At 70.3% G+C, this 55,170-nt stretch carries 53 protein-coding genes and 1 tRNA gene (1 of these 54 only partly in view); 38 read left to right on the top strand and 16 right to left on the bottom strand.

From position 1 onward, the window contains the following. The 6 genes from F0L46_RS08690 to F0L46_RS08715 form a co-directional block, all read left to right on the top strand. Positions 1 to 242 carry the final stretch of an acyl-CoA dehydrogenase family protein gene (locus F0L46_RS08690; RefSeq protein WP_149816710.1) on the top strand. The gene continues 913 nt to the left of window position 1, outside the view, so the window shows 242 of its 1,155 coding nt (coding positions 914-1,155); its start codon lies off the left edge, out of view; it ends in the stop codon at positions 240 to 242. A 214-nt stretch (positions 243 to 456) separates the two neighbouring features. Then, positions 457 to 2,007 carry a class I adenylate-forming enzyme family protein gene (locus F0L46_RS08695; RefSeq protein WP_149816712.1) on the top strand — a complete coding sequence of 517 codons (1,551 nt, stop codon included), beginning with the start codon at positions 457 to 459 and terminating at the stop codon, positions 2,005 to 2,007. Continuing rightward, on the top strand, positions 2,004 to 4,010 hold the full coding sequence (locus F0L46_RS08700; protein WP_149816714.1) for a TRAP transporter permease: 2,007 nt from the start codon (positions 2,004 to 2,006) through the stop codon (positions 4,008 to 4,010). The genes F0L46_RS08695 and F0L46_RS08700 overlap by 4 nt, the downstream gene beginning before the upstream one ends. Positions 4,011 to 4,042: 32 nt before the next feature. Next, positions 4,043 to 5,206 (top strand): TAXI family TRAP transporter solute-binding subunit, encoded by a 1,164-nt coding sequence (locus F0L46_RS08705; protein ID WP_149816716.1) that lies wholly within the window; start codon positions 4,043 to 4,045, stop codon positions 5,204 to 5,206. A 180-nt stretch (positions 5,207 to 5,386) separates the two neighbouring features. Further along, a complete protein-coding gene (locus F0L46_RS08710; protein ID WP_149816717.1) occupies positions 5,387 to 6,448 on the top strand; it encodes a dipeptidase in 1,062 nt (353 codons plus the stop codon). A 150-nt stretch (positions 6,449 to 6,598) separates the two neighbouring features. After that, the gene (locus F0L46_RS08715; RefSeq protein WP_149816718.1) at positions 6,599 to 7,882 is read left to right on the top strand and encodes a hemolysin family protein; all 1,284 of its coding nucleotides are present in this window, start codon (positions 6,599 to 6,601) and stop codon (positions 7,880 to 7,882) included. Positions 7,883 to 7,884: 2 nt separating this feature from the next. On the opposite strand, the gene F0L46_RS08720 is transcribed toward F0L46_RS08715, so the two are convergent. Then, positions 7,885 to 9,249, bottom strand: coding sequence for an aminotransferase-like domain-containing protein (locus tag F0L46_RS08720; RefSeq protein WP_149816720.1), 1,365 nt, complete (start codon positions 9,247 to 9,249; stop codon positions 7,885 to 7,887). Positions 9,250 to 9,326: 77 nt separating this feature from the next. Between F0L46_RS08720 and F0L46_RS08725 the strand changes: the two genes are divergently transcribed. The 3 genes from F0L46_RS08725 (at position 9,327) to F0L46_RS08735 (ending at position 13,316) form a co-directional block, all read left to right on the top strand. Continuing rightward, the gene (locus F0L46_RS08725) at positions 9,327 to 10,298 is read left to right on the top strand and encodes a threonine dehydratase (protein ID WP_149816721.1); all 972 of its coding nucleotides are present in this window, start codon (positions 9,327 to 9,329) and stop codon (positions 10,296 to 10,298) included. A gap of 165 nt (positions 10,299 to 10,463) precedes the next feature. Beyond that, positions 10,464 to 11,501: a Fe(3+) ABC transporter substrate-binding protein gene (locus F0L46_RS08730; RefSeq protein WP_149816723.1), complete on the top strand. Its 1,038-nt coding sequence runs from the start codon at positions 10,464 to 10,466 to the stop codon at positions 11,499 to 11,501. 117 nt (positions 11,502 to 11,618) lie between these two features. Continuing rightward, positions 11,619 to 13,316 carry an ABC transporter permease gene (locus tag F0L46_RS08735; protein WP_188311898.1) on the top strand — a complete coding sequence of 566 codons (1,698 nt, stop codon included), beginning with the start codon at positions 11,619 to 11,621 and terminating at the stop codon, positions 13,314 to 13,316. Positions 13,317 to 13,356: 40 nt separating this feature from the next. Here F0L46_RS08735 and F0L46_RS08740 read toward each other — a convergent pair whose 3' ends face one another. Both F0L46_RS08740 and F0L46_RS08745 read right to left on the bottom strand, forming a co-directional pair. Continuing rightward, positions 13,357 to 14,031 carry a 3-oxoacid CoA-transferase subunit B gene (locus F0L46_RS08740; RefSeq protein WP_149816726.1) on the bottom strand — a complete coding sequence of 225 codons (675 nt, stop codon included), beginning with the start codon at positions 14,029 to 14,031 and terminating at the stop codon, positions 13,357 to 13,359. Between the two features lie 10 nt (positions 14,032 to 14,041). Beyond that, on the bottom strand, positions 14,042 to 14,746 hold the full coding sequence (locus F0L46_RS08745) for a CoA transferase subunit A (RefSeq protein WP_149816728.1): 705 nt from the start codon (positions 14,744 to 14,746) through the stop codon (positions 14,042 to 14,044). Between the two features lie 349 nt (positions 14,747 to 15,095). Here F0L46_RS08745 and F0L46_RS08750 point away from each other — a divergent pair, with 349 nt between their 5' ends. Then, the gene (locus F0L46_RS08750) at positions 15,096 to 16,964 is read left to right on the top strand and encodes an AsmA family protein (RefSeq protein WP_149816729.1); all 1,869 of its coding nucleotides are present in this window, start codon (positions 15,096 to 15,098) and stop codon (positions 16,962 to 16,964) included. A gap of 7 nt (positions 16,965 to 16,971) precedes the next feature. Here F0L46_RS08750 and F0L46_RS08755 read toward each other — a convergent pair whose 3' ends face one another. Genes F0L46_RS08755 through F0L46_RS08765 form a run of 3 tightly spaced genes read right to left on the bottom strand, consistent with a single transcriptional unit; the run spans position 16,972 to position 19,837 of the window. Continuing rightward, positions 16,972 to 17,760 carry an ABC transporter permease gene (locus tag F0L46_RS08755; protein ID WP_149816731.1) on the bottom strand — a complete coding sequence of 263 codons (789 nt, stop codon included), beginning with the start codon at positions 17,758 to 17,760 and terminating at the stop codon, positions 16,972 to 16,974. Continuing rightward, positions 17,757 to 18,674, bottom strand: a complete 918-nt coding sequence (locus F0L46_RS08760; RefSeq protein ID WP_149816732.1) for an ABC transporter permease subunit — start codon at positions 18,672 to 18,674, stop codon at positions 17,757 to 17,759. Before F0L46_RS08760 ends, F0L46_RS08755 begins: the two co-directional genes overlap by 4 nt. Then, the gene (locus F0L46_RS08765; protein ID WP_149816734.1) at positions 18,671 to 19,837 is read right to left on the bottom strand and encodes an ABC transporter ATP-binding protein; all 1,167 of its coding nucleotides are present in this window, start codon (positions 19,835 to 19,837) and stop codon (positions 18,671 to 18,673) included. The genes F0L46_RS08760 and F0L46_RS08765 overlap by 4 nt, the downstream gene beginning before the upstream one ends. Before the next feature lie 129 nt (positions 19,838 to 19,966). Between F0L46_RS08765 and rpe the strand changes: the two genes are divergently transcribed. The 19 genes from rpe (at position 19,967) to F0L46_RS08865 (ending at position 39,678) form a co-directional block, all read left to right on the top strand. Beyond that, positions 19,967 to 20,644: a ribulose-phosphate 3-epimerase gene (gene rpe / locus F0L46_RS08770; RefSeq protein ID WP_149816736.1), complete on the top strand. Its 678-nt coding sequence runs from the start codon at positions 19,967 to 19,969 to the stop codon at positions 20,642 to 20,644. A gap of 375 nt (positions 20,645 to 21,019) precedes the next feature. Then, complete coding sequence (locus tag F0L46_RS08780; RefSeq protein WP_149816738.1) at positions 21,020 to 22,444, top strand: carbohydrate porin; 1,425 nt, start codon at positions 21,020 to 21,022, stop codon at positions 22,442 to 22,444. A 70-nt stretch (positions 22,445 to 22,514) separates the two neighbouring features. After that, positions 22,515 to 23,822 carry an adenylosuccinate lyase gene (gene purB / locus F0L46_RS08785; RefSeq protein ID WP_149816740.1) on the top strand — a complete coding sequence of 436 codons (1,308 nt, stop codon included), beginning with the start codon at positions 22,515 to 22,517 and terminating at the stop codon, positions 23,820 to 23,822. A 27-nt stretch (positions 23,823 to 23,849) separates the two neighbouring features. After that, positions 23,850 to 24,263 carry a hypothetical protein gene (locus F0L46_RS08790; protein ID WP_149816741.1) on the top strand — a complete coding sequence of 138 codons (414 nt, stop codon included), beginning with the start codon at positions 23,850 to 23,852 and terminating at the stop codon, positions 24,261 to 24,263. Next, positions 24,263 to 24,817 (top strand): RBBP9/YdeN family alpha/beta hydrolase, encoded by a 555-nt coding sequence (locus F0L46_RS08795; protein ID WP_149816743.1) that lies wholly within the window; start codon positions 24,263 to 24,265, stop codon positions 24,815 to 24,817. The genes F0L46_RS08790 and F0L46_RS08795 overlap by 1 nt, the downstream gene beginning before the upstream one ends. 104 nt (positions 24,818 to 24,921) lie before the next feature. Further along, on the top strand, positions 24,922 to 27,582 hold the full coding sequence (locus F0L46_RS08800) for a bifunctional diguanylate cyclase/phosphodiesterase (RefSeq protein ID WP_149816745.1): 2,661 nt from the start codon (positions 24,922 to 24,924) through the stop codon (positions 27,580 to 27,582). Between the two features lie 256 nt (positions 27,583 to 27,838). After that, a complete protein-coding gene (gene rpsF / locus F0L46_RS08805) occupies positions 27,839 to 28,252 on the top strand; it encodes a 30S ribosomal protein S6 (RefSeq protein WP_149816747.1) in 414 nt (137 codons plus the stop codon). 2 nt (positions 28,253 to 28,254) lie between these two features. Continuing rightward, entirely contained in the window at positions 28,255 to 28,509 is a 255-nt protein-coding gene (rpsR, locus tag F0L46_RS08810) for a 30S ribosomal protein S18 (RefSeq protein ID WP_149816749.1), read from the top strand. Between the two features lie 100 nt (positions 28,510 to 28,609). Beyond that, a complete protein-coding gene (locus F0L46_RS08815) occupies positions 28,610 to 29,590 on the top strand; it encodes a DUF2232 domain-containing protein (protein ID WP_149816750.1) in 981 nt (326 codons plus the stop codon). A gap of 34 nt (positions 29,591 to 29,624) precedes the next feature. Next, the gene (rplI, locus tag F0L46_RS08820) at positions 29,625 to 30,191 is read left to right on the top strand and encodes a 50S ribosomal protein L9 (protein WP_149816752.1); all 567 of its coding nucleotides are present in this window, start codon (positions 29,625 to 29,627) and stop codon (positions 30,189 to 30,191) included. A 354-nt stretch (positions 30,192 to 30,545) separates the two neighbouring features. Then, positions 30,546 to 32,036, top strand: coding sequence for a replicative DNA helicase (locus F0L46_RS08825; protein WP_149816753.1), 1,491 nt, complete (start codon positions 30,546 to 30,548; stop codon positions 32,034 to 32,036). A 54-nt stretch (positions 32,037 to 32,090) separates the two neighbouring features. After that, entirely contained in the window at positions 32,091 to 32,558 is a 468-nt protein-coding gene (locus tag F0L46_RS08830; protein WP_149816754.1) for a DUF29 domain-containing protein, read from the top strand. Further along, positions 32,546 to 33,664, top strand: coding sequence for an alanine racemase (alr, locus tag F0L46_RS08835; protein ID WP_149816755.1), 1,119 nt, complete (start codon positions 32,546 to 32,548; stop codon positions 33,662 to 33,664). Before F0L46_RS08830 ends, alr begins: the two co-directional genes overlap by 13 nt. Positions 33,665 to 33,720: 56 nt before the next feature. After that, positions 33,721 to 35,136 carry a DNA repair protein RadA gene (radA, locus tag F0L46_RS08840; protein ID WP_149816757.1) on the top strand — a complete coding sequence of 472 codons (1,416 nt, stop codon included), beginning with the start codon at positions 33,721 to 33,723 and terminating at the stop codon, positions 35,134 to 35,136. 173 nt (positions 35,137 to 35,309) lie between these two features. Beyond that, positions 35,310 to 35,936: a CvpA family protein gene (locus tag F0L46_RS08845; RefSeq protein WP_149816758.1), complete on the top strand. Its 627-nt coding sequence runs from the start codon at positions 35,310 to 35,312 to the stop codon at positions 35,934 to 35,936. Between the two features lie 81 nt (positions 35,937 to 36,017). After that, positions 36,018 to 37,493, top strand: a complete 1,476-nt coding sequence (purF, locus tag F0L46_RS08850) for an amidophosphoribosyltransferase (protein ID WP_149816760.1) — start codon at positions 36,018 to 36,020, stop codon at positions 37,491 to 37,493. A 4-nt stretch (positions 37,494 to 37,497) separates the two neighbouring features. After that, entirely contained in the window at positions 37,498 to 38,241 is a 744-nt protein-coding gene (locus F0L46_RS08855) for an SDR family NAD(P)-dependent oxidoreductase (RefSeq protein WP_149816761.1), read from the top strand. A gap of 355 nt (positions 38,242 to 38,596) precedes the next feature. Continuing rightward, complete coding sequence (locus F0L46_RS08860; RefSeq protein ID WP_149816762.1) at positions 38,597 to 38,962, top strand: CidA/LrgA family protein; 366 nt, start codon at positions 38,597 to 38,599, stop codon at positions 38,960 to 38,962. After that, entirely contained in the window at positions 38,959 to 39,678 is a 720-nt protein-coding gene (locus tag F0L46_RS08865; RefSeq protein ID WP_149816763.1) for an LrgB family protein, read from the top strand. The genes F0L46_RS08860 and F0L46_RS08865 overlap by 4 nt, the downstream gene beginning before the upstream one ends. Here F0L46_RS08865 and F0L46_RS08870 read toward each other — a convergent pair whose 3' ends face one another. Beyond that, positions 39,679 to 40,917: an NAD(P)/FAD-dependent oxidoreductase gene (locus tag F0L46_RS08870; protein ID WP_149816764.1), complete on the bottom strand. Its 1,239-nt coding sequence runs from the start codon at positions 40,915 to 40,917 to the stop codon at positions 39,679 to 39,681. It abuts the gene before it with no gap. A 123-nt stretch (positions 40,918 to 41,040) separates the two neighbouring features. Between F0L46_RS08870 and F0L46_RS08875 the strand changes: the two genes are divergently transcribed. The 3 genes from F0L46_RS08875 to solA all read left to right on the top strand — a co-directional run bounded on the left by F0L46_RS08875 (position 41,041) and on the right by solA (position 45,914). Next, entirely contained in the window at positions 41,041 to 42,009 is a 969-nt protein-coding gene (locus F0L46_RS08875) for a hypothetical protein (RefSeq protein ID WP_149816766.1), read from the top strand. A 94-nt stretch (positions 42,010 to 42,103) separates the two neighbouring features. After that, the gene (locus F0L46_RS08880; protein ID WP_149816767.1) at positions 42,104 to 44,398 is read left to right on the top strand and encodes an NADP-dependent malic enzyme; all 2,295 of its coding nucleotides are present in this window, start codon (positions 42,104 to 42,106) and stop codon (positions 44,396 to 44,398) included. A gap of 346 nt (positions 44,399 to 44,744) precedes the next feature. Continuing rightward, positions 44,745 to 45,914 (top strand): N-methyl-L-tryptophan oxidase, encoded by a 1,170-nt coding sequence (gene solA / locus F0L46_RS08885; RefSeq protein WP_149816769.1) that lies wholly within the window; start codon positions 44,745 to 44,747, stop codon positions 45,912 to 45,914. A 2-nt stretch (positions 45,915 to 45,916) separates the two neighbouring features. On the opposite strand, the gene F0L46_RS08890 is transcribed toward solA, so the two are convergent. The 4 genes from F0L46_RS08890 to F0L46_RS08905 form a co-directional block, all read right to left on the bottom strand. Next, positions 45,917 to 46,222: a hypothetical protein gene (locus F0L46_RS08890; RefSeq protein ID WP_149816770.1), complete on the bottom strand. Its 306-nt coding sequence runs from the start codon at positions 46,220 to 46,222 to the stop codon at positions 45,917 to 45,919. Positions 46,223 to 46,423: 201 nt separating this feature from the next. Continuing rightward, the gene (locus tag F0L46_RS08895; protein ID WP_210247626.1) at positions 46,424 to 46,831 is read right to left on the bottom strand and encodes an acyl-CoA thioesterase; all 408 of its coding nucleotides are present in this window, start codon (positions 46,829 to 46,831) and stop codon (positions 46,424 to 46,426) included. Then, positions 46,828 to 47,511: an HAD family hydrolase gene (locus tag F0L46_RS08900; protein WP_149816772.1), complete on the bottom strand. Its 684-nt coding sequence runs from the start codon at positions 47,509 to 47,511 to the stop codon at positions 46,828 to 46,830. Before F0L46_RS08900 ends, F0L46_RS08895 begins: the two co-directional genes overlap by 4 nt. Positions 47,512 to 47,580: 69 nt before the next feature. Continuing rightward, entirely contained in the window at positions 47,581 to 48,327 is a 747-nt protein-coding gene (locus tag F0L46_RS08905) for a Crp/Fnr family transcriptional regulator (RefSeq protein WP_240539921.1), read from the bottom strand. Between the two features lie 315 nt (positions 48,328 to 48,642). Between F0L46_RS08905 and F0L46_RS08910 the strand changes: the two genes are divergently transcribed. Next, positions 48,643 to 49,920 carry a cation:proton antiporter gene (locus F0L46_RS08910; protein ID WP_149816773.1) on the top strand — a complete coding sequence of 426 codons (1,278 nt, stop codon included), beginning with the start codon at positions 48,643 to 48,645 and terminating at the stop codon, positions 49,918 to 49,920. Between the two features lie 52 nt (positions 49,921 to 49,972). Here the strand turns inward: F0L46_RS08910 and F0L46_RS08915 are convergent, their stop codons facing one another. Beyond that, on the bottom strand, positions 49,973 to 50,551 hold the full coding sequence (locus F0L46_RS08915) for a hypothetical protein (protein ID WP_149816775.1): 579 nt from the start codon (positions 50,549 to 50,551) through the stop codon (positions 49,973 to 49,975). 216 nt (positions 50,552 to 50,767) lie between these two features. Here F0L46_RS08915 and F0L46_RS08920 point away from each other — a divergent pair, with 216 nt between their 5' ends. Then, the gene (locus tag F0L46_RS08920) at positions 50,768 to 51,004 is read left to right on the top strand and encodes a hypothetical protein (RefSeq protein WP_306461770.1); all 237 of its coding nucleotides are present in this window, start codon (positions 50,768 to 50,770) and stop codon (positions 51,002 to 51,004) included. Next, a complete protein-coding gene (locus F0L46_RS08925) occupies positions 51,004 to 51,588 on the top strand; it encodes a tyrosine phosphatase family protein (RefSeq protein WP_149816819.1) in 585 nt (194 codons plus the stop codon). The genes F0L46_RS08920 and F0L46_RS08925 overlap by 1 nt, the downstream gene beginning before the upstream one ends. A 9-nt stretch (positions 51,589 to 51,597) precedes the next feature. Here the strand turns inward: F0L46_RS08925 and F0L46_RS08930 are convergent, their stop codons facing one another. From F0L46_RS08930 to F0L46_RS08945, 4 genes are all read right to left on the bottom strand, one after another. Further along, positions 51,598 to 51,891: a hypothetical protein gene (locus F0L46_RS08930; RefSeq protein ID WP_240539922.1), complete on the bottom strand. Its 294-nt coding sequence runs from the start codon at positions 51,889 to 51,891 to the stop codon at positions 51,598 to 51,600. 6 nt (positions 51,892 to 51,897) lie between these two features. Next, on the bottom strand, positions 51,898 to 52,203 hold the full coding sequence (locus tag F0L46_RS08935; RefSeq protein ID WP_149816777.1) for an ETC complex I subunit: 306 nt from the start codon (positions 52,201 to 52,203) through the stop codon (positions 51,898 to 51,900). A gap of 33 nt (positions 52,204 to 52,236) precedes the next feature. Continuing rightward, positions 52,237 to 52,313, bottom strand: a tRNA-Pro gene (locus tag F0L46_RS08940). A gap of 176 nt (positions 52,314 to 52,489) precedes the next feature. Then, entirely contained in the window at positions 52,490 to 52,786 is a 297-nt protein-coding gene (locus F0L46_RS08945) for a DUF6894 family protein (protein WP_149816778.1), read from the bottom strand. A 765-nt stretch (positions 52,787 to 53,551) separates the two neighbouring features. Between F0L46_RS08945 and F0L46_RS08950 the strand changes: the two genes are divergently transcribed. From F0L46_RS08950 to F0L46_RS08960, 3 genes are all read left to right on the top strand, one after another. Continuing rightward, a complete protein-coding gene (locus F0L46_RS08950; RefSeq protein ID WP_149816780.1) occupies positions 53,552 to 53,800 on the top strand; it encodes a hypothetical protein in 249 nt (82 codons plus the stop codon). Positions 53,801 to 53,942: 142 nt separating this feature from the next. After that, on the top strand, positions 53,943 to 54,224 hold the full coding sequence (locus F0L46_RS08955) for a hypothetical protein (protein WP_149816782.1): 282 nt from the start codon (positions 53,943 to 53,945) through the stop codon (positions 54,222 to 54,224). Between the two features lie 425 nt (positions 54,225 to 54,649). Next, complete coding sequence (locus tag F0L46_RS08960) at positions 54,650 to 55,018, top strand: hypothetical protein (protein WP_149816783.1); 369 nt, start codon at positions 54,650 to 54,652, stop codon at positions 55,016 to 55,018. Positions 55,019 to 55,170 lie beyond the last annotated feature (152 nt).

Genomic DNA, 55,170 nt, shown 5'->3' on the forward strand with positions numbered 1-55,170 from the left:
GCCGCAAGGATCTCGGCGAGAACGTCGCCACCGACGCCGCCTGCTGCAAGCTGTTCTGCTCCGAGATGGTGGGCCGCGTCGCCGATCGGGCGGTGCAGATCCACGGCGGGGCTGGCTACATCGCGGAGTACGCGGTGGAGCGCTTCTATCGCGACGTCCGCCTGTTCCGGATCTACGAGGGCACGAGCCAGATCCAGCAGCTCGTCATCGCCCGCAACATGGTGAAGGAGGCGCGGGCGTGAGCGCGGCACGGCGGATCTCCACTTCTCCCTGCCCGCGGGGAGAGGGCTCCGCCCGCGGAGCGGCGGGCGAAGCGGCGAGGGTGAGGGGGTCTCCTCGCGATCGCTCGACCGTCCACGCCCTCTCACCCTCGCGCTGCCGCGCTCGCCATGAGGCCCGGCAGGGGGCCTTAGGGCTCTCTCCCCGCCGGGCGGGGAGAGGTGACGGAGCCCGCCCATGCCCCTGACCCCCGACGACGTGGCTCATGTCCGGCGCATCGACGACATCCCGCGCTTCCAGGCCGCCGCGCAGCCCGGTGCCGTGGCGCTCGTGCAGGGCGAGCGGCGCCTGACCTATGGGACATGGGAAGCCGCGATCTCGGCCGCGGCGGGGGAGCTCGCCACGCGGGGCCTGCACCCGGGCGACCGCATGATGATCGTCGCGGAGAACGGCGTCGTCCTCGCCACCCTATGCCATGCCGCCGCCCGGCTCGGCGCCTGGCCCGTGATCCTCAATGCCCGCCTTTCCGCCCGCGAGATCGACACCATCACGGCCCACGCCGAGCCCCGCCTCGTCGCCTTCGCCACGGATGTCTCTGTGGACGCGGCGGGCCACGCGGAGCGCTTCGCGACGGAGGAGATCCGCTGGCCGGAGCTGCCCGCGTTTCTCCTGACGGAGCCGCGCGAGGCAAGCCCGGAGCCCGTCCACGACGACCCGAGCCGTGACGTCGCCGCCCTGATCTACACGTCCGGCACCACGGGAACGCCGAAGGGCGTGATGCTCAGCCATGCGAACCTCCTGCACGTGGCGCGGTTTTCCGGCCATCTGCGGGGCCTGGCGCCGGGGGAGCGGGTGTTCGGCGCGCTCCCCATCAGCCACGTCTTCGGCCTTGCCTCCGTCTTCCTCGGCACGACGCTCTACGGCGGCACCCTCTATCTCGTGCCGCGGTTCGATCCGGCGGGGGCCCTGCGGCTTCTCGCGGACGAGCGGCTCACCGTATTCCAAGGCGTGCCCGCGATGTTCGCGCGCCTCGTCGAGCATGCCGACGCCGCGGGCGTGCCCGTCCAAGCGCCGGCTCTGCGCTACGCCTCGGCCGGCGGCTCGCCCCTCGATCTCGCGCTAAAGGCTCGCACGGAGGAGCGCTTGGGCGTCGTCCTGCACAACGGCTACGGCATGACGGAGCTCTCGCCCACCGTCGCCCAGACCCGCATGGACGCCCCGCGCACCGACGACAGCGTCGGCCCGGCGATCCCCGGACTCGAGATCCGCATCGTGTCGGCGGACGGCGAGCCGCTGCCCCCGGGTGCCGTCGGCACGCTCCAGGTCCGCGGGCCGACCGTGATGCTCGGCTATTATCGCAACCCGGCCGAGACGGCGCGAGTGCTCTCCCCCGAGGGTTGGCTCGACACCGGGGATCTCGCCCGCATCGAGGCGGACGGGTCGCTGTTCATCGTGGGACGGGCGAAGGAGCTCATCATCCGCTCAGGGTTCAACGTCTACCCGGAAGAGGTCGAGGGCGTGATCGGTGCCCATCCGGACGTGACCCTGTGCGCCGTCGTCGGGCGACGCGCCGCCGACGGCAACGAGGAGGTGGTCGCCTTCGTGCAGACCCGCCCCGGTGCCGCTTTCGAGGAGGCCGCTCTCCAGGCCTGGTGCGAGGAGCGCCTTGCGCCCTACAAGCGCCCGACCTGCATCGTCTGGCTCGACACGCTGCCGGCCTCCAGCACGGGAAAGATCCAGAAGGCTCCCTTGCGCGAGCGGGCGGCGGGCATGGAGGCGGGGGCATGAGCACCGACATCGCGGCCGCCGAGGCGCGCGGCGACATGATGGCCGAGGAGCTGGCCTATCGCCGGCTGCCGCGCGCCATCGAGCTCCTGTTCGCCGCGCTCACGGTCTTCGGCACCGTGATGGTGCTGAACCAGATGGCGAACCTGCAGTTCTTCGCCGGGATCACCATCCTGGAGAACCGCTACCTCTTCCTCCTCGCCGCCTTCTTCCTCGGTCTCGTCTTCCTCGCCTATCCGGCCCGTCCCGCCACGATGCGCGACGTGCCCTCCTGGATCGACTGGGTTTTGTTCGCCCTGAGCGCCGCGGTGCCGATCTGGTTCGCGGTGAACGCCGAGCGGGCCCTTAACGGCGGCTGGGAATATGCGGCGCCCGTCGAGGCGCAGGTCATGGCGGGCATTCTCGTGCTTCTCGTCATCGAGGCGACGCGCCGGGCCGGCGGGCTGGTGCTCGCCTGCGTGGTGGCCCTCGTCGCGCTCTATCCCGTGGTCGCCGACAAGATGCCCGGGCCGATCGCCGGCCTCGCCCAGCCGCTCACGACGACGGTGACGAACCACATCCTCTCCAACGAGAGCGCCTTCGGCATCCCGATGCGGGCTTTCGGCGAACTCGTCGTCGGGTTCATCATCTTCGGCGTGGCGCTCAACTACACGGGCGGCGGCAAGTTCTTCAACGACGTCGCCTTCGCCCTGGTCGGCCGGTTTCGTGGCGGGGCCGCGCAGGTCGGCGTGATCTCGTCGGGCCTCCAGGGCTCGATCTCGGGCTCGGTGATCTCCAACGTGATCTCGTCGGGCGTCGTGACGATCCCGGCCATGATGCGCACCGGTTTCGAGCGGCGCTACGCGGCGGGCGTCGAGGCGGTCGCCTCCACGGGCGGCGTGCTGATGCCCCCGGTCATGGGCTCGACGGCCTTCGTCATGGCAGGCTTCCTCGGCACGCCCTACTCGAACATCGCGGTCGCGGCGGCGGTGCCGGCGCTCCTGTTCTATTTCGGCCTCGCCATGCAGATCGACGCCTACGCGGCGCGGCGGGGGCTGAAGGGCCTGCCCGCGAGCGAGCTGCCGAGCCTCGGCCAAACCTTCAAGGAGGGCTGGACCTACATCGTCGTCTTCGCCGTGCTGGCCTACTTCCTCCTGGCTGAAAGCGACGAGGCGCTGGCGCCGTTCTACGCCACGGCCGTGCTCTTCGTGGTGAACCAGTTCGACCCCCGGCACCGTTTCACCCCAGCGAAGTTCCTCGCCTTCCTCACCGCCTGCGGCCGGTCGCTCGCCGAGCTCATCGCCATCCTGCTCGGCGTCGGCCTCATCGTCGGCGCGTTCTCGGTGACCGGGCTTGCCGGCACGCTCGCGAACGATCTCGTGTTCCTGGCCGGCAACAAGGTGTTGGCGCTGCTCGTCATGGGCGCCCTCACGAGCTTCGTCTTCGGCATGGGGATGACGGCGACCGCCTGCTACATCTTCCTCGCCATCACCCTCGCGCCGGCGCTGACGAAAGCCGGCCTCGATCCCATGGCCGTGCACCTCTTCATCTTCTACTGGGGCATGGTCTCCTTCATCACGCCGCCCGTAGCGCTTGGCTCCTTCGCCGCCGCGACGATCGCGCGAGCCAATCCCTTCCAAGTCGGCCTGGTCTCGATGCGCCTCGGATCGGTGATCTACATCGTGCCGTTCCTCTTCGTCCTGAACCCCGCCCTGATCCTGAAGGGCACGCCCTTCGAGATCGCCGAGGCGATCGTGACGGCGGCGGTCGGGATCGTGCTCATCTGCGCCGCGCTCCAGGGCTATCTGCTCGGCATCGGCCGCATCCCGGACGGGTTCGGGGGCGCCGCGATCCGTCTCGCGCTGGCCTTCGCGGGCCTGTGCATCGCGCTCCCGAGCGACAGGGTCTTCGGGCTCGACCACGCGCATTGGCAGCTCGTCGCGGTCGGCGCCGCCGTGGCCGGGATCGCCGCCTTTCTCATCCGGCGGATGGACGCACGCCAAGCCCCCGCCGTCCGCGCGACCTGACTGACGAACAAGAAGCACACGGAGGAACGCCTATGACCGATCTCACCCGCCGCGCAGCGCTTGGCCTCCTCGGCAGCGCCGCGCTCCTGCCCGGCCGCGCCATGGCGCAGGGGACGAGCGGCCTGCCCGAAACGATCTCCTGGACCGCCTACGACGTCGGCTCCGGCAGCTACAACCAGGGCGTCGCCGTCGGCAACGCGATCAAGACGAAGCTCGGCGCCAACCTGCGCCTCCTGCCCGGGCGCAACGACGTGGCGCGCCTCGTGCCGCTCAAGGCCGGCCAGGCCATGTTCTCGGCGAACGGGGTCGCGGGCGCCTATTTCGCGCAGGAGGGCATGTTCGACTTCAACACGAAGGAGTGGGGCCCCCAGCCCGTGCGCGCCATCATCATGAACAACGGCGACGCGCTCCTCTCCCTCGTCACCGCGAAGGACGCCAAGATCCAGACCTACGCCGACCTCAAGGGCAAGCGGGTGGCCTGGGTGCACGCGGCCGATTCGCTCAACATCGGCACCGAAGCCTGCATGGCTTTCGGCGGCGTGACCTGGAACGACGTGCAGAAGGTCGAATTCCCGGGCTTCGGCACCTCGATGCAGGCGCTCCTCGCCGGCCGGGTCGACGCCGCCTTCGCCTCGTCGATCTCGGGGCCGCTCTACCAGCTCGAGTCCTCGCCCCGCGGCATCCACTTTCCGCCCATGCCGCACGGGGACAAGGAGGGTTGGGACCGCCTGCACAAGAAGGCGCCCTACTTCGTGCGCGCCATGGGCCGCGAGGGCGCCGGGATCACGACGGACAAGCCCGTCGAGGCCGGGTCCTACCCGTTCCCGATCCTCATGACCCTCGGCGGCATCGCCGACCCCGTGGCCTACGGCATGGCCAAGGCGATGGTCGAGCTCTTCCCCGATTACAAGGACGCGGCGCCCGGCAATACGGGATGGGACATCAAGCGGCAGGAATTCTCCTGGGTGGTGCCCTACCACGAGGGCGCGGTGCGCTACTTCAAGGAGATCAAGGCCTGGACCGATGCGCACGAGGCCAACAACCAGACGCTGATCAAGCGCCAGGGCGTGCTGATGGACGCCTGGAAGGCCTTCGCCGCCTCCGCTCCCGCCGACGAGGCCGCGTTCAAGACGGGTTGGACGAAGGCGCGCGCCGACGCGCTGCAGGCGGCCGGCATGGAGCCGGTCTGGAGCTAGGCCCGCCGCTCCGGCGGCGCCTGTCGCCCCGGGGTGACCAAGGGATATGGGCCAACCCTGTTCCGTCATGGTCGGCCCACGGCCGGCCATGACACCGGGCGAGGCGTCGGGTAAACCCTCCGGCAGCGATATCCACCCCGGTCCCTCTCCTGCCTGGGAGAGGGGGGAGCCCACGATTCGATGCCCGCACCTCTCCCCATCTTCGACGGCCACAACGACCTCCTGCTGCGCCTCTACCGCAAGGACCCGGCGCATGCCGTGCGCATCTTCCTCGAGGGCGACGGGGCTGGGCATCTCGACCTGCCGCGGATGCGCCGCGGCGGCTTCGCAGGCGGATTCTTCGCGATCTTCGTGCCCGAGCCGGACGACGATCCGCGCGCCGACGACCGGATGGTCAACGCAGCCTACGACCTGCCCCTGCCAACGCCCCTGGAGCGCTCCTACGCCCAAGGTGCGACGCTCACCATGGCGGCGATCCTCCTCCAGGTGGAGCGCGAGTCGCGCGGCGCGGTGCGGATCTGCCGCGCGCCGGCCGATCTCGACGCCTGCCGCGACAGCGGCGCGCTCGCCGCCATCCTCCATGTCGAGGGCGCGGAGGCCATCGATCCGAACCTCCACATGCTCGAGGTGCTCCACGCGGCGGGACTGCGCTCGCTCGGCCCGGTCTGGAGCCGCAACAACATCTTCGGCAACGGCGTGCCGTTCCGCTTCCCGAGCACGGGCGACATCGGCCCGGGCCTCACCGATCACGGCCGGGCGCTGGTGCGCCGCTGCAACCGGCTCGGCATCATGGTGGACCTCTCGCACCTCACGGAGGCCGGCTTCTGGGACGTGGCGCGGATCTCCGACGCGCCCCTCGTGGCGACCCATTCCAACGCGCACGCGGTCAGCCCCCATTCGCGCAACCTGACCGACCGCCAGCTCGACGCCATCGCCGAGAGCCGGGGCATGGTCGGCGTCAACTTCGCCACGAGCTTCATCCGCCCCGACGGGCGCAAGGACGCCAGGACGTCCCTCGACGAGCTGCTGCGCCATTTCGACCATCTCATCGAGCGTCTCGGCGTCGACGGCGTGGGGCTCGGCTCCGACTTCGACGGCGCGACCGTGCCGCAGGCGATCGGCGACGTGACGGGCCTGCCGCGCCTCGTCGACGCCATGCGCCGCCACGGCTACGACGACGCCACCGTGCGCAAGCTGGCCTACGAGAACTGGGTGGGGCTCCTCAAGCGGACCTGGGCCTGAGGCTCGCACTCGCCGACCCGGGACGGCGCGCGCCTGCGTGAAACCGGCCTTGGGCGCTTGCGCCTCTTTGACCTCCGGGCATCCGCCCACATATGGTGAGCACCCGACACCGGAGAGGAAGGGCGCCCCGCACGGTGCGCCCTCGTATCTGTGACCGAGCTCATCATTGCGCTGGCCCTGATCGGGCTCAACGGGCTTTTCGCATTGTCCGAACTCGCGATCGTCTCGGCCCGAAAGCCGAGGCTTCGGACGATGGCCGAGGGGGGCCGCTCGGGCGCGGCGGCGGCGCTGGCGCTCGCCGAGGATCCAGGGCGTTTCCTGTCGACGGTCCAAATCGGCATCACGTTGATCGGCATCCTGGCGGGTGCCTTCTCGGGCGCCGCCCTGAGCCGGCGCCTCGACGCGATCCTCGAGGCCTACGGGGTGCCGGTGAGCGTCTCCGAGCCGCTGGCCTATGTTCTCGTGATCGGGGCCATCACCTACCTCTCCGTGATCATCGGCGAGCTCGTCCCCAAGAACCTCGCGCTCAGGAACGCCGAGGGGATCGCCTGCGCGGTCGCGCCGCTCATGACGCTCGTCTCGCGCGTCGCCGGCCCGGTCGTATGGGTGCTGGACGCCTCCACGAAGCTCATCTTCCGCATGTTTCGCGTCAACACCGAGCCTGAAGCTCCGGTCACCGAGCAGGATATCAAGACTCTGGTCGCGGAGGCCGAGACGGCAGGGGTCATCGAGACCGACGAGCGCGAGATGATCGCGGGCGTCATGCGGCTCGCCGATCGGGCGGTGCGGGGCATCATGACCCCGCGCACCGACGTCGAGTGGATCGACATCGGCGAGCCGGACGACAGGATCCGCGCGGCGCTTCTGGCGACGAGCCATTCCCGGCTGCCCGTCGCGGACGGCGCGGCCGACAACATGATCGGGATCGTCCAGGTGCGCGAGCTCCTGGCGCCGCTGCTGCGCGGCGACGAGCCGAACCTGCGCGCGCTGGTGCGCCCCGCGCTCGTCATCCCCGACACGGTCGACGCCCTCGACGCCCTGGCGGAGCTGCGGGGAGCCGCCGTTCCGATGGCGCTCGTCCATGACGAGTACGGGCATTTCGAGGGCATCGTCACCCCAGCCGACATTCTCGACGCCATCGCGGGCGCCTTCCGCTCCGACGCGCCCGACGCGAGCGAGCCCGAGGCGGTGCGGCGCGAGGACGGGTCCTGGCTTCTCGCCGGCTGGATGCCCGCCGACGAGATGGCGGACAAGCTCAACATCCCCCTGCCCGAGCACCGGGATTACGAGACCGTGGCGGGGCTGGTGCTCAGCGCCTTCGAGCGCATGCCCCTCACGGGCGAGGTGGTCGAGGCGCATGGCTGGCGCTTCGAGGTCGCGGACCTCGACGGCCGGCGGATCGACAAGGTGCTCGCAAGCCGCGTCGCGGCCTGACCTCAGCCGTCGCGCCGACCGAACGCCTCAAGTCCCGCGAGCCGTTCCAGCCCCTCCTTCAGCCGCGCCCGCGACGGCGTACCGGCAAGGCACAGCCGCACATGATCGGTGCCGCCCCGTCCCACGGCGAAGACGCCGCCCGGGACCACCTCGACGCCGAGCGCGGATGCTGCCGCGGCCGCCCCGTCCGCCTCGCCGGACACTGGCCACCAGAGATGAGGACCCGGCGCTCCGATCCGCCGTCCGCGCCCGAGCGTCGAGAACGCCAGGCGATGGCGGGTGGCCACCTCCTCGCGCTGGCGGCGCACGAGGCTGTCGGCCTCGCCGCTCTCGATGAGGGAGACGGCGAGGGCCGAGACGAGGGGCGACACCCCCCACGCGGTCAGGTGGATGTCGCGGGCGAGCTCCGGCAGGATCGGGTGGCCACCCGTGAGCCAGCCGAAGCGCAGGCCCGGCGCCACGGATTTCGACAGGCTGGAGGCGATCACAGCGCGCTCCCAGCACCCTGCCGCGACCGTCCCCTCGTCCACGAGCGGGCCGTAGACGTCGTCCTCGACGAGGGCGAGCCCCGCCGCGCGGATCACCTCGGCCAGGGCGCGGCGGCGGTTCGCGCCCATGACGGCCCCCGTGGGATTTTGGAGCGCCGGGACGAGGACGACGACGCGGGCGCTCGTGGCACGCGCGGCCCGCAGCAATCCCTCCGGCTCGACGCCCTCGCCGTCGAGCGGTACGGGGTGGAGGCGCAGGCCGAGCGAACGCGCGGCGGCCTTCACGCCCGGCGCGGCGAGCGCCTCGCACAGGACGTCTCCGCCCCGGCCGGCAAGGCCGAGCAGCGCCACGGTGAGCGCCTGCTGGGCGCCAGCACAGGCCACGATCTCGGCGGACCGCAGCCGGAGCGAGCGCCGCTCCATGAAGCGGGCGATGGCAAGGCGGGCGCGCGCAAGATCGCCCGCGCCAGGATAGAGGCCGGCGCGACGCAGCACGTCCGCGGGCAGCATCCGCAGATGCGCCTCGATCGCCTCGCCCGCGAGGTCCGCCGGCACGTTGGTCGAGAGGTCGATCCGCTCAGACGGATCGAGGCGCCCCAGCGCGAACAGCTCGGCCTCCCGGCTCTCGGCGAGGACGAAGGTGCCGCGCCCGACCTCCCCGCTGACAAGGCGGCGCCGGGTCGCCTCGCGGTAGGCCTCCGTCACGGTCGAGATCGTCAGCCCGAGGTCGAAGGCGAGCGCGCGATGGGTCGGCAGGCGATCCCCTGGCTTAAGGCGCCCGTCCGCGATCGCGCCGGCGATGGCCTCGGCCACCGCCTTGAAGAGCGGGAGCCGCCGTTCGCGGGCGAGCGCGTCGATGTCCGGGCGGTGCAGCAACATTGTGACCCAGACAATACTTTGATTGACCAGGACAATCAACGTGACCACCCTGGGGTCACCGTCCTAACGGAGGCCCGATGTTCTCCCGACCCGACCTCGACTGCGCCGCCACCCTGATCCACGCGATCATGCCGCCGACTCCGCAATATGCCTGGCCGCTGCTGCGCCGCCGCTACGGCGTGGAGATCGTGGTGAAGCACGAGAACCACACGCCGACGGGAGCTTTCAAGGTGCGGGGCGGAATCGTCTACATGGACCGGCTCGTTCGCGAGCGGCCGCAGGTGCGCGGCGTCGTGAGCGCGACGCGGGGCAACCATGGCCAGAGCCTCGCCTTCGCGGGCGAGCGCTTCGGCGTGCCGGTCACCATCGTCGTGCCCCAGGGGAACGCGGCGGAGAAGAACGAAGCCATGCGGGGCTTCGGCGCCGAGCTCATCGAGGCGGGCGCCGATTTCGACGAGGCCAAGGCGATCGCGGCGGGGCTCGCCGCGGAGCGCGGTCTCGAATACGCGCCGCCCTTCCACGAGGACTTGGTGCTTGGGGTTGCGACCTACGGTCTCGAGCTGTTCCAGGCCCATCCGGATCTCGACACCGTCTATGTCCCCATCGGCGGCGGCTCGGGCATCTGCGGGCTGATCCGGGCCCGCGATCTCCTGGGACTCAAGACACGCATCGTCGGCGTCGTCTCCGAGCGGTTCGATGCCTATGCGCGCTCCTTTGAATGCGGCGCGATCGTCTCCACCGACGCCGCCTTCACCTTCGCCGACGGCATGGCGGTGCGTTGCCCGGTGCCGGCCTCCTTCGACGTGATCCGCGCGGGCGCCGAGCGGATCGTGCGGGTGTGCGATCCGTCCATCGCCGCGGCGATCCGCGTGCTGCACGAGGACACGCACAATCTGGCTGAGGGTGCGGGCGCGGCCTCCCTCGCGGCGCTCGCCGCCGAGAGCGAATCTATGCGCGGCCGCAAGGTTGGCGTGATCCTGTGCGGCGGCAACATCGACCGGGCCTGGGCGGCCCGGATCCTCGCGGGCGAGCTGCCGATGGCGGCCTGAGGCGTGCGCAGTCTAGAGGGATTGTAAGGAACAGGCTCTTTAGAACCGTTTTAAGTTATTGATCCATATGCGTTTTTTGTTGACGGGCGAAGCCGGGCCGCGTCATAGCTCCGTCGTTCCAAGCCACGGAGGCCTTGACCCTCCGCTGGACGAGAGAGGATCGACATGCCCAACGCTTCCTTCGTGCGTCGCTCGCTTCTGGCCGCCCTCGCCGGCTGCGCCATGCTCGGCGCCGCCGCGCCCGCATCGGCCCAAGGGGTCGTCAACGTCTACACGAACCGCGAGCCCGGGCTCTACTCGGCGACCCTCGACGAGTTCACGAAGGCCACGGGCATCAAGGTCAACGCCATCTTCTCCGAGCAGGGCCTTGCCGAGCGCATCCGTGCCGAGGGCGCGAACAGCCCCGCCGACGTGCTGATCACCGTCGATATCGGCCGGCTGCAGGAGGCCGTGGACCTGGGCATCGCCCAGCCGCTCCAGTCCAAGGAGCTGCAGCAGAACATTCCGGCGCAGTTCCGCGATCCGGACGGCCTGTGGCACGCCCTTAGCCTCCGCGCCCGCACCGTCTACGCCTCGAAGGACCGGGTGACCGACAAGGCGATCACCTATGAAGGCCTCGCCGACCCGAAGTGGAAGGGCAAGATCTGCACCCGCTCCTTCCAGCACCAGTACAACATCGCGCTTGTCGCGGCCTTCATCGTGAAGCACGGCGAGGCCAAGACGGAGGAGTGGCTGCGCGGCGTGAAGGCGAACCTCGCCAAGCGCCCCTCTGGCGGCGACCGCGACGTGGCCAAGGACATCCTGGCGGGCGTCTGCGACATCGGCCTGGGCAACCAGTACTATGTCGGCCTCATGCGCGAGGGCCAGAACGCCGACCAGAAGAAGTGGGGCGAGGCGATCAACGTGATCCTGCCCACCTTCGAGAACGGCGGCACGCACATCAACGTGTCGGGCGCGGTGCTCACCAAGAACGCGCCGAACCGCGAGAACGCGGTCAAGCTCATCGAGTACATGACCACCCCGGAGGCCCAGCGGGTCTTCGCCGACATAAACTATGAGTACCCGGTGCGCCCCGGCATCCCGGTCAACAAGCTCGTGGCCTCCTTCGGAGACCTGAAGCCTGACTCGATGACCGTCGCCGAGCTGGCGAAGATGCGCGGCAAGGCAGCCGAGCTCGTCGATAAGGTCGGCGTCGACCGCTGACCCGCATCGCCCCCGCCCCGACCGGGGCGGGGATCCACGCAGGCCGCCATGCACCGGCCCATCGAGACCTCTCCCCGCGCCCCGGGGAGAGGTGAACGCGTTTCCGGCGTCGCCCACATGATCAGCACAGCGCTCACCCGGCCTCGCATCTGGCGCACCACCCTCCCCCGCGGCGTTCCGGCCTGGGCCGTCGCCGTGGCGGTCGCGGTCGCAGGGCTCGTAGTCGCGCCCCTCGTCTCCCTCGTGCTGACGGCCCTCTCGGCCGATCTCAGCGGCTGGGCGCGGCTTGCCGCGGACGTGCTGCCCGTGGCGCTCATGGAGACCGCGAGCCTGCTCCTCGGCGTCGCCGTCGTCACCGGCGTCGTCGGCATCGGGACTGCCTGGCTCGTCACGGCTCATTGCTTCCCCGGCCGCAGGGTCCTGGCCTGGCTCCTGCCCCTGCCGCTCGCCGTCCCGGCCTACATCACGGCCTATATCTACGTGGAGATCTTCGACGCCGCCGGGCCGGTCCAGATGGCGCTGCGCGGATGGCTCGGGTTCCGCTCGCGGGGCGAGTACTGGTTCCCGGAGATCCGATCGCTCGGCGGCTGCATCCTCGTGATGTCGGCGGTGCTCTACCCTTACGTCTATCTCAGCGCGCGGGCGATGTTCCTCACCCAGAGCGCCTGCATGATGGAGGTGGCGCGCACCCTCGGCGCGGGCCGTTTCGAGCTGTTTCGCACCGTGGCGCTTCCCCTCGCCCGCCCCGCCCTCGCGGTCGGGCTTTCGCTCGCGCTCCTGGAGGCGCTGAACGACATCGGCGCCAGCGAATATCTAGGCGTGCGCACCCTCACCGTGTCGATCTACACGACCTGGCTCAACCGGGGCTCGCTCGGCGGCGCGGCTCAGATCGCCTGCGTGATGCTCGTCGTGGTGCTGGGGCTCATCTGGCTGGAGCGGCACGGGCGCGCCGACCGCCGCTACGGGCTCTCCACCCGGCGCCCGCGGGTCGCGCAGCCGACCCCGCTCACCCCCGGCGGCGGCCTCCTCGCGGCCCTCGCCTGCGCCATCCCGGTGGCGCTCGGCTTCGGCCTCCCCTTCGGCTTTCTCGTGCGCGAGATCATGTCGCGCGGGCTCGTGGCGCAGATCGACGCCGCGTTCCTCCGTCACCTCGGCACCACCGTCGGCCTTGCCTTCGCCGCGACCCTGGCGGCGCTCGCGCTCGCCGTCGTCGTGGTGACAGCCGCACGATTCGCGCGCCACCGGCTCACCGAAGCTACGCGGGCCATCGCGGGGGTCGGCTACGCGGTGCCCGGGACCGTGCTGGCGCTCGGGCTCCTGGGGCCCCTCGTCACCTTCGACGAGGGCCTCAACGCCGTGTGGCGCTGGGCGACGGGCGGGCGGTTGGGGCTCGTCGTCATGGGCTCCGCGGCGGGCCTCGTGATCGCCTATGTCATCCGCTTCCTGCCCATCGCCACGGGATCGCTCGGCGCCGGCCTCGACCGGGTCTCGGCGGGGATCGAGGACGCCGCCCGGACGCTGGGCGCGCGGCCGCGCGAGCTTGTGATGCGGGTGCAGCTGCCGCTCCTGCGGCCGGCTCTGGCGAGCGCGGGCCTCCTGGTGTTCGTCGACACCCTCAAGGAGCTGCCCGCCACGCTGCTCTTGCGCCCGCTCAACGTCGAGACCCTCGCGACGCTCGTCTACGGGCACGCCTCCCGGGGCGCATTCGAGGACGGGGCGCTCGCCGCGATGGTGATCGTGCTCGTGGGCCTCTGGCCCGTCATGCGCCTCACGCGGGGCGCGGAGGCTCGGATGCGCGCGGCACCCGCGGGCTGAAGCCCTCCCCCGCACCGGCCGGGAGAGGGCACCGGCCGGTTCAGGCCGCGGCGCTCTGCGCGAGATCGACGCGGAACTCGGCGTCTGTCTTGGCCTTGATCTCGTCGAGCGACACGCCGGGCGCCAGCTCGACGAGCGCCATCCCGCCGTCGCCCCGCTTGTCGACGGTGAAGACCCCGAGATCCGTCACCACGAGGTCCACGACGCGAGCGCCCGTGAGCGGAAGCGAGCAGCTCTTGAGGAGCTTCGGCGCCTCGCTGCCGTCCTTGTTCTTCGCCACGTGCTCCATCACCACGACGACGCGCTTGACGCCCGCCACGAGGTCCATGGCGCCGCCCATGCCCTTCACCATCTTGCCGGGGATCATCCAGTTGGCGAGGTCGCCGTTGCTCGCCACCTGCATGGCACCGAGGATCGACAGGTCGATGTGCCCGCCGCGGATCATCGCGAAGGAATCCGCCGAGGAGAAGAAGCTGGAGGTCGGCAGCTGGGTGATGGTCTGCTTGCCGGCGTTGATGAGATCCGGATCCTCCTCGCCCTCATAGGGGAAGGGGCCCATCCCGAGCATGCCGTTCTCGGACTGCAGCTGCACCGAGATGCCGGGCGGGATGTAGTTCGACACCAGCGTCGGGATGCCGATGCCGAGATTGACGTAGAAGCCGTCCTTCAATTCCTTGGCGGCGCGGGCCGCCATGTCGTCACGGGTCCAGGGCATGGGTGCCTCCTCAGGCCGCGCGCTTGCGGGTGGTGCGGTTTTCGATGTGCTTCTTCGTGTCGGCGACATGGATCATGCGCTTCACGAAAACGCCGGGCGTATGGATGTGATCCGGGTCGATCTCGCCCGGCTCCACGAGGTTCTCGACCTCCGCGATCGTCATGCGGGCCGCGGTGGCCATCATCGGGTTGAAGTTGCGGGCCGTCTTGCGGAACACGAGGTTGCCCTCGGTGTCGCCCGTCCAGGCGTGCACCAGGGAGACGTCGGCGACGATGCCCCGCTCCATGACGTAGAGCTCGCCGTCGAACTCGCGAACCTCCTTGCCCTCGGCGATCATGGTGCCCACGCCCGTCTTGGTGAAGAAGGCGGGGATCCCAGCGCCACCCGCGCGGATGCGCTCGGCGAGCGTGCCCTGGGGGGTGAATTCCAGCTCCAGCTCGCCCGAGAGGTACTGCTTGGCGAAGATCTTGTTCTCGCCCACGTAGGAGCTGATCATCTTGCGGATCTGGCGCGTCTCGAGCAGGAGACCAAGGCCGACCCCGTCGACGCCCGCGTTGTTCGATACCACCGTGAGATCCTTGACGCCCGACTGCCGCACGGCGTCGATCAGCACCTCGGGGATGCCGCACAGGCCGAATCCGCCGGCCATGATCGTCATCCCGTCCTTGAGGACGCCGGCGAGAGCCTCCGTGGCGTCCGCGTAAACCTTCTTCATCGAGCCCCTCCGAACGCGTGCGCGGCATGGCGGGCACGGGGTCGCGCCGCAGGCCGCGAGGTCCCACGTGACTTCCCCGGCGGAACGGGGATTGTCAAGATCGCGCACGCGCGAGCGGGCTGGGGATGGGTGCCCGGTCCGCCGCACGAATGCCGTGTTTGTAGCGTCTTGGAGGAGCCGAACCAGCGGCAAGGGCCGCGGATCATGCGTCCGCGCTGCCGCCGGTCAACGGGGGCTCGCTGGACGAGAAGGCCGTCAGCCGCCGAGGACTCCGCCCGCGGAGGCCCTTCGCCCGTTTCAGTTTCCGGGGCTCTCGTCCGAGCGGCCCCCTTCCGGACGAAACCGCTCGATGAACCGTCGCTTCCTCCCGTTCGTTCTCGCCCTGGGCCTCGGTGCCCTCGGCATCGCCCTCGCGCCCTGGACCGTGTCCACGAGCGCCATGGTGGAGCGCATCGACGGGCAGATCCAGGACCTGTTTGGGCTCGACCTCGACGTGAAGGGACGCAGCACCATCGCGTTCCTGCCGGTGCCCCGCGTGAAATTCGAGGATTTCAGCCTTAAGACCCTGGACGGCGCGCCCGTGATCGAAGGCGGCCTCCTTCGCGGCGAGCTGCGGGTGCTGCCGCTCTTGTTCGGGCGCCTCGAGCTCGCCGAGGTGTCTATCACCTATTCCAAGATCCGCGTCGAGCTGGACGCCGAGGGCGCAAGCCCGTGGTCCAAGCCGATCGCCGGGCTGAAGCGCATGGTTGAGCGCGGGCGTTTCGTGGGCCGCTCCCCCGTCGAGCGGCTCGTCGTCAACCAGTCGAGCCTCACGGCGCGCGACGCGCGCACGGGCTCGACGAGCACCTTCGACGACATCAACCTGCTCCTCAGCTGGCCGTCGGCCGACAGCGCGTTCGACATGGGCGGCACCTTCCGCTGGCGCGGTGAGCTCGTCACGGTCGCGATCGCGGACGTCAATCCGCATCTGCTCATGGCCGGGCGCACGAGCGAGCTGTCGGCGCGCGTGAGCGGACCAGGAGCCCGGCTCGTGCTCACGGGAACGGCCCGGGGCGGCACGGACGTTCGCGTGACCGGCCAGTCCAGCCTGGAGATCAAGTCGGCTCGAGACTTCGCACGCTGGAGCGGCGCTGAGCTGCCGCTCGCTCCCATGGTCGATCTGTTCGGCCTCGAGGGCGCCTTCGACGCCCGGCGCGAGTCGGTGTCGTGGCGCGAGGTTCGCGTCACGCTCGGCCCAGACACCCTCGACGGCGCGCTCGTGGCACGGCTCGACAAAGGGCGGCTCGCGCTGAACGGGACGCTCGCGGCCGAGCGCCTCGATCTGACGCCCTTCGTCGCGCCTCTCGTCCAGGCCCAAACTGCGTCCGGCCCCTGGAGCGGCGACGACCTGAGCCTCGATGCGCAGACGCGGGCCGATCTCGACTTGAGGGTCTCGGCCACGGCGGCGCGCGCGGGGGCGCTCCGCCTGGAGGATCTGGCGCTCAGCGTTCAGGTGAAGGCCGGACGCATCGAGGCGTCGCTTGGCCGCTCCACCCTCAACCGAGGGTCCGTGCGGGCTCGCCTCGCCCTCCTGTCGACGCCGCAGGGCGTCGACCTCAAGACGCAGGGCACCTTCGAGCGCGTCGACATCGCCGGCCTGATGAGCGACATCGGCCAGGGACGCTGGATGTCCGGGACGGCGCAGGGCCAGTTCAACCTCGACGGTCTCGGGCCCTCGCCGGCCGAGCTCGTGTCCTCCCTGCACGGGCGCGCCGCCATGAACGTGCGGGCGGGCGAGCTCATCGGGATCGGCGTGCCCGAGGCGCTGCGCCGGGTCGAGCGCCGGCCCCTCTCGCTCGACTGGCGCAACGGGCGCACCCCCTTCGACCAGCTCGGCGTCCAGCTCGCCGTCGCGAACGGCGTTGCCCTGGTGACCGAGGGCACCCTGTCGAGCCCCGCCGTGCGCGGCACCATCCAGGGCCGCCTCTCCATGGTGGATCGTATGGTCGCGGCGCGCGCCCTGTTCGAGGGCGTTCCGGCGCCTGCGGTCGCGGCCTCGGCCTCGCTGCCGCCCGCGCTCGCCTTCGATCTCGTGGGGCCGTGGACGGACGTCGCCGTGGTGCCCGACGCCAAGGCGCTCATCGAGCGCTCGGGCGCGGCACGCTCGCTTCTGCCCGAGATCCGGATCCACCCGGACGGTCACGACGCCATGCGCCAGCGCGAATCCGCGGCGCAGTGACGGGCGCTCAGCGGGCGGCCCGCCGCTTCGTGACGAGGGCAGCCGTGAGCAGGGCCAGGGTGACAAGGCCGATGAGGATCGTCGAGGCCGCGTTGATCTCCGGCGTCACCCCGAGACGGACCTGGCTGTAGATCCGCATCGGCAGCGTCGTCGCGCCCGGTCCCGAGGTGAAGCTCGCGATGACGAGATCGTCGAGGGACAGGGTGAAGGCGAGCAGGAACCCCGCCACCACCGCGGGCGCGATCAGCGGCAGGGTCACGGTGAAGAATGCCCGCAGCGGCGTGGCGCCGAGATCCTGCGCGGCCTCCTCCAGGGAACGGTCGAACGCGACGAGGCGCGACTGCACAATCACGGCCACGAAGCAGAGCGTGAAGGTGGTGTGGGCCAGCATGATGGTCCAGAACCCGCGGTCGAGGCCGATCGCCACGAACAGCAGCAGCAGGGCGAGCCCCGTGATCACCTCGGGCATCACCATCGGGGCGTAGACGAGACCCGTGAACAGGGTGCGCCCGCGAAAGCGCCCATACCGGGTGAGCGCGACGGCCGCGAGCGTTCCAAGGACGGTGGCGAGGGCGGCCGAAACGAACGCGATGCGCACCGTCACCCAGGCGGCGTCCATGAGCGGCTGGTTTTGCAGGAGCGCGCCGTACCAGCGGGTCGAGAAGCCGCCCCAGACGGTGACGAGGCGCGAGTCGTTGAACGAGAAGATCACGAGGATCAGCATCGGCAGGTAGAGGAACGCGAAGCCGAGCGCGAGCGACGTGACGTTGAACCAGGTCAGGCGCCCTCCCCTCATCGCCCCGCCTCCAGGCGCCGGGCCTCCGCCTCGCGGTAGATCACGATGGGAACGACCAGCACCACGAGAAGGACGATGGCCACCGCCGAGGCGAGCGGCCAGTCGCGGTTGGAGAAGAACTCGCTCCACAGGGTGCGCCCGATCATCAGGGTCTCCGAGCCACCCAGGAGATCCGGCACCACGAACTCGCCGACCATGGGAATGAAGCACAGGAGGGAGCCCGCCACGACGCCCGGCAGCGAGAGCGGCACCGTGACGGTCCAGAAGGCGCGCCGGGGGGTCGAGCCGAGATCGAGCGCCGCCTCGACGAGAGTCGGATCCTGCCGCTCCAGGCTGGCGTAAAGCGGCAGCACCATGAAGGGCAGGTAGGCATAGACCAGGCCGATCAGCACGGCCGTCTCGGTGTTGAGAAGCTGGAGAGGCCGGCTGATGATTCCGAGGCCGATCAGCGCCGCGTCGAGGAAGCCATCGGGGCGCAGGATGCCGATCCAGGCATAGATGCGGATGAGGAAGCTCGTCCAGAACGGCAGAATGACGAGGCCGACGAGGACGGACCGCCAGCGCGCGGGCGCCCGCGCCATGGCGTAGGCGAGCGGGTAGCCCACCGCGAGGAGCAGGCCCGTGCCGACGAGGGCGATGCGCAGGGACGAGAGCAGCGCGTCGAGATAGAGCGGATCGCCCGATAGCGTCACGAAGCTCTCGAGATCGAGGCCGGCGATGAACGCGGACAAGCCCTCCCAGCCGCCCGCCCAGTCGAGAACCGGCCGGTAGGGCGGCTGCGCGCTCGCCGGGTCCGAGAGGCTGATCTTCAGGACGATCAGGAACGGCACCAGGAAGAATGCGACGAGCCATAGGAAGGGCACCGCCGGCACAAGGCGCGCGAACAGGCGGGAGGGCCGGGGCGGCACGGTCAGGCCGTCAGGATCACGCCCGCGTCGGGCGCGAAGGAGACGTGGACGCGATCCTCCCAGCCGACCGGCTGCTCGACGAAGCGTGAGGCGTTGGCGCGCGACAGGCGGATCAGCTCACCCGACGGGAGGCGGATCCGGTAGACCGTCCAGTCGCCAAGATAGCCGATGTCCCAGACCTCGCCCGCGAGCACGTTGGCGGTCGCCGCCGCCGGGGGCGTCTCGTGGAGCCTGATCTTCTCCGGGCGGACGGCGACGGCCACGCGGGTGCCGGTGGCGAGGCTCTCGTCGGGATCGTCGATCACGAGGGGCTCGGACGAGAGGGGGCTGCGGATCATCCAGAGGCCGGCTTCCGTCCGGCCCGCGACCTCACCCTCCAGGATGTTCACGTCGCCGACGAACTCCGCAATGAACCGGGTGCGAGGCTGCTCGTAGATCTCGCCCGGCGTCGCGACCTGGACGATACGGCCATGGTCCATGACCGCGATGCGGTGGGCCATGGTCATCGCCTCCTCCTGATCGTGGGTCACCACCACGAAGGTGGTGCCGAGGCGCTCCTGGAGGTCGATGAGCTCGAACTGGGTCTCCTCCCGCAGCTTCTTGTCGAGGGCGCCAAGGGGTTCGTCGAGGAGCAGGACGCGCGGGCGCTTGGCCAGAGCGCGGGCGAGCGCCACCCGCTGGCGCTGACCGCCCGACAGCTGATCCGGCCGCCGCCGCGCCATGGGCTCCAGCTTCACGAGCCGCAGCATCTCGGCGACACGCGCGGCGATCTCGCCCCGGGGCAGTCGCTCCTGCTTGAGGCCGTAGGCGATGTTGTCCTCCACGCTCATATGCGGGAAGAGCGCGTAGGACTGGAACATCATGTTGACTGGCCGGCGGTACGGCGGCACCCCAGCGAGGTCGCGCCCGTCGAGCGTCACGCGCCCGGCCGTGGGCTCCTCGAATCCTGCCAGCATGCGCATGAGGGTGCTCTTGCCGCAGCCCGAGGGCCCGAGCAGGCAGAAGAACTCGCGCTCGTAGACGGACAGCGTCAGGTCGTCGACCGCGACGGCCTCGCCGAACCGCTTCGTCACGCCCTCGAACCGGATCAGGGGCACCGCAGCCGGATCGCTCCATGGCGCGAACGAGCGCCGGACGGCGCCTATGGAAGCACGAGCGGATCTGGTCACGAGCGGAGAGGGCCTGGTGGGGTCGTCGGCGGCCGGACAATAGGGCGGCGGACACCGAGCGACAACGAGAACGATCGCGGGTCCCCGCCGAGATTGCTCCTGCCCCGCCCGTCATGCTACCGGCCCGCCATGACCCGCCCCATCCTCATCGCCCCCTCGATCCTCTCGGCCGATTTCGCCCGGCTCGGCGAGGAGGTCCGTGCCGTCGACGAGGCCGGCGCGGACTGGATCCACATCGACGTGATGGACGGGCACTTCGTGCCGAACCTCACCTTCGGCCCGCCCGTGATCCAGGCCATCCGGCCGCACACGGGCAAGGTCTTCGACGTCCACCTCATGATCGCCCCCGCCGATCCGTACCTGGAGGCCTTCGCCAAGGCGGGCGCCGACGTGATCACGGTCCACGCGGAAGCCGGCCCCCACCTGCACCGCTCGCTCCAGGCGATCCGGGCCATGGGCAAGAAGGCGGGCGTGGCGATCAATCCCGGCACGCCGGCCGCCGTGGTCGAGCCCGTCCTCGACATGGCCGACCTCGTCCTGTGCATGACGGTGAACCCCGGCTTCGGCGGCCAGGCCTTCATCGGCTCGGCGTGCGAGACCATCGCCCGCGTCCGCGCGATGATCGGCCCCCGCCCGATCCGCCTGGAGGTCGACGGGGGCGTGACGCCCGAGACCGCCCCGCTGGTGGCCCGCGCCGGCGCCGACGTGCTCGTGGCGGGATCCGCCGTGTTCAAGGGCGGCACCTATCACGCCAACATGGCCGCCATCCGCGCCGCCGCCGAGGCCGCGACGGGAACGCTCGTTTAGGGACGCCCGGGCTGAGCGCGTGGCGCGCCGCGACGCGAGGCCAAACGACAGAAGCCGTCGGTCTTGCCGAGCGCCGCAGTGCTCCCCCCCCCCTTGCGGGGGAGGGCTGGGGTGGGGGGTGACGGCGGCGCCCTATCTGGAGAGGACGCCATCCGAACGGGTGTGACTTCATCTGCGCTACCTCCGCCGTCACCCCCAACCCCTCCCCGCAAGGGGGACGGGCGATGCGTGCCCTATGCGCGAACCCAGCTGTGCCCGGCGCGCCACAACCCGCTCCTGTCGGGGTGCGCGGCGCCATCCTGGCTTGCCCGCCGGGGCTGGGCCGTGATGCTGTCCGGCTGAGCCGCCGCATCGCGCGGCGCCGGTCCGGTCGTCATGCCCTCCTCTCGCCTTCGCGCGCCCTTGGCCGCCTGTCTCGCCGTCCTCGCCACGGGCGCTCTCGCGCAAGCGCCGAACCAGCCCGGGGCCCCCCAGACCTCGGACCAGCCGGCCGCGAACTCGGCCTCGGCTCCTCCCTCGATCCAGTCGTCGCTCGGGCCCGCCGGCGATCCCGGCGGGGTGCGCTCCTTTCTCTCGTCGAAGGGGATCGACTACAGCCTCACATACATCGGCGAGGTGCTGCGCAACGCGCGGGGCGGCTCGCGCACGGGCACGATCGGCCAGGGGCGCTTCGACCTGCAGATCGACGCCGATCTCGACAGGCTGCTCGGCTGGAAGGGCGCGGCCTTCCACACGAACCTCTACCAGATCCACGGCACCGGCCTGTCGCGCTACTACGTGAACAATCTGCTCGTCACGAGCGGGATCGAGGCCCTGCCCTCGACGCGGCTCTACGAGCTGTGGCTCGAGCAAAAGTTCCTTGAGGGGGCCGTCGCGATCCGCGCCGGGCAGCTCGCCGCCGACACCGAATTCTTCGTGAGCCAGACGGCCGGGCTCTTCGTGAACTCCACCTTCGGCTGGCCGGGTTACGCGGGCGCCAACCTGCCCTCCGGCGGCCCGGCCTACCCGCTGGCGACGCCCGGCGTGCGGGTGAAGCTCGCGCCAACCGACGGCGTCACGCTGATGGTCGGCCTGTTCAACGGTGACCCGGCGGGCCCCGCGAACGACATCGATCCGCAGCGGCGCAACCGGCGCGGCACGACGTTTCGCGTGAACGATCCGCCGTTCCTCATCGCGGAGGGCGCCTACGCGTACGGCCTCGGGTCGAAAGACGCGGCGCTGCCAGGCACGGTGAAAGTGGGCTACTGGCACCATTTCGCGCGCTTCGACGCCCAGCGCTACGACGCGCTCGGGCTCTCCCTTGCCGACCCGTCGGGCACCGGCATCGCGCGGCGGCTCCCGGGCAACGACGGCGTCTACGCCATCGTCGACCAGACGCTCTACCGCCCTGCGGGCGCCGCGGACGGCGGCTTGTCGGCCTTCCTCCGGCTGGCCGCGTCCCCCGGCGACCGCAACCTGATCTCGGCCTATGCCGACGCGGGCCTCGCCTATAAGGGCCTGCTGCCCGGGCGCCCGAACGACACGGCCGGGATCGGCGTCGCCTATGCTCGGATCTCGGATGCAGCGAGGGGCCTCGACCGGGACACGATCCTGTTCACCGGCACGCCCGGCATCGTGCGCAGCCGCGAGGCCCTGGTCGAGGTCACCTACCAGGCCGAGGTCGTCCCCGGCTGGACCGTGCAGCCCAACGTCCAGTACATCGCCCGCCCCGGCGGCGGCATCGCCAACCCGCGCGACCCGGACGGGGCTAAGCAGAAGGATGCGGTGGTGTTCGGGGCCCGCACCACGATCCGTTACTGACCATGGCCGACCGCCCCTTGCCTTAATGCGCCCATTCCCCTAGGGGCGGGGATCGCTCAGGAGCCCGCCCATGGTCCCCCGCTATTCCCGCCCCGCCATGACGGCCATCTGGTCGCCCGAGACGAAGTTCCGCATCTGGTTCGAGATCGAGGCGCATGCCACGACGGCGCTGGCGGAGCTCGGCGTGGTGCCGGAGGAGGCGGCGCGGACCGTCTGGGAGAAGGGGTCGCAGGCCGTGTTCGACGTCGAGCGCATCGACGCCATCGAACGCGAGGTGAAGCACGACGTCATCGCCTTCCTGACGCACCTGTCCGAGATCGTCGGCCCGGAGGCGCGCTTCGTCCACCAGGGCATGACGTCCTCGGACGTGCTCGACACCTGCCTCAACGTGCAGCTCACCCGCGCCGCCGATATCCTCATCGCCGACATCGACGCGCTGCTCGCGGCCCTGAAGCGCCGGGCCTTCGAGCACAAGTCCACGCCGACCATCGGCCGCTCCCACGGCATCCACGCCGAGCCCACCACCTTCGGCGTGAAGCTCGCCCAGGCCTATGCCGAGTTCGATCGCTGCCGCGAGCGCATGGTGGCCGCACGCCGCGAGATCGCGACCTGCGCCATCTCGGGCGCTGTGGGCACCTACGCCAACATCGACCCGCGGGTGGAGGAATACGTGGCGCGCAAGATGGAGCTCGCGCCTGAGCCCGTCTCGACGCAGGTCGTCCCCCGCGACCGGCACGCCATGTTCTTTGCGACGCTCGCCGTCGTCGCCTCCTCCATCGAGCGCCTCGCCACCGAGGTGCGCCATCTCCAGCGCACCGAGGTGCTGGAGGCGGAGGAGTTCTTCTCCGAGGGGCAGAAGGGCTCCTCGGCCATGCCCCACAAGCGCAATCCCGTGCTCACCGAGAACCTCACCGGCCTCGCCCGCATGGTGCGCGCCTATTGCATTCCGGCGATGGAGAACGTGGCGCTCTGGCACGAGCGCGACATCTCGCACTCTTCCGTCGAGCGCATGATCGGCCCCGACGCCACGATCACGCTCGACTTCGCGCTCGCACGCCTCACAGGCGTGATCGACAAGCTCGTGGTCTACCCCGAGAACATGCAGAAGAACCTGGATCGCCTCGGCGGCCTGATCCACTCGCAGCGCGTGCTCCTGGCGCTGACCCAGAAGGGCGCCTCCCGCGAGGACGCCTATCGCCTTGTCCAGCGCAACGCGATGCCCGTGTGGCGCGGCCAGGGCGATTTCCTCACCCTGCTCAAGGCGGACCCGGAGGTCCGGGCGCGGCTGTCGGGCGAGGAGCTCGAGGCCCTGTTCGACCTCGGTTATCACCTCAAGCACGTGGACACGATCTTTCGGCGGGTGTTCGGCACGGCGTAGGGCGTCCCGTGGCATGGGACAACGCCCATGCTTCACCCCGCTCTCACGGCTCAGGCCATCCTCTCCGCCGCCCGCGCAGGCCGCTATCTTGCCTTCGCGGACGTTGCAGAGGCGAACGGGGCCGAGTGGCGGCGGGTGCGGCGGCAGATGGGGGCGCATCTCAAGGGCGTGTGCGCTCTCGCGATGGAGCGCGGCGGGCCGATGATCTCGTCGGTCGTGGTGAACCGCCGCCACGTGGCGACTGGTGCCATGGAACCCGAGACGCTTGCGGGCTTCCTGGCCGCGGCGCGCGAGCTCGGATTCACGGTGGAGGACGCCGAGCGGTTCCTGCGCGCCCAGCAGGCCGCCACCCACGCCTTCGCGGCATCGTCTGTGGGTCTCGCGCTCGGCCGTGCGGGGCCGCTCTTTTCCGGGAGCCCGGAAAACCCCACAATGGGCTGATGCGAACGTTCGAGTGCGACATCCTCATCGTCCCGGGTCTCGGCAATTCCGGGCCCGATCATTGGCAGACCCGCTGGGAGCGCCAGCTCTCCACGGCGCGCCGGGTCCGGCAGGCGGATTACGAGCGGCCCCGGCCCCAGCCCTGGATCGAGACCCTGGTGCGGGCCGTGGCGCCCGCGCAACGCCCCGTGGTGCTCGTCGCCCACAGCCTCGGCGTCGTGACTATCGCGGCGGCGGCCGAGCGCCTGGCGGGCACGCGGGTGGCCGGCGCCTTCCTCGTGACCCCGCCCGATCTCGACGACGAGAGCCGGCGTCCTCCCGCCATCGACCCCGGCTTCGCGCCGATGCCGCGCGCGCCCCTGCCCTTCCCGAGCGTTCTCGTGGCGAGCCGGACCGATCCCTATTGCGCTTACGAGCGCGCCGAGGATTTCGCCTTCGCCTGGGGCAGCGCCCTGGTCGACGCGGGCGACGCCGGCCACCTCAACACGGAAAGCGGGCACGGCCCCTGGCCGGAGGGCCTGATGCGCTTTGCAGGGCTGCTGAGGCAGCTCTGAGCCAACGATCGGCGGGCCGGTCGAAAGCGCACCCCGAATTTAACGCAATTTCCACGGGTCTGGGGGAAAGCTCACGCCTTCTCTCCGAGCACCGCCCCAGCCCCATGGTCGGATCTGCTGCCCAAGCCACGCGACCCGGCCGCCTCAGGTCGGCCTCGTCCTTCACCGCGACGGTCTGGACCGGCATCGCGCTGGTCTGCCTCGCCTTGGCGGCGTCGCTCGGCTGGTCGTCCTGGCAGGCGCGGGAACGCGTTCTGGACGCCGCGTCGCATCAGGTGGAGAACCTCGCGTCGGTCCTGAGGGGCCACACCGCCCGCACCTTCGGCGAGATCGACCTTCTCCTGCGCCTCGCGGCCGAGGAGCACGCCGCAGCCCGTGGAGCCTCCCGCTCCTCGTTGGTGAAAGCCGCCCTGAGCGACGGCTCCCGCCTCGTTGCGCTGCGCACGCTCGATCCCCGGTCGGGGCGGCTGATCGACGGCGAGCGGGCGGATGCCGCGGCTCTCGAACGCCTCGACGCGGCTGCGCTCCAAGCGCATGTCGGGATCGCCGCGAACGAGCTTCGCGTCGGCGATCCCGTGCTCGACCGGGAGCACGGGACCTGGATCATCGGCGTGAGCCGCCGCATCCGCGACGCCGGCCGCGGGCTCGACGTGATCGTGGTCGCCGCCGTGGATGCCCGCGTCATGCGCGACGTCTACGAGCGGGTCGACGTAGGCCCCGGCGGCGCCGTGACCCTGTTCAACGCCAACGGCGTGGTCCTGGCGCGGCGGCCGAACGGCGAGAACCGGATCGGGCAGCGCTTCGACCGCCTGCCCCTGTTCCAGGCGCCCTACGCCGCCCAGCAGAGCGGCATCTACACGACCGGCAGCGCCACGATCGACGGAAAGCCGCGCATCGTGGCGTTCCGGCGGTTGGGCGAATTCCCCCTCGTCCTTTCGGCTGCCCTCGCGCTCGACGACGTGCTGGCCCCCTGGTGGCGCGACACCCTGAGCAGCCTCAGCCTCCTTCCGGTCGCCGTCGCGATCCTCGTGGGCTTCGGAGCGCTCCTCGACCGCGAGGCCCGCCGGCGCAGCCAGGCTGAGGCGCAGGCGACGCAGAAGTCGGCCGTGCTCGAGGCGACCCTGGAGAACATGGACCAGGGCATCATGATGATCGACGCCGACCTGAAGGTGCAGGTGCACAACAGCCGCGCCCTGGAGCTCCTGGATCTGCCGGCCGATCTCCTCGCCGGGCGCCCGCATTTCCACGATGTGACCCGCCATCAGTTCGACACGGGCGACTTCGAGAACGCGGACGAAGCCTTCCGCAAATGGGTGGAGGCCGGCGGCATAGCGCTCGCGCACCAATGCTACGAGCGCGAGCGGCCCAACGGCCGGGTGCTCGAGATCCGCACCGTGCCGCTGGAAACCGGCGGGGCCGTGCGCACCTACACGGACGTGACGGCCCGCAAGCAGGCGGAGCGGCGCATCGAGCACATGGCGCGCCACGATGCCCTCACGGGCCTTGCCAACCGGGTGCTCTTCCGCGAGCGGCTGGAGGGGGCCCTCGGACGCTGCGCGGACCGCGGGGAGACGGCCGCCGTCCTCTGCCTCGACCTCGATCAGTTCAAGGCCGTCAACGACACGCTGGGCCACTCGGTGGGCGACGTGCTCCTCAAGGAGGTGGCGGCCCGGATCGTCGAGGCGGTGCGCGCGCGCGACATCGTCGCCAGGCTCGGCGGCGACGAGTTCGCCATCCTCCAGGTCGGGCTCGGCGAGCCCGAAGCCGCCGCAGCCCTCGCCGCACGCCTCGTGGAGGCGCTCGGGCGCTCGTTCATGGTCGACGGCCAGCTCATCAATGTCGGCACGAGCATCGGGATCGCCCTCGCCCCGGCCGACGGTCTCGATCCGGATCTCCTGCTCAAGAACGCCGATCTCGCGCTCTACAAGGCGAAGGCCGACGGACGCGGCACGTTCCGGTTCTTCGAGAGCGCGATGGACAAGGAGGTCCAGAACCGCCGCGCCCTCGAGCTGGACATGCGCGAGGCCATGGCGGCCGGCGAGTTCGAGCTGCACTACCAGCCCCTCCTCGATCTCGCCCGCGACCGGATCGTCGGCTTCGAGGCGCTGGTGCGCTGGAATCATCCCTCCCGCGGGACGATCTCCCCTGGAATCTTCATTCCCGTCGCCGAGGACACGGGCCTCATCGTGCCGCTCGGCGAGTGGGTCCTGCGCGAAGCGTGCGCCGAAGCCGCCCGTTGGCCGGCGGACGTGCGGGTCTCGGTCAACGTCTCGGCCGTTCAGTTCCGCCAGCGCAATCTGGTCCAGCTCGTAATGTCGGCCCTTGCGAGCTCCGGGCTTGCGCCAGGGCGCCTGGAGCTGGAGATCACCGAGTCGGTGCTCATGCAGGAGAGCGAGGCCTCCGTGCGCATCCTCCACCAGCTGCGGGCGCTCGGCGTGCGCATCGCCATGGACGATTTCGGCACGGGTTATTCCAGCTTGAGCTACCTGCGCCGCTTCCCCTTCGACAAGATCAAGATCGACCGCTCGTTCGTGAAGGAGCTCTCGGCCAACCCGGAGAGCACCGCGATCGTGCGCGCCATCGTCAGCCTCGGGCGCAGCCTCGGCATCTCGACGACGGCGGAGGGCGTCGAAACCCACGAGCAGCTGGAGATCGTGCGCGCCGAGGGCTGCACGGAGATCCAGGGCTATCTCCTCAGCCCGCCGCGCCCGGCCCGCGACGCGGTGCCGCTTCTCTTCCGCCAGCACCGCAGCGCGGTGGCCTGAGCGCGTCCGCCCGCGGCTTTCGAGGCCCGGAGCGCCGGTGCCCCTTGCTTTCCGCCGCCAAACCCTCTATGCCGCGCGCTTCGCTCATCCCTTGGCCGGGGGCTGAACGGGCGGCGCTTTGGATTGATCCGGAGCGCAGGACCCCAGGGTCCGTCGCCCGGTGTCTCCGCCTTCGACAACCGCTCGGGCCTTTCGCAGGGCTCGAAGGGCTTGGCGCCGGGGATGAGACGAGTAAGGAACTCGAGAAAGGCCGAACATGCCTCTGTATGAGCACGTGTTCCTGGCGCGGCAGGACATCTCGCCGCAACAGGTCGATACCCTCGTCGAACAGTTCAAGGGGGTCGTCGAGGCGAATGGCGGCTCGGTCGCGAAGACCGAGCTCTGGGGGATGAAGACCCTCGCCTTTCGCATCAAGAAGAACCGCAAGGCGCACTTCACCATGTTCAACATCGAAGCCCCGCACGCCGCGGTGGCCGAGATGGAGCGTCAGATGCGCATCAACGAGGACATCATCCGCTTCATGACCTTGAAGGTCGAGGAGTTCGAGGAAGGTCCGTCCGCGATGATGCAGAAGCGCGATCGGGACGAGCGCAAGGACCGCGAGCGCGGTCGTCGCCGTGACGACGAGGGTGGCGAGTTCGGCGCCCCCGTGACCGGTGAGGAGGCTTGATCATGGCTACTGCTCCCGCAGCCGGCGGCGGCGCCCGCCGCCCCTTCTTCCGCCGCCGCAAGACCTGCCCGTTCTCGGGCGCCGGCGCGCCGAAGATCGACTACAAGGACGTGAAGCTGCTCTCGCGCTACATCTCGGAGCGCGGCAAGATCGTCCCGTCCCGCATTACCGCGGTGTCGGCCAAGAAGCAGCGCGAGCTCGCTCAGGCGATCAAGCGCGCCCGGATCCTGGGCCTCCTGCCCTTCGTGATCCGCTAGGAACCCCGGGCCGCGCCTCTCTGGCGCGGCCCTCCTCAGACGCTGGGACGGACGCGATCCGCCCCTAACCCTGCGGCATGGCAGCGGGACAGCGGGATCCATGAATTTCCTATCCGTCGGCATCGGCGCGGGGCTGGTCTCCGCACTCCTGATCGCGGTGCTCGCCAAGGGCACGCCGCTCGCGCTGCTGCTGTTCCTCCTCGCTCCCGTTCCCGTGCTCATCGCCGCGCTCGGCTGGAACCACCGGGCGGGCCTCGTCGCGACCGCCGTGGGCGGCACCGCCATCGCGCTCGTGTCGGGTCCGGCGGAGGGCTTCGGCTACGTGCTCGGCACCGCGCTGCCGGCTTGGTGGCTCGCTTATCTGGCCCTGCTGGGGCGCGGGGACGCGGCGGGGGTCGTCGAGTGGTATCCCACCGGCCGCCTCCTGGCCTGGATCGCCGGCACCGCCGCCCTGACGCTGCTCGCCGCCGCCCTCGTGTCCACGGGCAGCTACGATGCGTTCCAGGAAAACTCCCGCCAGATCGCCGAGCTGTTCGTGCGGGCGCAGACGAACACGCCGCGCGGGACGCCGATTCCGAATGTCGGGGACATTCCGGCGAGCGTGATCATCGACCGCTTCGCCAACGCGGCGCCGATCTTCGCGGCGCAGGGCTTCACGCTCATCCTGGCCTTCTACGTGTGGCTCGGGGCGAAGGTCGTCGCGATGTCGGGGCGCCTGCCCCGCCCATGGCCGCCTCTGCCCGAGACCCTGATGCCGCGCATGGTGCTCGCCATCCTGGCGGGCGCAGTGCTGCTCGCCAATCTCGGCGGCTTCGTCGCGGTGTTCGGGCTGGCGCTCGCGGGCGCCATCACCATGGCCTTCGCGCTCCAGGGGCTCGCCGGGCTCCACGACGTCACCCGCGGCCGTTCCGGGCGCGTCGCAATCCTGTCGATCGCCTATCTCCTCCTCTTCATGTCGCAGGGGCTCGTGCTCGGGCCTCTGTTCCTCTTCGGGATCGCCGACACGGCACTCGGCCTGCGCCGGCGCCTCCGGGCGCGCCCGGCGTCAGGCCCACCCGCCGGCCCGACACCCCTTGCCTGAACCGTCTTCCACATCACCTGAAAGGACCAGTCCCATGGAAGTCATCCTCCTCGAACGCGTGGCCAAGCTCGGCCAGATGGGTGAGACCGTGCGCGTGCGCGACGGCTTCGCCCGCAACTTCCTCCTGCCGCGCGGCAAGGCCCTGCGCGCCACGAAGGACAACAAGGAGCGCTTCGAGCAGCAGCGCGCCCAGCTCGAGGCCCGCAACCTCGAGCGTAAGTCCGAGGCACAGGGCGTTGCCGAGAAGCTGCAGGGTAAGAGCTTCGTGGTGATCCGCCAGGCCGGCGAGTCGGGCGTGCTCTACGGCTCGGTCTCGACCCGCGACATGGCCGAGACGATCTCGAAGGAGGGCTTCTCGATCGATCGCCAGCAGGTGGTGCTCAACCTGCCGATCAAGACGCTCGGCGTCCACACGGTGCCCGTCGCCCTCCACCCGGAGGTCGAGGTGACGGTGTCGATCAACGTCGCCCGCAGCCCCGATGAGGCCGAGCGCCAGGCTCGCGGCGAGAGCGTCTCGACCCGCGAGGAGATGAACCTCGACGATCTCGGCCTCGAGGTCGGCGCCGCGCTCGCCGACGCCGGCGACGACGACGACCGCTGAGCCGCACGGCTCCGCGCCTGTCACCCGACGCTCCCGGCCGGACACGGCCGGGAGCGTTTTCGTGTGCGGACGGGCCCCCTCCGCCCAAGCTTCAAGCTTGAGCGCGTTCCCTATCCGTTCTAGACTTCGCGCTCCCGGTCGGCCACGATCGGGAGTGCTGTCGTTCTTGAGGTCCGGTTAACGATCCCGCTCTAGCGGTGAGAGGTGTGCGGCGTCCCGGCGCATCCGATTCGGCCTGTGTGAATCGGGGATTGCGGGGGTCGCACGCCGCGGCACCGTCGCGGCAACGGTTTCGGCATGAAGAGTCGAATCCGACCGACACTCGCGAATCGACCGTCGAAGCTGGAGCTCGCCATGGCGTCGAATGCCCTGATCGCCCGCCTGGAAAAGTCCGTTGCGGAGTTTCGCAGCGCGCCGAGCAACAACGACGCCGAGACGGCGCTCCTCGGCGCCCTGCTCGTCAACAACGACGCGTTCTATCGCGTCGCGGACTTCCTGGAGGCGCAGCACTTCCACAACGAGCACCACCGGCGGATCTTCGAGACCATCGTGGCGCTCATCAAGGCCGGCAAGGTCGCGACCCCCATCACCCTCAAGACCCACCTGGGCGAGGGCGACGTGGGGGGCATCCCGATGTACCAGTACCTCATCCGGCTCGCCGGTGAGGCGACCACGATCATCAACGCCGAGGATTACGGACGCACGATCTACGACCTCGCGATCCGCCGGAACCTGATCAAGATCGGCGAGGAGATGGTCAACGTCGCCTACGACGCGCCGATGGAGACCACCCCGCGCGACCAGATCGAGGTGGCCGAGAAGAAGCTCTACGAGCTCGCCGAGAGCGGGCGCTACGACGGCGGCTTCCAGACCTTCAACACGGCGCTCACCGCCGCCCTCGACATGGCCGCCAAGGCCTACGAGCGCGACGGGCAGCTCTCGGGCGTGGCGACAGGCCTGCACGACCTCGACCGCATGATGGGCGGCCTCCAGCCCTCCGACCTCATCATCATCGCGGGGCGCCCGGCCATGGGCAAGACCTCGCTCGTGACCAACATCGCCTTCAACGTCGCCAAGGCCTACCGGGGCGAAAAGCGGCCGGACGGCTCGACGGAAACAGTGAACGGCGGCATCGTCGGCTTCTTCTCGTGCGAGATGTCGGCCGAGCAGCTCGCCACCCGCATCATCGCCGAGCAATCGGGTATCCCCTCCTACAAGATCCGCCGCGGCGACATTCGCGAGGACGAGTTCCACAAGGTCTCGGACGCCGTGCGGGAGATGCAGACGGTGCCCTTCTACATCGACCAGACCGGCGGCTTGTCCATCGCGGGCCTCACCGCCCGGGCCCGCCGCCTCAAGCGCCAGCGCGGCCTCGACCTCCTGGTCGTCGACTATCTCCAGCTGCTGTCGGGCTCCTCGAAGAAGGGCGAGAACCGGGTACAGGAGCTCACCGAGATCACCACGGGCCTCAAGGCGCTCGCCAAGGAGCTCTCGGTGCCGCTCATCGCCCTCTCCCAGCTCTCGCGTCAGGTGGAATCGCGCGACGACAAGCGGCCGCAGCTCTCGGACCTGCGTGAGTCGGGCTCCATCGAGCAGGACGCCGACGTAGTGATGTTCGTGTACCGCGAGGAGTACTACCTCAAGAACAAGGAGCCGAAGCCCGGCACCGAGGAGCACTTCAAGTGGCAGACCGAGATGGACCAGGCTCACGGCAAGGCCGAGGTCATCATCGGCAAGCAGCGCCACGGCCCCACCGGCACCGTCCAGCTCGCCTTCCAGGCCGACGTGACCCGGTTCACCAACCTCGCCGACGAAGACAAGATGCCCGAGCGCATGGGGGATTGAGGGCTGGGGCCCCGCCCCGGCCTGCGCTATGCTGGCGGGCCGATGGAGACCCCCATGTCCTTCGCCAAGCACCCGAAGCCCCAGCCCGCCCCGGCGGCCTACGAGGAGGACGCCTATACGTGGGCGCTCGAGCAGGCGGCCCTCCTGCGCGCGGGGCGCTTCGAGGCGATCGATGTGGAAAATATTGCGGAGGAGATCGAGACGGTGGGGCGGTCGGAGTTCGCGCGGCTGCGGAGCAGCTTCCGGATCATCATGCTCCACCTCTTGAAACGGGATCGTCAGCCCGAGCGGCGCAGCCGATCGTGGGTGTCCTCGATCCTGACCCATCGGCTCGACGCGGCCGAGACGCTCGCAGAGAATCCTGGCCTGAAAAGCCGCGTCTCCGAGGCCCTCGCCGGTGCCTATGCCCGCGCCCGCATCGAGGCGATCGCCGAGACGGGGCTCCCGGAGGGCGCCCTTCCTGAGACCTGCCCCTACGACCTCGACGCTGTGATGACCCGCGAGATCCAATGGGCGCCTTGAGCGGAGGCGCGATCCTCACCATCGATCTCGGAGCGCTTGCGGACAACTGGCGGACGCTCCGCGACCGGTCCGGCGGAGCCGAGTGCGCGGCGGTCGTGAAGGCCGACGCCTATGGCCTTGGCATCGAGCCCGCGGCGGCCGCCCTCGCCGCCGCCGGCTGCCGCACGTTCTTCGTCGCCCATCTGTCCGAGGCACGCCGGGTCCGGCATGCCTGCGCCGACGCCACGATCTATGTGCTCAATGGCCTCCTGCCGGGGAGCGAGGGCGCGTTCCTGCCCGACGGCATCCGCCCGGTGCTGGGCTCACCCGAAGAAATCGTCGACTGGGCGGCGTTCTGCCGGGCGCAAGGAAAGCGGCTGCCGGCGGCGATCCACATTGACACGGGGATGAACCGCCTGGGGCTGCCGGTCGCAGACGCCTTTGATCTCGCGGCGGACCCTATTTTGGCAGACTTCAAGCCCGCTCTCCTCATGAGCCACCTCGTCGCTGCCGAGGACACCGCGAACCCCGTCACCGCCCGGCAGGTCGCCGACTTCGAGCGCGTGCGTGGCGCGTTTCTCGGGGTTCCCGCCTCGCTCGCCAACTCCTCCGGCATCCTCCACGACGGCGTGCCCGGCTACGACCTCGTGCGGGCGGGCTTCGCGCTCTATGGCGGCAACCCGACGCCGGGGCGGGACAACCCCATGGGGCCCGTGGTGCGGCTGGAGGCCGGGATCGTGCAGTTGCGCGACGTCTCAGACGGCGAGGCCGTGGGCTATAACGGCACCTGGACGGCTCGGGGCCCGCGGCGGCTCGCGACCCTCTCGATCGGCTACGCGGACGGCTATTCCCGCGCCGCAAGCGTGACCGATTCGGACGGCGGCACCCCTCGCGGGCAAGCGATCGTGGCGGGACGGCGCTGCCCCTTCGCGGGCCGCGTCTCGATGGACCTCATCATCCTCGACGTCACCGACGTGCCGCGCGACGCGGTGAAGCGCGGTGACCGGGCGGTCCTGATCGGCGACGATCTCACCATCGACGAGGTCGGGGCGCGGGCCGGCACCATCGGTTACGAGGTCCTGACGTCCCTGGGGAAACGCTACGACCGGCGCTATGTCGGGGGGTGAAATCCGCCTCGTTTGTTCCTATTTTGTGCTTTCCCGCTCCCCTCGCCGAAAATCCGATGGCCAAGAACTCAGCCACCTTCGTCTGCCAGTCCTGCGGGGCGGTCTACAATCGCTGGAAAGGCAAGTGCGAGGCCTGCGGCGGGTGGAACACGGTCGTCGAGGAGACGGGCGGCGCCCACCCGATGGCGGGCCCCGTCGCCACCAGGCCGTCGCGCGCCAAAGGCCGGATCTTCCCTCTCGAGGGGCTCACGGGCGAGATCAAGGAGGCGCCGCGCACCGCCGCCGGAATGCCCGAGCTCGACCGGGTGACGGGCGGCGGCTTCGTGAAGGGCTCGGTGATCCTGATCGGCGGCGACCCCGGCATCGGCAAGTCCACCCTCCTGATGCAGGCCTCCGCGGCGCTGGCGAAGGGCGGACACCGCGTCGCCTACATCTCCGGCGAGGAAGCGGTGGCGCAGGTGCGCCTGCGGGCCGAGCGGCTGGGCCTCGCCGACGCTCCCGTGGAGCTCGCCGCGGAGACGAACGTCGAGGACATCATCGCCACCTTGAGCCAGGGCCGCCCGCCCGCGCTCGCCGTGATCGACTCGATCCAGACCATGTGGACCGAGACCGTGGAATCGGCGCCCGGCACCGTGACCCAGGTGCGCGGCAGCGCCCAGGCCCTGATCCGCTTCGCCAAGACGAGCGGCACGGCGGTGATCCTGGTGGGCCACGTCACGAAGGACGGCCAGATCGCCGGGCCGCGCGTGGTGGAGCACATGGTGGACGCGGTGGTGTCCTTCGAGGGCGACCAGGGGCACCATTTCCGCATCCTGCGCGCGGTGAAGAACCGTTTCGGCCCCACCGACGAGATCGGCGTGTTCGAGATGTCGGACAAGGGCCTGCGGGAGGTGTCGAACCCCTCTGCCCTGTTCCTCGCCGGACGCGATCTCGCGGCGCCGGGCACCGCCGTGTTCGCCGGCATGGAGGGCACGCGGCCGCTCCTCGTCGAGATCCAGGCTCTCGTCGCCCCGTCCCCGCTCGGCACCCCGCGCCGCGCGGTCGTGGGCTGGGACTCGAACCGGCTCGCCATGGTGGTCGCGGTGCTGGAGGCCCATGCGGGCCTGCGGCTCGGCATGCACGACATCTATCTCAACGTGGCGGGCGGCTTGCGCATCACCGAGCCCGCGGCCGACCTCGCCGCGGCGGCGGCCCTCGTCTCGTCGCTCTCAGGCTCGCCGCTCTCGTCCGACGCCGTCTATTTCGGCGAGATCGGGCTGTCGGGCTCCATCCGCCCGGTGGCGCAGGCGCCCGCCCGGCTCAAGGAGGCCGCCAAGCTCGGCTTCACCCGCGCCGTCTCGCCCTCGAGCCGCGACAAGGCCGACCAGCCGGGATTGTCGGTCGGATCCATCGGCCACATCACGGACATGGTGGCCAACATCGCGGCCGGCTCGCCCCGGCGGAAGGCCGTCGCGGGGCGCCGGGAGGGCTAGAGCCGGGAGCCGCCGCGGGCGCGGCTCCGAGGCTTGGAATCCCCCACCTGTGACCTGCAAGCGCCACCCCGCGCATACGACGCCGAGACGGGTGACGGGGGGCGCGGGGCAAGGTATACGTCGCGGGCTGCGGCGGTCCTGCCGCTGGGTTCGCCACCTCTCGCCGGTCCTCCATGCCCGTCTCGGTTCTCGATCTTGCCGTTCTCGGCGTCGTGCTCGTCTCCGCCTTGCTAGCAGCGGTGCGGGGCTTCACCCGCGAGGTCCTCGCGATCGCCGCCTGGGGCACCGCGGCCGCGGCGGCCTGGTTCCTGCACCCGGCGGCCCTGCCCCTGGCGCAGCAATATGTGGGCAGCAAGACCGTGGCGCTCGCGGCGGCGATCGGCGGCATCTTCATCCTCACCCTGATCGTCGTCTCGATCATCACGGTGAAGATCTCCGACCTCATCCTCGATTCCCGCATCGGCGCGCTCGACCGGACGCTGGGCTTCGGCTTCGGCGCGGCGCGCGGCTTCCTGATCTGCGTCATCGGCTGGGTGTTCCTGGCCTGGCTCGTTCAGGGCAAGATGCCCGAATGGGCCTCCGCGGCCCGCACCCGGCCCGTGCTGGAGAACTCCGGCAACTCCCTCATCGCCATGCTGCCCGACGATCCCGAAGGGCTGCTGCGCCAGTTCCGCAAGCCTCGCAACGAGGGCGACCCGGCGGAGCCGCCGGCCGAGGAGCCGAGGACCGCGCCCGCTCCGCAGCGACGCACCGACGCACCCCGCGCCACGGCTCCTGCGGCCGCCCCCGCCGCAAGGTAAGGAGAAGGCCCGATTGGCACCCCCGCGCCGCGGGATTACCTGAGCCAAGGCGCGCCCCCTCCGGCTGCGCAGGGATGAGCCATGAGCAACCGCAGCGACACCTGGTCCGACCTCGAGCTCGACCTGGACGGCGACACGCTCCGCGAGGAATGCGGCGTGTTCGGCATCTTCGGCCATCCTGACGCCGCCGCGATCACGGCGCTCGGCCTGCACGCGCTCCAGCATCGCGGGCAGGAGGCGGCCGGCATCGTGAGCTTCGACGGCAGCCGCTTCCATTCGGAGCGCAAGCTGGGCCTCGTGGGCGATTCGTTCTCCGACCGGGGCACCATCGAGCGGCTGGAGGGCACCTCCGCCGTGGGCCACGTGCGCTATTCCACGACGGGCGAGACGGTTTTGCGCAACGTGCAGCCGCTCTTCGCCGAGCTCGACGTGGGCGGCTTCGCGGTCGCCCATAACGGCAACCTCACCAACGGGCTGACCCTGCGCCGCGACCTCATCCGCGACGGCGCCATCTGCCAGTCGACCACCGACACGGAGGTGATCGTCCACCTCGTGGCGCGCTCGCGCAAGGGCGGCGTCGTCGAGCGCTTCGTCGACGCGATCCGCCGGATCGAGGGCGCCTATGCCCTCGTGGCGCTCACCAACAAGAAGCTCATCGGCGCCCGCGATCCGCACGGCATCCGCCCCCTCGTCATCGGCGAGCTCGACGGCCGTTACATCCTGGCCTCCGAAACCTGCGCCCTCGACATCATCGGCGCCCGCTTCGTGCGCGACGTGGAGAACGGCGAGGTGGTGGTGATCACCGATGCCGGCATCGAATCCCTGCGCTTCGCCCCGCCCCAGGCCGAGCGCCCCTGCGTCTTCGAGTACATCTACTTCGCCCGGCCCGACTCGGTGGTGAACGGGCGCAGCGTCTATGCCGCCCGCAAGGCTTTCGGCGCGGAGCTCGCCCGCGAGGCGCCGGCCGACGCCGACGTGATCGTGCCGGTGCCGGACTCCGGCGTCCCGGCGGCGATCGGCTTCGCGCAGGCCTGCGGCGTGCCCTACGAGCTCGGCATCATCCGCAACCATTATGTCGGCCGCACCTTCATCCAGCCGACCCAGTCCGTGCGCGAGCTCGGCGTGCGGCTGAAGCACTCGGCAAACCGCGCCGTCGTGGAGGGCAAGCGCATCGTCCTCGTGGACGACAGCCTCGTGCGCGGCACCACCTCGGTGAAGATCGTGCGCATGATGCGCGAGGCCGGCGCCCGCGAGGTGCACTTCCGCATCGCGAGCCCGCCGATCACCCACCCGGACTTCTACGGCATCGACACGCCGGAGAGGGAAAAGCTCCTCGCCGCGACGCATGACCTGGAGGGCATGCGAGCTTATATCGGCGCGGACTCGCTCGCCTTCCTCTCCGTGGAAGGCCTCTACCGGGGCTTAGGGTGCGAGCGGCGCAACCCGGCGCGGCCGCAATTCACGGATCACTGCTTCACGGGCGACTACCCGACCGCGCTCACCGATCTAACCGTGGCGACCCCGCGCAAGCTCGCGCTCCTCGCCGAGGCCGACTGACCCCATGACCGACAAGCCCCTCGCCAACCGGATCGCCGTCGTCACGGGCGCGTCGCGCGGCATCGGCCGCGCCGCCGCCCTCGCGCTCGCAGGCCAGGGCGCCCATGTCATCGCGCTCGCCCGCACCCAAGGGGCGCTGGAGGAGCTCGATGACGAGATCCGCCGCGCCGGCGGCGCCGCGACGCTCGTGCCCGTGGACCTCAAGGATTTCGACGCCCTCGACCGCCTCGGCGCCGCGATCCACGAGCGCTGGGGCCGGCTCGACATCCTCCTCGGCAATGCGGGCCTCCTCGGCGAGATCGCGCCGGTGACCCATGTGGACCAGCCGGTCTGGGACGCCGTGATGGCCGTGAACGTCACCGCCAACTGGCGCCTGATCCGCTCCCTCGACCCGCTGCTGCGCGCCTCGGACGCCGGCCGGGCGATCTTCGTCACCTCCGGCGCGGCCCACAAATGCACCGCCTATTGGGGCCCTTACTCCGTCTCCAAAGCGGCGCTCGAAGCCCTCGTGCGCACCTACGCCAACGAGACGCTCAACACGCCGATCCGGGCCATGCTCCTCAATCCCGGGCCCTTGCGCACCAACATGCGCCGCGCCGCCATGCCGGGCGAGGATCCCACGACCCTGCGCACGCCCGAGGACCTCGCTCTCCACATCGTGCGCCTCGCGTCGCCCGCCTGGACCGAGACGGGCAAGATCTACGATTTCCCGACCGACCGGCTGCTCACGCCGCAGATGCCGGCGTAACGCGCGCTCCCCCCTCCCATGGGGAGAGGGGCCGGGCGCGAGGGGTTGGACAGAAAACCAGCTGTTTCCAACCCCAGTGATCCCACACTTCCCCCTCGTCCTGAGGTGCCCGCCGAGGCGGGCCTCGAAGGGCGCTCCAGAGGTCTCCCGAAAGCTGTGGCAGGCGTGGTGCGTGCTTCGAGACGCGCTCTTCGAGCGCTCCTCAGCATGAGAGGGAGATAACTGGATCAGCGTGGTGCCCCCTCACCCCCGGCCCCTCTCCCCATAGGAGAGGGGAGGTCGAGAGCCCCTGGCGTTCTCCATCCCTTTGCACGCACAGTGGGGCACCGGGCCGATGCCCCTCCGGAGCCCCAGCGTGCTGCGCCCTCTCGTCCTCCTTATCCTGCTCCAATTCATCGGCGAGGCGCTCGCGCGGCTTGGCGGCATCCCCATCCCAGGGCCGGTGATCGGCCTTGCCCTCCTGGCGCTCGCGGCGGGAATGGTCCCGCGCCTCTTCTCCGAGGTTGAGGCGACGGCCGACACGATCCTGCGGCATCTGTCGCTTCTGTTCGTGCCGGCGGGCGTGGGCGTGCTCCAACATCTCGGCCTGATCCGACGCGAGGCCCTGCCCATCGTCGCGGTCCTCCTGCTGTCGACCCTCCTCACCCTGCTCGCCACGGCGCTCACCTTCGCTTGGCTCGCGCGAGACGAGGACGCGCCGCGGGGGAGCGACGAGCCGTGAGCGGTGCACCGGCCGCCTCGTTCTGGGTCTATCTCTCCACCTCGCCCCTCTTCTGGCTCGGGCTGACGCTCGGCGCATACGTGGCGGCCGACGCGGCGTCCGCCCGCACGGGCCGGCATCCGGTGGCGAACCCCGTCCTGATCACGATCGCCCTCGTGGGAACCGTGCTCCTCGGCACCGGCACCGACTACGCCACGTATTTCGCGGGCGCGCAGTTCATCCACGTGCTGCTCGGGCCGGCCACCGTGGCGCTCGCCATCCCCATCGTGCGATACCGGGCCGAGATCCGGCGCAACCTCGTGCCCCTGCTCGCCGCCCTGATGGTGGGGTCGACCACGGGCGTGCTGAGCGCGGTGGTGATCGCGAAGGCATTCGGCGGCAGCGCCACGCTCATCGCGTCGGTGGCGCCGAAATCCGTGACGGCGCCCATCGCCATGGGCGTCGCCCGCGAGATCGGCGGCCTGCCGGAGCTCACGGCGGTGCTGGTGATCGCCACGGGAATCACCGGCGCCGTCCTTGTGACGCCGCTGATGAACCTGCTCAGGATTCGAGACTGGCGCGCCCGCGGTTTCGCGGTGGGGCTGGCCGCGCACGGCATCGGCACCGCGCGGGCCCTCCAGGTGAACCCTGTGGCCGGCGTCTTCGCCGCGCTCGCCATGGGGCTCAATGGCCTCGTGACAGCGATCCTGGCGCCGATCATCGCGCGGATGATTTGATCAGAACCGGTCCGCCCGGTAGGGCTTCGGGTCCGTGAAGGGCCGCTCGCCCGTCATCATCTCGGCGAGCAGCCGGCCCGTCACGGGGCCCAGCGTGAAGCCGTGGTGGTTGTGGCCGAAGGCGAACCAGAGGCCCGGATGGCGGGCGGCGGGGCCGATCACGGGGCGCATGTCGGGCAGGCAGGGCCGCCGGCCCATCCAGGGCTCCGGGTCGACACGCGCGCCCAGAGGAAAGATTTCGCGCGCGGCAGGCTCGGTGCGCTCGATCTGGACGGGCGTGGGTGGTGCGTCGCGGTCGGCGAACTCGGCGCCGGTGGTGAGGCGGATGCCGCGCGACATGGGCGCGAGCACGAAGCCGCCATCCGTGTCGAGGACCGGATGGTTGAGCACGGCGTTGCCCGCCGCCCGGTAGTGCATGTGGTAGCCGCGCTTGACCGCGAGGGGGATGCGGTAGCCCAGGGGGCGGAACACGTCGTCGGCCCAGGGCCCGAGGGCCAGGACGGTCTCCCGCACCTCGAGCGGGCCGTCCTCGCCCTTGAGCGTCCAGGCGCCGCCGTCCTGGGAGAGGGTGCGCGCGTCGCCGTGGACGAAGCGCCCTCCCCGCTTCACGAACAGCTCGGCATAGCCCTTCGCCACCGCGCCGGGATCGGGAACGGTGGCGGGGTCGAGCCAATGGATGCCGCCGATGATCACGTCCTTCAGGTGCGGCTCGCGCGCGAGGAGCGCGCCTTGGTCGAGGACGTCGAAGCGGATGCCGTAGGAATCGAGCTTGCGGGCCTCCTCGACGCCGTGCGCGAAATGGCGCTCGCTGCGGAACGCCTTGATCCAGCCGGTCTTGCGCAGGAGGGGCTCGATGCCCGCCTCCGCCATGAGCGCCTCGTGCTCCACCACGGAACGCTCGATGAGGGGGAGCATGGCCTTGGAGGCGAGGGCGAGGCGGCTCGGGGACGAGTGCCACCAATATTGCGCCAGCCACGGCGCCACTTTGGGCAGGAACGAGACGTGGTAATGCGCCTCGGCCGAGCGATTGAGGCTGTAGCGGATCATGGAGGAGAGCTCGCGCGGGAACGCGTAAGGGGTCACGCTCGCCCGCTCGATGAGGCCGGCATTGCCGTAGCTCGTCTCCTCGCCCGCGCCGCGGCGGTCGAACAGCACCACCGAGCGGCCCCTGGCCTGGAGATGAAGCGCGACCGAGACGCCGACGATCCCCGCCCCCAGCACCGCCACGTCCGCCTTCATGCGCCCCGTCCTTTGTTCTTGATATCCTCCCTCAGATAGTGAGGGTGCGGGGGCACCGCAGCAACATCTTCGACGCACCCCTGTCCTGCGCGCCGCGCCGAGCACGCCCCTGCCGGAAGCCCCATGACCCCGCTCACGACCTTTCTCTCGCTCATCGGCCGCTATGGCACCCAGGGCTTCGCGGTCAGCATCTTCCTGGGGCTCGCCCTGCCGCAATTCGCGGCGGCCGCGCGTCCGCTCCTGCCGATCACGATCTTCGTCTTCACGATGATCACCTTCGCGCGGGTCGACTCCGCAGCGCTGAAAGAACTGATCCGCCGGCCCGCGCCCTTGGGCCTCGCCTGTCTCTGGCTCGTTGCCGCTCCCGTGGCCCTGGTGCTCGCGGTGGTCGCCGTGGTCGGGCGTGGCAGCATGGATCCGGGGCTCCTCCTCGGCCTTGCCATCATGGCGGCGGCGCCGCCGATCATGTCGGCAGGCGCGGTGGCGCTCATGCTCGGCCTGCAGCCCACCCTTCTCATCACGGCGGTTCTCGTCACCACGCTCGCGGCACCCGTGGTCTCGCCGGTGGTGGCGGAGTTCGTGGCCGGCGGGGCGGTGCCGCTCGATCTCGCCGTGCTCATCCGCCGTCTCGTGATCTTCATCGGCGGCGCGCTCGCGGCCGCCATGGCCCTGCGCTGGTGGCTCGGCGAGGCGCGTATCCGCGCCAACAAGGCGAGCTTCGACGGCCTGGGCGTCGTGATGTACTTCCTCTTCGCCATCGCCGCGATGGACGGCGTGCTCGCGGCCATGATCGCGACGCCCGGGCGCGTGGCGGGCTTCCTCGGCGTGGCCTTCGCGATGTCGTTCATGGGGTTCCTGAGCGCCGAGCTCGTCCTGCGTCCCCTCCCCCGCTCCGACCGCTTCGTGCTCGGCTACGCCACGGGCCAACGCAACATGGGCCTCCTCATCGCGGCGCTGGGCGCCGCCACGCCCGACACCACGTTCCTCTACTTCGCGCTCGCCCAGTTCCCCATCTACCTCATGCCGCAGATCGTGAAGCCTCTCGCGAACCGGCTTCGCGCGGCGGCGCCCGTCCCGTCCCGCGGAACGTGAGGCGGGGGGCGACATTCATGCGCAATCGTCCGGGTTGACGCGCTCTGGAGCCGGGACCACAAGCGCCGCAGGTCAGTCGGGGAAGGTACGCATCATGAGCGGCAGCTCGAACGGAAACGTCTCGCAGGATCTGAAGTCCGGCGCGCTCGTCTATCACCGCCTCCCCCGGCCGGGTAAGCTCGAGATCCAGCCGACGAAGCCGCTCGGCAACCAGCGCGACCTGGCGCTCGCCTACTCCCCCGGCGTCGCCGCCGCCTGTGAGGCGATCAAGGCCAATCCCGCCGAGGCGGCCGATCTCACGATCCGCCAGAACCTCGTGGCCGTCGTCACCAACGGCACGGCGGTGCTGGGCCTCGGCGACATCGGCCCCCTCGCCTCGAAGCCCGTCATGGAAGGCAAGGCCGTCCTCTTCAAGAAGTTCGCCGGGATCGACGTGTTCGACATCGAGGTCGACCAGAAGAACGTCGAGAAGCTCGTCGACGTAGTGGCGGCCCTGGAGCCGACCTTTGGCGGCATCAACCTGGAGGACATCAAAGCGCCCGAGTGCTTCGAGGTCGAGGAGCAGCTGCGGGCGCGGATGAACATCCCCGTCTTCCACGACGACCAGCACGGCACCGCCATCATCGTCGCCTCCGCGGTGCTCAACGCCCTGGAGCTCGCGGGCAAGCGCCTGCCCGAGGTGAAGATCGTGACCTCGGGCGCGGGCGCCGCGGCGCTGGCCTGCCTCAACCTCCTCGTCTCGCTCGGCGCCCGGCGCGAGAACATCTGGGTCACGGACCTGGAGGGCGTGGTCTACGAGGGCCGCGAGAAGCTCATGGACCGCTGGAAGTCGGTCTATGCGCAAGCGACCGACGCCCGCACGCTCGCCGACATCATCCCCGACGCCGACGTGTTCCTCGGCCTCTCGGCGGCCGGCGTCCTGAAGCCCAACCTCCTGGAGCGCATGGCCCCCCGGCCCCTAGTCCTGGCGCTCGCCAACCCAAACCCGGAGATCATGCCCGAGGAGGCCGAGCGGGTGCGCCCGGACGCCATGATCTGCACCGGGCGGTCGGATTATCCCAACCAGGTCAACAACGTCCTCTGCTTCCCCTACATCTTCCGTGGCGCGCTCGACGTCGGTGCCACCTCCATCAACGAGGAGATGAAAGCGGCTGCCGTCAAGGCGATCGCGGCGCTCGCCCGCGAGACGCCGTCCGAGGTAGTGGCGCGCGCTTATGGCGGTGAGGCGCGGCCCTTCGGGCGCACGTCGCTCATCCCGAGCCCCTTCGATCCGCGCCTGATCCTGCGCATCGCACCCGCCGTCGCGAAGGCGGCGATGGACACGGGCGTGGCGACCCGGCCGCTCGCCGACCTGGAGGCCTACGCCGAGTCGCTCACGCGCTTCGTGTTCCGCTCCGGCTTCATGATGAAGCCGCTCTTCGCCAAGGCGAAGGAGAACCCGAAGCGGGTCATCTACGCCGAGGGCGAGGACGAGCGGGTCCTGCGGGCCGTGCAGGTGGTGGTGGAAGAGGGCATCGCCCGACCGATCCTCATCGGCCGTCCCGCCGTGGTGGAGGCGCGCCTCAAGCGCTTCGGGCTGTTCATGCAGCCGGGAACCGACTTCGAGCTCGTGAACCCCGAGGACGATCCGCGCTACCGCGACTATGTCGGGACCTATTGCGAGGTGGCGGGCCGCCGGGGCATCACCCCCGACGCGGCGCGCACCCTGGTGCGCACCAACTCGACCGTGATCGGCGCCCTCGCGGTTCGGCGCGGGGACGCGGACGCCCTCATCTGCGGGTTGGAGGGGCGGTTCAACTCCCGCCTCAAGCACATCCAGGACATCATCGGCTTCGCGCCCGGCGCCAAGCAGTTCGCCGCGCTCTCCCTGATGATCACCTCGAAGGGCGCCTACTTCCTGGCCGACACCCACGTCCAGCCGGACCCGAACGCCCAGGAGATCGCCGACATGACGATCGCCTGCGCCGACCACGTGGTGCGCTTCGGCGTGACGCCGCGGATCGCGCTCGTGAGCCACGCCGATTTCGGCGCCGCAGACACGTCCTCCGCCCGCAAGATGCGCGACGCCCTGGAGCTGATCCGGGCGCGCGCGCCGAAGCTGGAGGTCGACGGCGAGATGCAGGCCGACACGGCGCTCTCCGAGATCATCCGAGAGCGCGTGTACCCGCACTCGCGCCTCAAGGGCGAGGCGAACGTCCTCATCATGCCGAACCTCGACGCCGCGAACATCGCCTACCAGCTCACGAAGGTGCTCGCCGACGCGCTGCCCGTGGGCCCGATCCTCATTGGCCCGGCGCGCCCCGCACACGTGCTCACGCCGTCGGTGACGGCGCGGGGCATCGTGAACATCACGGCGGTGGCGGTGGTTGAGGCGCAGGCGGGGGTCTAGAATGGAGATGGCCCCCGCTCCGGGGCGAACGGTGCCGGGGTGCGAACGCACCTCCAGGACCGGCCACTACGGGCGGGGGCCAATGAGGCTCCAGACGGGCGCTCGCATCGTCAGGCGAGCGCGGGAACGGACCGGGCCGGAGTACATCCGTCCGCAAACCACGGTCCCATCGGCAGCCGGCGGTGACGCCCGCCTCTGCCGAAGTCCACCAATATCCGCTGGATAGGGCTGATATGGGGGCCAACGGCCGGATTGCAAGGGCGGAAACGGCCGTTTCGGTAGCCTTGCGGAGCGCCGGGCGAGGGCATTAGGCTCGTCCCTCGATGCAAGCCGAGGCGGGAATCCCATGGTGATCTGCGACGTCGCCGTGATCGGGCTTGGGGCCATGGGAAGCGCCGCGGCCTATCACCTGGCCCGACGCGGCAAGCGGGTGGTCGGCATCGAGCAGTTCGAGCCCGGCCACGACCGGGGCTCCTCGCACGGCGAGAGCCGCATCATCCGGCTGGCCTACTTCGAGCACCCGTCCTACGTGCCCCTCCTGCGCCGCGCCTACGCCCTCTGGCGGGATCTCGAGCGCGCGTCCGGCGAGGCCGTCATGACGATCACGGGGATCCTCGAGGCGGGCCACCCGGGTTCGGCCGTGGTCGAGGGCTCGCTCAGCGCATCGAAGATCCACGACCTCACGCACGAGGTGCTGGACGCCCGCGAGATCGGCCGCCGCTTCCCGGCCTTCCGGCTTCCCGAAGGCTGGTCCGGCGTCTTCCAGCCGGACGGTGGGTTCCTGCGGCCGGAGCTCGCCATCCGGCTCCACTGCGCCGGTGCCCGCGCCGCAGGCGCGGATCTGCGGGTGAACACCCGGGTTCTCGGGATCGAGCCGACCGGGGCCGGCGTACGGGTCGTCCTGGACGACGGCACGATCGTCGAGGCGGGCGCGGTGGTCGTCGCGACGGGCGCCTGGATGGCGGACCTCATGCCGAGCCTGACGCCTCATCTGCGGCTCACGCGGCAGGTGCTCGGCTGGTTCGAGCCCCGGCAGCCGGAACTCTTCGCGTCGGCCCGCTTCCCCGTCTTCATCGTCGAGTCCGAGCAGGACGCGATCTACGGCTTCCCGGATTTCAAGGGCACGGGCGTGAAGGCCGCCTCGCATATGGCGGGCGAGGTCCTGACCTCGGCGTACGCGCAGCGCCCGGGCGACGCCGCCGACGAGGCGCGGATCCGGGACAGCCTCGAGCGCCTCATCCCGGCCGCGAACGGTCCGTTGCGGCGCATGCAGCCCTGCATCTACACGCGCACCCTGGACGAGGACTTCGTCGTCGACCTGCACCCCGGCGACCCTCGCATCGTGGTCGCCTCGCCCTGCTCGGGCCACGGCTTCAAGTTCTCCAGCGCCATGGGCGAGGTGCTGGCGGATCTGGCGCTGAAAGGCGGCACCGATCACGACATCTCGCGCTTTCGGATCGACAGGCTCCTGGATCAGGGCGGCGCACGAAGCGCGGCCGCGCCGCTAATGGCCTGAGGCTAGCGGCAGATGCTGACGCGGCGCACGATCCACCCCGTGCCGTCGACCCACAGGCGCTTGCGCATCCGGGAGCAGCTCATGTCGTCCGCCTCGGCGACGCTGCCCGGATCGACGGTGAAGGCCCGCATGGTGGCCGGCGCCGCCACCTGGATCGCCGGCGGCGAGGCCTCGGCGGGCGGGTAGGACGTGATCGCGACGAAGCCGGCGAGCAGCAGGATCGTCGCCCATACGCCCCGGCGCCGCGCGAGCGCCGGCCGAGCATCCGACCCGCCTTCCGGTTTGTAAGCCCCCTCGCCGCACTGCATCGTGACGCTCTCCAGATGTCGCAGAGCAACCTCTAGGGCCCGTCAATTGAGATTGGCTTATGATTCAAAGTTGAGGCAAAGTTACGATGATCGTCGACTTGCGCCGCAAGGTAGGCGCCATGCCGTTCTCTCGTCCTGCCGTAGGGTGATCGCCCTCGACATCTTTCGTTCATCATGCCGTGTCGCGAACAGCGAACGACGTCAGCCCGCGTTCGGCCTGTCGTCGCGGGGCAGGTCGCGCGGTTTCCCGTGCTCGTCGATGGCCACGAAGGTGAACGTCCCCTCCGTGACCTTCTCGCCCGTCAGGCCCGCCCGCTCGCGCGCCCAGGTCTCGATGTGGACGGTGACGGAGGTCGCGCCCTTGTGGGCCAGGGTGCAGTAGCAGGACACCTCGTCGCCCACGGCCACCGGGCGCAGGAACTCCATGGCCTGGATCGACACCGTCGCGACCCGCCCGGCGGCGACCTGCGCCGCGAAGGTGGCGCCCGCAAGGTCCATCTGGGAGACGGTCCAGCCCCCGAACATGTCGCCGCTCGGGTTGGCGTCGCGCGGCATGGCGATGGTGCGCAGGCTCAGGTCTCCAGCGGCTTCAGGCGGCTTTCGGCTCATGGCAGCATTCCGGCGAGCGGGGTTTCATCGAAGCGGCGCAGGAGATCGGCGGGATCGCGATAGACGGCGATGCAGCCTGCGGAGCGGAGCGCCTCCTCGGGGAAGCCGCCGCACAGGACGCCGACCGATCTCACGCCCGCCTTCCGGGCCGCCTCCGCGTCGTATGGCGTGTCGCCCACCACGACGGCCTCCCCCGGCTCGACGTCCCGCAGCCGTGCGAGCGCCGCCTGGAAGATGTCCGGATAGGGCTTGGAGCGTTCGGCGTCGTCGGACGAGGTCGCGTCGTCGACGAGGTCCGCGATCCCGGCGATCTCCTTGTAGCGCTCCACCTCGTCCGCCTTGCCCGAGGAGGCGAGGACCGCGCGCCGGCCGGTCGCCCTGATGTGCTCGAAGAGCTCGCGCACGCCCGGGAAGGCCTCGGCTTTGTGCATGTAGTCGCGGGCGAAGAGGTCTGTGCGGAAGTGCTGGATCCGCTCGGCGTCCCGCTCGATCCGGTCGGGCGGCAGAAGTCCCAGCAGGAGCTGGTCGCCTCCCTTGCCGATCTGGAGGCGCATGTCCTCGAAGGGCACCTCGACCCCGAAATGCCGAAGCGCCTCGACCCATGCCTCGGCATGGAGGTCGACGGTGTCGATGAGGGTGCCGTCGACGTCGAAGATGACGGCCTTTGGATGAGGGGGCATGGCGGGTCCGGGCTCGGGGAGCCGTTCAACGCCACCGGCCAACCCTGGTTCCGCCCCGCAGCCGCCCGCTCAGCGGTCGAAGTGGGTCGGGTCGAGATGCAGGTAGCTCGGGTCGAACTCGCCGACCTGCTTGAGCCCGGCCCAGTCGAGAACCGTCAGGACCCCGCCCTCCCACTCGAGAAGTGCGTCGCCGCGCAGCTCCTGCAGGGTACGGTTCACGTGGACCGTCGAGAGGCCGAGGGCGTCGCCGAGCTCGGTCTGGGTGATCGGCAGCGGGCTGCGGTTGCCGTCGACGAGGTCCACGGCCGTCAGGCGGGTGACCATCTCGCAGAAGAGATGGGCGATGCGGGTCTTCGCTGAGCGCCGCCCGATGCCGAGCATCCACTCGCGGAAGATCGCCGCATCGATGAGCGTGTCACGCCAGAACACGTCGGTGAGGCGGGGATGACGCCTGAGGAGGTCCCGTAAGTGATCGTGCGCGATGAAGGCGAGGGTGCAGGACGTGATGGTCCCCAGGCTGTGGTCCATCGTCTTCAGGTGCAGCGTGAGGATGTCCGGGATATCGCCCGGCGTATGGAACGCGAAGATCTGCCGCCGCCCCGTCTGCGTGAACTTGTAGCGGCAGGCGAACCCGTCGAGCAGCAGGCAGCAATGGGACGGCCGGTCGCCCTCCCGCACGATGTCCTGGTCCGCGCGCGTCTCCTGCACCCGCATCGGCAGCGCGAGGAGCGCCTGCCGCTCGGCCTCGGTCAGGTCGGTGATGCTCTCGAGCTTCTGAACGAGACGACGAGCGAGCGGCGCGGGGGGGCTGGGCAAGGCAGGCTCCAGGAACACCGGGGCCTCATCCCAAAGATGACGCAAGGGGTCATTATCCTGGTTTAACGGCCGTTCCCGGAGCGACGTTTCGGCTCGCGCAACGTCAGTTCCCGAGGCCTGCCGGCCGGCTGCATGCGGCCGAAACAGGCGTTTCGAGCCCCTCGTGCGAGCCCTCCCGTTCGGCGACGCCCAGCCTCGGTGGACGACCTGGAACCCGGCCCGGCTCGGCCGTTGAACAACGGGTGGGCTTGAGCGTTGCCCCGAGGCGGCGTCCCGATCGGCTTCGCCCGTCCCAAAGCCGATCCCGGGTCGAGCATGGATCCCTACATCGTCGTCCTGGCCGGCTTCGGCGCGCTCGTGCTGCTCACGGCCTGGCTTCCCATGGTGCTCAAGGAAGCGCCGCTCTCCCTCCCCATCGTCTGCGTCGGCATTGGCGCCGCCCTGTTCGCGATCCCCGGGCTGCCCGGCACCACGCCGCACCCGGCGGATCACCTTGCGGTCGTCGAACGCTTGACGGAGTTCGTCGTCATCATCTCGCTGATGGGAGCGGGCCTGAAGATCGACCGGATCCTGGGATGGCGGAGCTGGAGCGTCACGTGGCGCCTGCTCGGCATCTCCATGCCGCTCACCATCGCGCTCCTCGCGGCGCTCGCCTATTGGCTGCTCGGCCTTGGCGCCGCGACGGCGCTCCTGCTCGCCGCCGCCCTCGCCCCGACCGATCCGGTGCTCGCGAGCGACATCCAGGTGGGCCCGCCCGATTCCGGGGAAGAGGACGAGACGCGCTTCGCGCTCACCTCCGAAGCCGGGCTCAACGACGGCCTTGCCTTCCCCTTCGTGCACGCCGCCATCGCTCTCGCCCTGGTGGCGCAGACGGGCGAGCCCTGGCTCGCGAAGTGGTTCGGCGTGAGCGTCGTCTGGAAGCTCGGCATGGGCGTAGCGGCGGGGTACGCCATCGGACGGGCGCTGGGCTGGCTCCTGTTCAAGATCCCGAACCGGGCCAAGCTGTCGCGCACCGGTGACGGGTTCGTGGCGCTCGGCATCACGGCGCTCGCCTACGGGCTGACCGAGATGGTGCACGGCTACGGCTTCCTCGCCGTCTTCGTGGCGGGGCTCGCGCTCCGCTCGGCCGAGCGCTCCCACGCCTACCATGAGAAGCTGCACGACTTCGCCGAGCAGCTGGAGCGCCTGCTGATGATGGCACTGCTCGTCCTGTTCGGGGGCGCCCTCACCGACGGCGGCCTCCTTGGCGCGCTGACCTGGAGCGGCGCCGCCTTCGGCCTGCTCGCGCTGTTCGTGGTGCGGCCCCTGACCGGCTGGATCGGTCTTGCAGGGACGAACTGCCCGGCCACCGAGCGGGCGGTGATCAGCTTCTACGGCATCCGCGGCATCGGCTCGGTCTATTACGTGGCCTACGCCCTCCAGAAGGGGGCGTTTCCGGGCGCCGACGTCCTGTGGAGCACGCTGGCCTTCATCGTCCTCGTCTCGATCATGCTGCACGGCGCGACCGTGTCGCCGGTGATGCGCTATCTCGACTGGCGGCGGAAGAAGGGGGTGACCCGCCGGGAGGCCGCCGAGCTGGAATCGGCCGCCTGACCGGGGTGCCGCGGCCGGAGCGTCCCCGCTCCGGCCGCTTGGACTCGCGCCCTCAATAGTTCCGGGCGTGATAGTAGCCGCCCATGCGGCCGTGCGCCTCGCCCGACCGGTAACCGGCGTTTCGGTAGCCGGCGCTCCGGTGCGAGCGCACGCTCACGCGGCGATAGGAGTGCCCGTCGCGATAGACGACGCGGCGCGCATGGGCACGGCGCGGGCCGACGTAAGCCGTACGCACCGCCGTGCGACGAGGCGCGACATAGACGGTGCGGGCCGCGACGGGCTCGCGGATCACGGTCGTGCTCGTCGCCACGGGATAGCCGGCCTGCGCGTAATAGACGGGACGGGCCGGAGCATAGGCATAGGTCGTGCCGTAGACCGGGACGCCGACGAGAGCGCTCGCCACCGTGCCGATCGCACCTGCGGTTCCGGCGACGGCGCCGGCGACGAAGCCGACCGGCGCGCCGACCACGGCCCCGACCGGGCCCGCCACCGCGGCGCCCTGAACTGCGCCGGCGCTGGTGCCCGTCACGGCACCCGTGATCGGATCCGTGGCGACCAGCACCTGGGCCGACGCGCTGCCCACGAAGGCCAGGGACAGAAGGGTGGCTGCAAAGGCTGTCTTGCGAATCATGTCGCCTCCTTTTGGCAGGGGTCCGGCAAGGACCCTCCGAGTGGGGGCAACGCGAGCTGACGCCGATTGTTCGGCGGCGCGGCGCCAACCCTCCCGACAGCCGTGCGAAGGGGAAACGTGGGCGTAACGGCCGCTCCCCATGCAACCGGCGATCTCTTGCGGCCACGCTTGAGCTGCCCCATGATCGGAACAAACCACGAACATGAGCCCACATCCATGACGTTGTCCCCTGTCGAGGCGATCGCCGCCGCTTACGTCCAGGAGTCCGGCGGGGATCCGGAGGAGGCGCTCCGGGCGGCCATCGCCGACGCCCTGGCCGATCTCACCGAATGGGAGCGGCGGACGCGCCGGGCCGAGCGCCTGGTGTCCCGGGGCTATGCGCGGGGGCTGGTCGGGGGTGGCATCGCGGACCATGGCGAGACCGGCGGGCGCGTGTTAAAGCCCGCTCCATGATGCACCCTGTCTCCATCCACATGCTCACCATCTGCGGGATCGAGGAGCTGCCCGGCCATCGCGACCGGGCGGTCTCCCACGTCCTGTCGATCATCGATCCCGACTGGCCGGACCCGGAGGCCTTCACGGCCTATGACCCGCACCACCGGACGCTCCTGCGCTTCCACGACATCATCGACCCGCTGCCGGGCCAGGTGATGCCGCGGCGCGACCACGTCGAGGCGGTTCTCCAGTTCGGCGAGGATCTCGCCCGCAGCCGCGACGAGCGCACCGAAGGCCATCTTCTCGTTCATTGCCACATGGGCATCTCCCGCTCGACCGCCGCCATGACCATGCTCATGGCGCAGGCCCAGCCCGAGGAGAGCGAGGACGCCCTGTTCGCGCACCTTGCGGAGATCCGGCCTCAGGCCTGGCCAAACTCCGTGATGATCGCTTTCGCCGACGACATGCTCGGGCGCAAGGGACGCCTCACGGAGGCCCTGCGCCGCCATTACGGCCGCCGGGTGCGCCAGGAGCCGGGCTTCGCGGAGGCCATGCGGCGCCTGGGACGGGCGCGCGAGGTCGAGATGGCGGTCGAGAGCTGAACGAGCCGGCTAGCGGGGGCGGGCGGCGCGAAGCCGCTCCAGCTCCTCGCGCGCGGTGCGCTCAAGCGCATGGCCCGGATGGCGGGCGATGAAGAGCTCATAGGCCGCCACCGTGCCCGCGGCCCGGGCGGCATCTAGCTCCTCGCGGATGGCGACATCGCCAGGCCTTGCCGGTGCGGCGGCGGGACGGGACCCGGGGGGCGAATGGCTCATGGCCGGACCGTCCGCGACGAGGAATGCGATGACCGCAGCCCCGAACAGGCCGGCGAGGCTCCGTCCGGGCACGGCGGTGCGGGGCGCCATCGGACCCTAGTGGGTCCAGGGCATGGTGCGGTTGTACTTGAAGTTGTCCGCATAGGCGATCGTCTTGCGGGTCGCCTCGCGCGGCTCGTCCACCCGGAAGGGAATGCCGTTGCGCGAGCAATAGGCGATCGCCTCCTCTTTCGAATCGAAGGCGAGGCGCAGCTGCTGCTTGGTGTCGGACGTGCTCGTCCAGCCCATCAGCGGCTCCACATGCCGCGAGCCGTCGTGATCGAAGACCAGCATCCACTGCTTGGTGCGGGCGGTGCCGGACATCGTCGCGCCCTTCGATGGCTTGAAGATGCGTGCCGTCATGCCAATCCTGCCTGTCCTGCGACATTGAACCGATGGTCGGGGCGGCCGGATTCGAACCAGCGACCCTCTGCTCCCAAAGCAGATGCGCTACCAGACTGCGCTACGCCCCGACGCCCCGAAAGGCCTTCGTGAGGTAGGGGTTTTGCCGTTCGGGCGCAAGACGGATCTCCTGCGGCCGAACGGGACGGGCAGCCAGGACGGGCATCGTCGGGACCGTCGGAGAGCCACTAGGCACCGCCCTCCAGACTGCCTCGGCGCTCACCGCGCCCTGGGCGGCGCCTCGCGGTCAAGCTCCAGGTGCGTGCGCCTCCTGCTGACCGTGCCCGAACGTCGCGAGAACGCGCGGCTTTCGGCAAGCCAGATCGAGCAGCTCGTCGAAGCCGATCACGTCGACCTGCCGCCCGTCCCCGTCCTGGACCGTGACGAGCCAGGCGCTTAGGTCGGTGATTGGGAAGCGGAGAAGCACTTCCAGAGCAACGTCGGCCGCGCGGTCGCTCAGATCGGATTCGAGCTCGATCATGTGACCGGTTTCGTCGACGACGAGATCGGTACCATTGGTGCAGTGGAAGCGATACGCACACATGAGACACCTCAGGCCAGCCCCCGACGTGTCTTCGACTTCTTGGCGTCTACGAAGTTCCGAGCATTCCGGCTCGTCAAATCTTTCCGGGGCAAAGCTCCCCGCTATCCTCGTTTTCCACAGGAGCGGCCGGTGTCGCAGACCCACGCCGCCCCGGAACGACGAAAGCCCCGCCACCCGGGCAGGGGTGGCGGGGCCTGTGGGGTGCCGAGCCAGGAATGGACGGCCGGTCCGGCAAAGCGGATCGTGCGGTCGCGGGGTTAATGAAAGGTTCTCTCCAACGAGAAAAGCCCCGCCGGCGCGAGCCAGCGGGGCGAGGTGGGTACCGGATGAGATCGGTACGCCGAGACCGTAGCCGCGTGTTCGGCCGGGCTCATCCACCGAATGGTGGAGATCGTCGCTTCTCCCCTCCCGGCTTGTGGCGCGCCTCGAGCCTTTTCGTCCGCCCGCGCAGGTCCTCGCCCTCGTCCTCGATCTCTTTCGGCCGGTTCAGGCTGGCGTGCTGCCGGGCACGAAACCCGCCACCTGCCGGGGCAGCACGACCGCGACGTGGCGCACGAGGGCTGCTGCGACGGCGGGCCGATCCCATGGTTGCGCGGCGTGGGGACCACGCCCGCCGGGGCACCGCCCTGGCGCCAGCGAGGCGCATCGAGGATCGCCGGGTATGAAAAGCCCCCGAAGCGGGTCTCGGAAGGCTGGGGAGCGTCAGTCCGCGCCCTGGCGGATGTCACGCTGGCGTGCTTTATGGCGGTCCGAAGGACTCCCGCCATGATGAAGACCATCTACGTCGTGCAGCTCTTCGAGCTGCGCCGGAAACGTCTCGTGCCCACGACGAAGGTCGAGGCCCGGGACGAGAACAACGCCCGCATGAGGGCCGAGCGCCAGATTGGCTCGAAGCCTGGCGCCGTCGTGCTCGCGATCACGCTCGACACCGAGACGGGCGAGGTCGAGACGACGAAGCTCGTCGCGCGATACGGCGAGACCCCCGACGACCTCGATCAGATGCTCGGAGGATAGATTGCCCCCGCGGCGATGCGTGGCCGCGCCTCAGGTCGGCGGTGATCGCGCCGGCCCGTCGATCAGGCGTTTCGAAAAGCCGAATGGATCGGTGCGGCCGCGATGGCCGTTGCCTCCCAGGACGTGTCAGGAGAACCCACCCATGACCCGCATGCTCATCCTGCTCCCAGCCCTGGCGATTCTCGCCGCCCCGGCCGCGATCTCGGACGCCGCGGCGGAGGGCATCTCCCGCAGCGAGGCCCGGGCGATCTCGCGAGGCGAGGTCCGTCGCTCCAACGACAGCGAGCGCGCCCTTCGACGGCTCGGGGCCACACCGGGAGCGCAGTCCCAGCCCGTGATCACGGCACCTTCGCAAACCGGGTCGTCCAACGGTGGCGGCGGCTACCGCGCCGGCAGCGGAACGATGGTCGTGCCGAACCGGTGAGAGCCGGCCGACATCGCCTTAACCTCGAGCGGCTCCGCCGGTGGGCTTCAGCACCGTAAGACCGTGGATCAGGCAACGCGTCGGCAGCGTTCGACGCAGGTTCGATCCGCGCATTCTGGCATGCTACCCGGTCGCCGTTGCGGGCTTCGCCTCGGTCGAGATCCTGCTCATGCCAGCTACATCCAATGCGAAGAGGCGGCGGCGGAACCAGCGCAAAAAGGGGCGATGCCACGTCCGTCGTGGGTCCGCCGAGATCGGATCAGGCCCATGCGGGCCGGCAACATGCCCGCCTGGAACCGGACAGCTGGGACGACGTCACCCACCTCGACACCTGGAAGGGCCTGTAGCCCGGCCCCGGCGGGGGAGGCTCCTGCTCGCTTGTCGCGCACGTCACCGCGCCAGACCGACCGCGCATGAGATGAGCCATGCCTGAACCCACAGCCGGATCCTGGGAGTTCGGCGCGATTCGCGAGGGCGAGTGGGTGCGGATCGAGGTCACCGCGACGACCACGAGCGGAGAGCCGGTCACGATCCTGTTCCACGTGTCGCCCGACGAGGCGCTTGCCATCGCGCAGGTCACGGCGGATGCGGGCGGTGGAGCGATCGACCCGCAGGCAGCCGCGCCCAGGGAGGCTCGGCCTTCGGCCGCGCCCTCGACGGCGCCGACGAGGGCCTCTGCCCGCGCGCAAGGTTTTACGGGCGACGCATGCACCGTCTGCGGCTCGTTCACCCTTGTGCGAACCGGGACATGCGTGACGTGCCAGTCGTGCGGCAACAATGCGGGGTGCGGGTGACGGGTGAACGCCGGTTCGCGGGTCCCCTCTGTACTCAGCATGGACGAGGCGGCGGCCGTGCTCGGCATCAGTGCGGCAATGAAGCCGGAACGTTCCGGGGGCCACCAGTTACAGAGGCCTGAGCCCTGTCCCAAGGCAGATGCGCGGCCTGG

Origin of the sequence: Salinarimonas soli, assembly GCF_008386575.1 — a bacterium.
Taxonomy (GTDB): Bacteria; Pseudomonadota; Alphaproteobacteria; order Rhizobiales; family Beijerinckiaceae; genus Salinarimonas_A; species Salinarimonas_A soli.

Excerpts from the sequence above, each read along its gene's own strand:
- F0L46_RS08695 (WP_149816712.1), top strand. The coding sequence starts at position 457 with ATGCCCCTGACCCCCGACGACGTGGCTCATGTCCGGCGCATCGACGAC.
- F0L46_RS08700 (WP_149816714.1), top strand. The coding sequence starts at position 2,004 with ATGAGCACCGACATCGCGGCCGCCGAGGCGCGCGGCGACATGATGGCC.
- F0L46_RS08705 (WP_149816716.1), top strand. The coding sequence starts at position 4,043 with ATGACCGATCTCACCCGCCGCGCAGCGCTTGGCCTCCTCGGCAGCGCC.
- F0L46_RS08710 (WP_149816717.1), top strand. The coding sequence starts at position 5,387 with ATGCCCGCACCTCTCCCCATCTTCGACGGCCACAACGACCTCCTGCTG.
- F0L46_RS08720 (WP_149816720.1), bottom strand. The coding sequence starts at position 9,249 with ATGTTGCTGCACCGCCCGGACATCGACGCGCTCGCCCGCGAACGGCGG.
- F0L46_RS08725 (WP_149816721.1), top strand. The coding sequence starts at position 9,327 with ATGTTCTCCCGACCCGACCTCGACTGCGCCGCCACCCTGATCCACGCG.
- F0L46_RS08730 (WP_149816723.1), top strand. The coding sequence starts at position 10,464 with ATGCCCAACGCTTCCTTCGTGCGTCGCTCGCTTCTGGCCGCCCTCGCC.
- F0L46_RS08735 (WP_188311898.1), top strand. The coding sequence starts at position 11,619 with ATGATCAGCACAGCGCTCACCCGGCCTCGCATCTGGCGCACCACCCTC.
- F0L46_RS08740 (WP_149816726.1), bottom strand. The coding sequence starts at position 14,031 with ATGCCCTGGACCCGTGACGACATGGCGGCCCGCGCCGCCAAGGAATTG.
- F0L46_RS08745 (WP_149816728.1), bottom strand. The coding sequence starts at position 14,746 with ATGAAGAAGGTTTACGCGGACGCCACGGAGGCTCTCGCCGGCGTCCTC.
- F0L46_RS08750 (WP_149816729.1), top strand. The coding sequence starts at position 15,096 with ATGAACCGTCGCTTCCTCCCGTTCGTTCTCGCCCTGGGCCTCGGTGCC.
- F0L46_RS08755 (WP_149816731.1), bottom strand. The coding sequence starts at position 17,760 with ATGAGGGGAGGGCGCCTGACCTGGTTCAACGTCACGTCGCTCGCGCTC.
- rpe (WP_149816736.1), top strand. The coding sequence starts at position 19,967 with ATGACCCGCCCCATCCTCATCGCCCCCTCGATCCTCTCGGCCGATTTC.
- F0L46_RS08780 (WP_149816738.1), top strand. The coding sequence starts at position 21,020 with ATGCCCTCCTCTCGCCTTCGCGCGCCCTTGGCCGCCTGTCTCGCCGTC.
- purB (WP_149816740.1), top strand. The coding sequence starts at position 22,515 with ATGGTCCCCCGCTATTCCCGCCCCGCCATGACGGCCATCTGGTCGCCC.
- F0L46_RS08790 (WP_149816741.1), top strand. The coding sequence starts at position 23,850 with ATGCTTCACCCCGCTCTCACGGCTCAGGCCATCCTCTCCGCCGCCCGC.
- F0L46_RS08795 (WP_149816743.1), top strand. The coding sequence starts at position 24,263 with ATGCGAACGTTCGAGTGCGACATCCTCATCGTCCCGGGTCTCGGCAAT.
- F0L46_RS08800 (WP_149816745.1), top strand. The coding sequence starts at position 24,922 with ATGGTCGGATCTGCTGCCCAAGCCACGCGACCCGGCCGCCTCAGGTCG.
- rpsF (WP_149816747.1), top strand. The coding sequence starts at position 27,839 with ATGCCTCTGTATGAGCACGTGTTCCTGGCGCGGCAGGACATCTCGCCG.
- rpsR (WP_149816749.1), top strand. The coding sequence starts at position 28,255 with ATGGCTACTGCTCCCGCAGCCGGCGGCGGCGCCCGCCGCCCCTTCTTC.
- F0L46_RS08815 (WP_149816750.1), top strand. The coding sequence starts at position 28,610 with ATGAATTTCCTATCCGTCGGCATCGGCGCGGGGCTGGTCTCCGCACTC.
- rplI (WP_149816752.1), top strand. The coding sequence starts at position 29,625 with ATGGAAGTCATCCTCCTCGAACGCGTGGCCAAGCTCGGCCAGATGGGT.
- F0L46_RS08825 (WP_149816753.1), top strand. The coding sequence starts at position 30,546 with ATGGCGTCGAATGCCCTGATCGCCCGCCTGGAAAAGTCCGTTGCGGAG.
- F0L46_RS08830 (WP_149816754.1), top strand. The coding sequence starts at position 32,091 with ATGTCCTTCGCCAAGCACCCGAAGCCCCAGCCCGCCCCGGCGGCCTAC.
- alr (WP_149816755.1), top strand. The coding sequence starts at position 32,546 with ATGGGCGCCTTGAGCGGAGGCGCGATCCTCACCATCGATCTCGGAGCG.
- radA (WP_149816757.1), top strand. The coding sequence starts at position 33,721 with ATGGCCAAGAACTCAGCCACCTTCGTCTGCCAGTCCTGCGGGGCGGTC.
- F0L46_RS08845 (WP_149816758.1), top strand. The coding sequence starts at position 35,310 with ATGCCCGTCTCGGTTCTCGATCTTGCCGTTCTCGGCGTCGTGCTCGTC.
- purF (WP_149816760.1), top strand. The coding sequence starts at position 36,018 with ATGAGCAACCGCAGCGACACCTGGTCCGACCTCGAGCTCGACCTGGAC.
- F0L46_RS08855 (WP_149816761.1), top strand. The coding sequence starts at position 37,498 with ATGACCGACAAGCCCCTCGCCAACCGGATCGCCGTCGTCACGGGCGCG.
- F0L46_RS08870 (WP_149816764.1), bottom strand. The coding sequence starts at position 40,917 with ATGAAGGCGGACGTGGCGGTGCTGGGGGCGGGGATCGTCGGCGTCTCG.
- F0L46_RS08875 (WP_149816766.1), top strand. The coding sequence starts at position 41,041 with ATGACCCCGCTCACGACCTTTCTCTCGCTCATCGGCCGCTATGGCACC.
- F0L46_RS08880 (WP_149816767.1), top strand. The coding sequence starts at position 42,104 with ATGAGCGGCAGCTCGAACGGAAACGTCTCGCAGGATCTGAAGTCCGGC.
- solA (WP_149816769.1), top strand. The coding sequence starts at position 44,745 with ATGGTGATCTGCGACGTCGCCGTGATCGGGCTTGGGGCCATGGGAAGC.
- F0L46_RS08890 (WP_149816770.1), bottom strand. The coding sequence starts at position 46,222 with ATGCAGTGCGGCGAGGGGGCTTACAAACCGGAAGGCGGGTCGGATGCT.
- F0L46_RS08895 (WP_210247626.1), bottom strand. The coding sequence starts at position 46,831 with ATGAGCCGAAAGCCGCCTGAAGCCGCTGGAGACCTGAGCCTGCGCACC.
- F0L46_RS08900 (WP_149816772.1), bottom strand. The coding sequence starts at position 47,511 with ATGCCCCCTCATCCAAAGGCCGTCATCTTCGACGTCGACGGCACCCTC.
- F0L46_RS08910 (WP_149816773.1), top strand. The coding sequence starts at position 48,643 with ATGGATCCCTACATCGTCGTCCTGGCCGGCTTCGGCGCGCTCGTGCTG.
- F0L46_RS08915 (WP_149816775.1), bottom strand. The coding sequence starts at position 50,551 with ATGATTCGCAAGACAGCCTTTGCAGCCACCCTTCTGTCCCTGGCCTTC.
- F0L46_RS08920 (WP_306461770.1), top strand. The coding sequence starts at position 50,768 with ATGACGTTGTCCCCTGTCGAGGCGATCGCCGCCGCTTACGTCCAGGAG.
- F0L46_RS08925 (WP_149816819.1), top strand. The coding sequence starts at position 51,004 with ATGCACCCTGTCTCCATCCACATGCTCACCATCTGCGGGATCGAGGAG.
- F0L46_RS08930 (WP_240539922.1), bottom strand. The coding sequence starts at position 51,891 with ATGGCGCCCCGCACCGCCGTGCCCGGACGGAGCCTCGCCGGCCTGTTC.
- F0L46_RS08935 (WP_149816777.1), bottom strand. The coding sequence starts at position 52,203 with ATGACGGCACGCATCTTCAAGCCATCGAAGGGCGCGACGATGTCCGGC.
- F0L46_RS08945 (WP_149816778.1), bottom strand. The coding sequence starts at position 52,786 with ATGTGTGCGTATCGCTTCCACTGCACCAATGGTACCGATCTCGTCGTC.
- F0L46_RS08950 (WP_149816780.1), top strand. The coding sequence starts at position 53,552 with ATGATGAAGACCATCTACGTCGTGCAGCTCTTCGAGCTGCGCCGGAAA.
- F0L46_RS08955 (WP_149816782.1), top strand. The coding sequence starts at position 53,943 with ATGACCCGCATGCTCATCCTGCTCCCAGCCCTGGCGATTCTCGCCGCC.
- F0L46_RS08960 (WP_149816783.1), top strand. The coding sequence starts at position 54,650 with ATGCCTGAACCCACAGCCGGATCCTGGGAGTTCGGCGCGATTCGCGAG.